Source organism: Frondihabitans peucedani (assembly GCF_039537585.1).
GTDB classification, from domain to species: Bacteria; Actinomycetota; Actinomycetes; order Actinomycetales; family Microbacteriaceae; genus Frondihabitans; species Frondihabitans peucedani.
Map to the genome: position 1 here is coordinate 338,766 of NZ_BAABAU010000004.1, position 56,904 is coordinate 395,669.

At 70.1% G+C, this 56,904-nt stretch carries 48 protein-coding genes and 1 pseudogene (2 of these 49 running past the window's edge); 22 read left to right on the plus strand and 27 right to left on the minus strand.

Annotation, left to right across the window (positions count from 1 at the left end):
- Positions 1–799: the 5' portion of an NAD(P)-dependent oxidoreductase gene (locus ABD733_RS15010; RefSeq protein ID WP_344797658.1), read on the minus strand. The gene continues 113 nt to the left of window position 1, outside the view; the window shows 799 of its 912 coding nt (coding positions 1–799); it begins with the start codon at positions 797–799; its stop codon lies off the left edge, out of view.
- 114 nt (positions 800–913) lie between these two features.
- On the opposite strand from ABD733_RS15010, the gene ABD733_RS15015 reads away from it, so the two are divergent.
- On the plus strand, positions 914–1,627 hold the full coding sequence (locus ABD733_RS15015) for a FadR/GntR family transcriptional regulator (RefSeq protein ID WP_344797660.1): 714 nt from the start codon (positions 914–916) through the stop codon (positions 1,625–1,627).
- A 112-nt stretch (positions 1,628–1,739) separates the two neighbouring features.
- Here ABD733_RS15015 and ABD733_RS15020 read toward each other — a convergent pair whose 3' ends face one another.
- Positions 1,740–2,582 carry a class II fructose-bisphosphate aldolase gene (locus tag ABD733_RS15020; protein ID WP_344797662.1) on the minus strand — a complete coding sequence of 281 codons (843 nt, stop codon included), beginning with the start codon at positions 2,580–2,582 and terminating at the stop codon, positions 1,740–1,742.
- Positions 2,583–2,847: 265 nt separating this feature from the next.
- On the opposite strand from ABD733_RS15020, the pseudogene ABD733_RS15025 reads away from it, so the two are divergent.
- Positions 2,848–4,017: pseudogene (locus ABD733_RS15025) on the plus strand (IS3 family transposase).
- Positions 4,018–4,140: 123 nt separating this feature from the next.
- Here the strand turns inward: ABD733_RS15025 and ABD733_RS15030 are convergent.
- Genes ABD733_RS15030 through ABD733_RS15050 form a run of 5 tightly spaced genes read right to left on the minus strand, consistent with a single transcriptional unit; the run spans position 4,141 to position 9,509 of the window.
- Positions 4,141–5,091, minus strand: a complete 951-nt coding sequence (locus ABD733_RS15030) for a glycoside hydrolase family protein (protein ID WP_344797664.1) — start codon at positions 5,089–5,091, stop codon at positions 4,141–4,143.
- A 33-nt stretch (positions 5,092–5,124) separates the two neighbouring features.
- A complete protein-coding gene (locus ABD733_RS15035; RefSeq protein WP_344797666.1) occupies positions 5,125–6,315 on the minus strand; it encodes a serine hydrolase domain-containing protein in 1,191 nt (396 codons plus the stop codon).
- A 7-nt stretch (positions 6,316–6,322) separates the two neighbouring features.
- Positions 6,323–7,147, minus strand: coding sequence for a carbohydrate ABC transporter permease (locus ABD733_RS15040; protein WP_344797668.1), 825 nt, complete (start codon positions 7,145–7,147; stop codon positions 6,323–6,325).
- Positions 7,147–8,103, minus strand: coding sequence for a carbohydrate ABC transporter permease (locus ABD733_RS15045; protein WP_425552939.1), 957 nt, complete (start codon positions 8,101–8,103; stop codon positions 7,147–7,149). Before ABD733_RS15045 ends, ABD733_RS15040 begins: the two co-directional genes overlap by 1 nt.
- 5 nt (positions 8,104–8,108) lie before the next feature.
- The gene (locus ABD733_RS15050; RefSeq protein WP_344797672.1) at positions 8,109–9,509 is read right to left on the minus strand and encodes an ABC transporter substrate-binding protein; all 1,401 of its coding nucleotides are present in this window, start codon (positions 9,507–9,509) and stop codon (positions 8,109–8,111) included.
- A 115-nt stretch (positions 9,510–9,624) separates the two neighbouring features.
- On the opposite strand from ABD733_RS15050, the gene ABD733_RS15055 reads away from it, so the two are divergent.
- The 3 genes from ABD733_RS15055 (at position 9,625) to ABD733_RS15065 (ending at position 13,631) form a co-directional block, all read left to right on the plus strand.
- Complete coding sequence (locus tag ABD733_RS15055; protein ID WP_344797674.1) at positions 9,625–10,653, plus strand: LacI family DNA-binding transcriptional regulator; 1,029 nt, start codon at positions 9,625–9,627, stop codon at positions 10,651–10,653.
- Between the two features lie 242 nt (positions 10,654–10,895).
- Positions 10,896–11,906 (plus strand): AraC family transcriptional regulator, encoded by a 1,011-nt coding sequence (locus ABD733_RS15060; RefSeq protein WP_344797676.1) that lies wholly within the window; start codon positions 10,896–10,898, stop codon positions 11,904–11,906.
- Positions 11,907–12,011: 105 nt separating this feature from the next.
- Positions 12,012–13,631: a glycosyltransferase family 39 protein gene (locus ABD733_RS15065; protein WP_344797678.1), complete on the plus strand. Its 1,620-nt coding sequence runs from the start codon at positions 12,012–12,014 to the stop codon at positions 13,629–13,631.
- 28 nt (positions 13,632–13,659) lie between these two features.
- Here the strand turns inward: ABD733_RS15065 and ABD733_RS15070 are convergent, their stop codons facing one another.
- Both ABD733_RS15070 and ABD733_RS15075 read right to left on the minus strand, forming a co-directional pair.
- Positions 13,660–13,881, minus strand: coding sequence for a hypervirulence associated TUDOR domain-containing protein (locus ABD733_RS15070; RefSeq protein ID WP_344797680.1), 222 nt, complete (start codon positions 13,879–13,881; stop codon positions 13,660–13,662).
- Between the two features lie 2 nt (positions 13,882–13,883).
- Positions 13,884–14,225, minus strand: a complete 342-nt coding sequence (locus ABD733_RS15075; RefSeq protein ID WP_344797682.1) for a hypothetical protein — start codon at positions 14,223–14,225, stop codon at positions 13,884–13,886.
- Positions 14,226–14,310: 85 nt separating this feature from the next.
- Here ABD733_RS15075 and ABD733_RS15080 point away from each other — a divergent pair, with 85 nt between their 5' ends.
- Positions 14,311–14,811, plus strand: coding sequence for a DUF6328 family protein (locus tag ABD733_RS15080; protein ID WP_344797684.1), 501 nt, complete (start codon positions 14,311–14,313; stop codon positions 14,809–14,811).
- Between the two features lie 94 nt (positions 14,812–14,905).
- Positions 14,906–15,106 carry a hypothetical protein gene (locus ABD733_RS15085; RefSeq protein ID WP_344797686.1) on the plus strand — a complete coding sequence of 67 codons (201 nt, stop codon included), beginning with the start codon at positions 14,906–14,908 and terminating at the stop codon, positions 15,104–15,106.
- Positions 15,107–15,167: 61 nt separating this feature from the next.
- Here the strand turns inward: ABD733_RS15085 and ABD733_RS15090 are convergent, their stop codons facing one another.
- The 8 genes from ABD733_RS15090 to ABD733_RS15125 all read right to left on the minus strand — a co-directional run bounded on the left by ABD733_RS15090 (position 15,168) and on the right by ABD733_RS15125 (position 22,482).
- On the minus strand, positions 15,168–15,329 hold the full coding sequence (locus ABD733_RS15090; protein WP_344797688.1) for a hypothetical protein: 162 nt from the start codon (positions 15,327–15,329) through the stop codon (positions 15,168–15,170).
- 108 nt (positions 15,330–15,437) lie between these two features.
- Positions 15,438–15,710, minus strand: coding sequence for a hypothetical protein (locus ABD733_RS15095; RefSeq protein WP_344797690.1), 273 nt, complete (start codon positions 15,708–15,710; stop codon positions 15,438–15,440).
- Positions 15,711–15,758: 48 nt separating this feature from the next.
- Complete coding sequence (locus tag ABD733_RS15100) at positions 15,759–16,499, minus strand: ThuA domain-containing protein (RefSeq protein ID WP_344797692.1); 741 nt, start codon at positions 16,497–16,499, stop codon at positions 15,759–15,761.
- A complete protein-coding gene (locus tag ABD733_RS15105) occupies positions 16,496–17,623 on the minus strand; it encodes a Gfo/Idh/MocA family protein (RefSeq protein WP_344797694.1) in 1,128 nt (375 codons plus the stop codon). Before ABD733_RS15105 ends, ABD733_RS15100 begins: the two co-directional genes overlap by 4 nt.
- Positions 17,620–19,275: a glycoside hydrolase family 13 protein gene (locus tag ABD733_RS15110; RefSeq protein WP_344797696.1), complete on the minus strand. Its 1,656-nt coding sequence runs from the start codon at positions 19,273–19,275 to the stop codon at positions 17,620–17,622. Before ABD733_RS15110 ends, ABD733_RS15105 begins: the two co-directional genes overlap by 4 nt.
- 50 nt (positions 19,276–19,325) lie before the next feature.
- A complete protein-coding gene (locus ABD733_RS15115; RefSeq protein WP_344797698.1) occupies positions 19,326–20,237 on the minus strand; it encodes a carbohydrate ABC transporter permease in 912 nt (303 codons plus the stop codon).
- On the minus strand, positions 20,237–21,166 hold the full coding sequence (locus ABD733_RS15120; protein WP_344797700.1) for a carbohydrate ABC transporter permease: 930 nt from the start codon (positions 21,164–21,166) through the stop codon (positions 20,237–20,239). The genes ABD733_RS15115 and ABD733_RS15120 overlap by 1 nt, the downstream gene beginning before the upstream one ends.
- A 26-nt stretch (positions 21,167–21,192) precedes the next feature.
- Positions 21,193–22,482 (minus strand): ABC transporter substrate-binding protein, encoded by a 1,290-nt coding sequence (locus ABD733_RS15125; protein ID WP_344797702.1) that lies wholly within the window; start codon positions 22,480–22,482, stop codon positions 21,193–21,195.
- 118 nt (positions 22,483–22,600) lie between these two features.
- On the opposite strand from ABD733_RS15125, the gene ABD733_RS15130 reads away from it, so the two are divergent.
- The gene (locus tag ABD733_RS15130) at positions 22,601–23,803 is read left to right on the plus strand and encodes an ROK family protein (RefSeq protein ID WP_344797704.1); all 1,203 of its coding nucleotides are present in this window, start codon (positions 22,601–22,603) and stop codon (positions 23,801–23,803) included.
- A 124-nt stretch (positions 23,804–23,927) separates the two neighbouring features.
- On the plus strand, positions 23,928–25,469 hold the full coding sequence (locus ABD733_RS15135; RefSeq protein ID WP_344797706.1) for an MFS transporter: 1,542 nt from the start codon (positions 23,928–23,930) through the stop codon (positions 25,467–25,469).
- A gap of 311 nt (positions 25,470–25,780) precedes the next feature.
- Here ABD733_RS15135 and ABD733_RS15140 read toward each other — a convergent pair whose 3' ends face one another.
- Entirely contained in the window at positions 25,781–27,496 is a 1,716-nt protein-coding gene (locus ABD733_RS15140; RefSeq protein ID WP_344797708.1) for an ABC1 kinase family protein, read from the minus strand.
- Positions 27,497–28,083: 587 nt separating this feature from the next.
- On the opposite strand from ABD733_RS15140, the gene ABD733_RS15145 reads away from it, so the two are divergent.
- Entirely contained in the window at positions 28,084–29,463 is a 1,380-nt protein-coding gene (locus ABD733_RS15145; protein ID WP_344797710.1) for a glycoside hydrolase family 16 protein, read from the plus strand.
- 141 nt (positions 29,464–29,604) lie between these two features.
- Here ABD733_RS15145 and ABD733_RS15150 read toward each other — a convergent pair whose 3' ends face one another.
- Entirely contained in the window at positions 29,605–30,972 is a 1,368-nt protein-coding gene (locus ABD733_RS15150) for an MFS transporter (RefSeq protein ID WP_344797712.1), read from the minus strand.
- 234 nt (positions 30,973–31,206) lie between these two features.
- The gene (locus tag ABD733_RS15155; protein WP_344797714.1) at positions 31,207–31,419 is read right to left on the minus strand and encodes an antitoxin; all 213 of its coding nucleotides are present in this window, start codon (positions 31,417–31,419) and stop codon (positions 31,207–31,209) included.
- A 196-nt stretch (positions 31,420–31,615) separates the two neighbouring features.
- Between ABD733_RS15155 and ABD733_RS15160 the strand changes: the two genes are divergently transcribed.
- The 4 genes from ABD733_RS15160 to ABD733_RS15175 all read left to right on the plus strand — a co-directional run bounded on the left by ABD733_RS15160 (position 31,616) and on the right by ABD733_RS15175 (position 35,525).
- Positions 31,616–32,167: a DUF6197 family protein gene (locus ABD733_RS15160; protein WP_344797716.1), complete on the plus strand. Its 552-nt coding sequence runs from the start codon at positions 31,616–31,618 to the stop codon at positions 32,165–32,167.
- 77 nt (positions 32,168–32,244) lie between these two features.
- The gene (locus ABD733_RS15165) at positions 32,245–33,348 is read left to right on the plus strand and encodes a calcium:cation antiporter (RefSeq protein WP_344797718.1); all 1,104 of its coding nucleotides are present in this window, start codon (positions 32,245–32,247) and stop codon (positions 33,346–33,348) included.
- A gap of 330 nt (positions 33,349–33,678) precedes the next feature.
- Positions 33,679–34,680 (plus strand): glycoside hydrolase family 6 protein, encoded by a 1,002-nt coding sequence (locus ABD733_RS15170; protein WP_344797720.1) that lies wholly within the window; start codon positions 33,679–33,681, stop codon positions 34,678–34,680.
- A 35-nt stretch (positions 34,681–34,715) separates the two neighbouring features.
- Positions 34,716–35,525: an oxygenase MpaB family protein gene (locus ABD733_RS15175; protein WP_344797721.1), complete on the plus strand. Its 810-nt coding sequence runs from the start codon at positions 34,716–34,718 to the stop codon at positions 35,523–35,525.
- A gap of 208 nt (positions 35,526–35,733) precedes the next feature.
- On the opposite strand, the gene ABD733_RS15180 is transcribed toward ABD733_RS15175, so the two are convergent.
- Positions 35,734–36,786, minus strand: a complete 1,053-nt coding sequence (locus ABD733_RS15180) for a ketopantoate reductase family protein (protein WP_344797722.1) — start codon at positions 36,784–36,786, stop codon at positions 35,734–35,736.
- Between the two features lie 133 nt (positions 36,787–36,919).
- On the opposite strand from ABD733_RS15180, the gene ABD733_RS15185 reads away from it, so the two are divergent.
- The 4 genes from ABD733_RS15185 (at position 36,920) to ABD733_RS15200 (ending at position 40,468) form a co-directional block, all read left to right on the plus strand.
- The gene (locus ABD733_RS15185; RefSeq protein ID WP_344797724.1) at positions 36,920–37,996 is read left to right on the plus strand and encodes a hypothetical protein; all 1,077 of its coding nucleotides are present in this window, start codon (positions 36,920–36,922) and stop codon (positions 37,994–37,996) included.
- Positions 37,993–39,264: a chloride channel protein gene (locus ABD733_RS15190; protein WP_344797726.1), complete on the plus strand. Its 1,272-nt coding sequence runs from the start codon at positions 37,993–37,995 to the stop codon at positions 39,262–39,264. The genes ABD733_RS15185 and ABD733_RS15190 overlap by 4 nt, the downstream gene beginning before the upstream one ends.
- 68 nt (positions 39,265–39,332) lie before the next feature.
- Positions 39,333–39,746: a DUF4383 domain-containing protein gene (locus ABD733_RS15195; RefSeq protein WP_344797728.1), complete on the plus strand. Its 414-nt coding sequence runs from the start codon at positions 39,333–39,335 to the stop codon at positions 39,744–39,746.
- A gap of 65 nt (positions 39,747–39,811) precedes the next feature.
- Complete coding sequence (locus tag ABD733_RS15200) at positions 39,812–40,468, plus strand: biliverdin-producing heme oxygenase (RefSeq protein ID WP_344797730.1); 657 nt, start codon at positions 39,812–39,814, stop codon at positions 40,466–40,468.
- 57 nt (positions 40,469–40,525) lie between these two features.
- On the opposite strand, the gene ABD733_RS15205 is transcribed toward ABD733_RS15200, so the two are convergent.
- Positions 40,526–41,836 (minus strand): ATP-dependent DNA helicase, encoded by a 1,311-nt coding sequence (locus ABD733_RS15205; RefSeq protein WP_344797732.1) that lies wholly within the window; start codon positions 41,834–41,836, stop codon positions 40,526–40,528.
- 120 nt (positions 41,837–41,956) lie between these two features.
- Between ABD733_RS15205 and ABD733_RS15210 the strand changes: the two genes are divergently transcribed.
- The 4 genes from ABD733_RS15210 to ABD733_RS15225 all read left to right on the plus strand — a co-directional run bounded on the left by ABD733_RS15210 (position 41,957) and on the right by ABD733_RS15225 (position 46,375).
- Positions 41,957–42,937, plus strand: a complete 981-nt coding sequence (locus ABD733_RS15210; protein ID WP_344797734.1) for a hypothetical protein — start codon at positions 41,957–41,959, stop codon at positions 42,935–42,937.
- Between the two features lie 103 nt (positions 42,938–43,040).
- Entirely contained in the window at positions 43,041–44,120 is a 1,080-nt protein-coding gene (locus tag ABD733_RS15215; RefSeq protein WP_344797735.1) for a LacI family DNA-binding transcriptional regulator, read from the plus strand.
- A 75-nt stretch (positions 44,121–44,195) separates the two neighbouring features.
- Positions 44,196–45,131, plus strand: a complete 936-nt coding sequence (locus ABD733_RS15220) for an ABC transporter ATP-binding protein (RefSeq protein ID WP_344797736.1) — start codon at positions 44,196–44,198, stop codon at positions 45,129–45,131.
- Positions 45,131–46,375: an ABC transporter permease gene (locus ABD733_RS15225; protein ID WP_344797737.1), complete on the plus strand. Its 1,245-nt coding sequence runs from the start codon at positions 45,131–45,133 to the stop codon at positions 46,373–46,375. The genes ABD733_RS15220 and ABD733_RS15225 overlap by 1 nt, the downstream gene beginning before the upstream one ends.
- Positions 46,376–46,649: 274 nt before the next feature.
- Here ABD733_RS15225 and ABD733_RS15230 read toward each other — a convergent pair whose 3' ends face one another.
- The 5 genes from ABD733_RS15230 to ABD733_RS15250 form a co-directional block, all read right to left on the minus strand.
- Positions 46,650–48,299 (minus strand): HAD family acid phosphatase, encoded by a 1,650-nt coding sequence (locus ABD733_RS15230; protein WP_344797738.1) that lies wholly within the window; start codon positions 48,297–48,299, stop codon positions 46,650–46,652.
- Positions 48,300–48,409: 110 nt separating this feature from the next.
- A complete protein-coding gene (locus ABD733_RS15235) occupies positions 48,410–48,826 on the minus strand; it encodes a DUF6314 family protein (protein ID WP_344797739.1) in 417 nt (138 codons plus the stop codon).
- Between the two features lie 33 nt (positions 48,827–48,859).
- Complete coding sequence (locus ABD733_RS15240; protein ID WP_344797740.1) at positions 48,860–50,086, minus strand: saccharopine dehydrogenase family protein; 1,227 nt, start codon at positions 50,084–50,086, stop codon at positions 48,860–48,862.
- A 9-nt stretch (positions 50,087–50,095) separates the two neighbouring features.
- Entirely contained in the window at positions 50,096–51,877 is a 1,782-nt protein-coding gene (locus tag ABD733_RS15245; protein ID WP_344797741.1) for an APC family permease, read from the minus strand.
- Positions 51,878–52,067: 190 nt separating this feature from the next.
- Positions 52,068–56,904 carry the 3' portion of a GH92 family glycosyl hydrolase gene (locus ABD733_RS15250; RefSeq protein ID WP_344797742.1) on the minus strand. Its footprint extends 185 nt past the window's final position, so only the last 4,837 of its 5,022 coding nucleotides appear in the window; its start codon lies off the right edge, out of view; it ends in the stop codon at positions 52,068–52,070.

A 56,904-nucleotide genomic window follows, 5' to 3' on the forward strand; every position in this document is an offset into this window, starting at 1 on the left:
GCGCGGCAAGTCCGAGAGACCGGGTCGCTGTACCGACAATCCCCAGATCTTTGACGAAGATATCTAGGCGACTCATGACTTCCGGAGGGTTTGCGTCGTAGGCAGCCAGCATGCGTGGCCCCCGGTTCGATAGCATGAACGACCCGGCGGCCCCCAGTTCCAGGGCTTCAAGCGCTGCCTCACGCTTCAGTCCCAATGCATCTGCCAGCGCAAGAGCTTCCGCGGCAGCTGCAATGTGAACTCCGCAGAGGAGCTGATTGACCGTCTTCAATGCCTGGCCGTCCCCCGGACGGTCTCCCACGATGGTCAACGTTGACGAGAGCGAATCAAGGACGGATCTTGCCAGTCCGATCGACTGAGGCGTGCCGCCCACCAGGATGAGCAAGTCACCTTCTGCGGCTCGGACAGCGCCTCCAGAGAGAGGAGCGTCTACAAACGAAATACCGAGGTGGTCCAGTCGCATTGCTGTCTCCGGAATTGCAGCCATCCCGACGGTGCTTGTGAGAACGACCACCGCTTCGGAGGTCAGCACGTCAACCACCCCGACAGGCCCGAAAAGAACATCGATCAGTTGCTGCTCGTTGCGGACGGCTATCAGCACGACATCAGCCTCCGCCGCAGCGAGTCGAGCGGACTCATGCACACTCACACCCTCCCTTGCCGCGAGTAGGCGTCTGCTCTCGTTCACGTCGAAACCGTGGACGTCAAAGGACTGTCCGAGGCGGGTAGCCATGGGAAGTCCCATGGCCCCCAGTCCCAGAACAGAAACGCGAGTTGTGTCGCGGGAATGGCTAGTCATCGAGCAGTCTCCAGAATTTGTCAGATGTCGGACAAGTGGCATCGTATCTTTCGCTCGCGCTCCCGGGAATGACCCCTAATATTGAACTAGAAGTCTTTCAACCAAGGGATCGTCATGAGCCGTCAATCATTGGTCGCGATGGTCTCGGATGATCTTCTGGCGCGAATCACGTCGGGAGAATTCCCTCCCGAGTCGACGCTGCCTGGCGAGCAAGATCTGGTCGCTCAACACGACGTCAGCCGAGTCACAGTTCGTGAAGCCGTAAAGACTCTCGAGGCACTCGGAGTTGCCCGCGTCGAACGCGGTCGAGGTACCTTTGTGAATCCGCTCAATCGCTGGACTTCCTTGGAAGCAGTGCTAAGGGCAACATCCACGGAGCACGATGATGGGGCGGCTGCCGTCCAACTCATTGAACTGCGAAAAATGCTTGAGGTCGGTTCGGCAGCACTTGCGGCCGCCCGAATCTCCAGTGACGAGACCGAACAGCTCTCATACGACATCGTCCGTATGCGCCAAGCACATCTGGGTAACGACGTCAGCCTGTTCGTCGAGGCGGATCTCCATTTTCACCGGGTCATTTTGCAGGCCTCAGGAAATGTGTTCGTCTCCGTCCTCCTTGAGCCGCTCTCCCGGATCCTCGCTGCCCGCCGCGAACAAACATCCCGGCTCCCCGAAATTCAAGAGCACGCCATTCACCACCACACTCTCATTTTGGCAGCCCTCAGATCAGGCGACCCTGAAGCATCCCGAGTCGCGATGGACAACCACATGGCGCAAACATTGGATGACCTCCGGGCGTTGGTCCTCAGCGAATCGGAAAACTCCTGAATATCTGAGCTGCTAGCGCCCCATTCGCGCTAGCCCTGTGCCGGCGACGCGTGTATCGAAAGGACGCAGTCTGGATGGGCGCCGGCCAGTTGAAGGCGTTTACGAGTGGTTGTCACCTTCCGGCAAGTTTCTCCAGCGTCGAGAGGGTGAACTGTCGGACGGCCTCTCGACACGCGCGTTCGTACGCCAGCATGTCGTCGCCAGTCGCTCTCGACGCACTCAGCTGCGCCTCCACGGCATCAAAGATGGCTGCACGCAACTCGGTATTGAAATTGATTTTTCCCAGCCCGGCAGCTGGGGCACGCCGCAAGTCCTCATCCGGCAACCCAGATGCTCCGTGAAGGGACAACGGCACGGGGCTCGCTGCTCGGACATCGGAGATGAGCGGCCAATCCAACTTCGGCACGCCCGCGTAGCTGCCATGAACGTTTCCCACCGAGGTGGCCAACAGTTGTGCGTGCGACGACGCTACGAACTCGGCGACCAAGAGCGAATCCGTTTTGCCAGAGGCCTCGACTGCCAGCGAACGGTCCTCGTCGCCGGCGATGCTTCCCAACTCCGCCTCCACGACGACGCCGAGCGCATCCGTCGCCGACCGCACGTGGCGCACAAAGGCCACATTGTCTGCAAAGGGCGCCGCCGAGGCATCTGCAAGAACCGAATCTGCGCCCGCAGCCACCGCGGAGAGGATGAGGTCAAGGTTTGGAGCGTGGTCCAACTGCACAGCCACGGGGACCACCGCGGCATCTGCTAAAGCCCGAACCGCTGCGACAAGCCGCAACCCCTCCTTCATCGAAGCTGTCTTTGGCGTGATGAGAATAATCACGCCCTGACCAACCTCTTCGGCGGCCGATACGACCGCGAGAGCGGTCGTGAAGTCGTAGCAGGTGAAGGCTGGTACAGCCGCCCCCTCGGCCAGGCGCGAAGCTACAAGGTCGTCGAGTCTGATCCGCATTGCTCTCTCACTTAATAGTTGGCGATCCGCAAACCAAGTAATTGCGTGGGCGACGCCCACTCCGGAACCTCACACGGCCCAGTCAGTGGAGACAGATCATCCATGCTGGCTGGCATCGGTCCCACACTGTCCCTATGCAAGCAGACACAGGTCAAGAGCATCGCACTTTCTGAGGCTTCGCAATGACAGTGAAGCGAGGGACTGCTGAGGGTTCGGTTGACTCCGATCGGTAGGAGCATGTGCTCCTGCTGGAAGGATGTTCATCATGGTGAAGGCCTATCCACCGGAGTTCCGGCGTGACGTGATCGCGGTCGCCCGCCGAGGCGAGGCGTCGCATCGACAAGTCGCGAAAGACTTCGGGATCTCCGAGACATGTCTGCAACGGTGGCTTCGAGTAGCCGACCGCGACGAGGGACTCGATCTGGCGTCAGCGTCGACCGCAGCTGCAAAGGCGGCTGAGCAAGCGGCCCTGAAAGAGGCGCAGAAAAGGATCCGGCTGCTCGAGCAGGAGAACGAGATTCTCCGCCGGGCGGCCGCGTATTTCGCTCAGTCCCAGCTCCCAAAATGAGTTACCCGCAGGTCCCCTGACCTTGCCGCTGACGGGGTCCCCGTCACGGTGGCCTGCCGGGTGCTCGGCTTCTCGAAGCAGGCGTTCTATCGGTGGAGGAGCAACCCGGTCAGCCAGCGCGACTGGGACGACGCCCACCTCACGAACGCGGCTCTCGACGCTCATGAGGACGACCCGACGTTTGGGTATCGGTTCATCGCCGATGAGTTGAAGGCCGCCAGCCATCGGACATCGGAGCGACGTGTCTGGCGGTTGTGCTCCCAGCAGCGGCTCTGGTCGCTGCACTCGAAGAAGCGGGGCCTGAACCGCAAAGCCGGCCCACCGGTGCACGACGACAGGGTCAAACGGGAGTTCACGGCACCGGACGTGGACCGGCTCTGGCTCACGGACATCACCGAGCACGAGACGGCCGAGGGCAAGCTCTACCTGTGCGCTGTGAAAGACGCCTGCTCCCGTCGGATCGTGGGTTACTCGATTGACCACCGGATGAAAGCGTCCCTCGCTGTCAACGCGCTTCGGATGGCTGTCGACCGCCGGAGCCCGGCCGGCACCGTGGTTCACTCCGACCGGGGCAGCCAGTTCCGGTCCAAGAAATACGTCCGCGCTTTCAGCGAGGCGGGCCTGCTCGGCTCGATGGGAAGGGTCGGTGCGTGCGCCGATAACGCTGCAATGGAATCGTTCTTCGCGCTCCTGCAGAAGAACGTTTTGAACCGGCGGAAATGGGCCACAAGACAGCAGCTGCGGCTGGCGATCATCACCTGGATCGAGGCCAGCTATCACCGGAAACGACGCCAACGCGGCCTCGGGAAGCTGGCACCGGTCGAGTACGAAGCAATAATCAACCCACAGACCGCAAGCGCGGCCTAGGAAACCGAGTCAACTAAACCCTCAGCAGTCCTACCCGACATTCGCATTCTCAAGATGGATCTGGGATCACGCCTGAGAGGCGGTCTCATCTAGCTTGCGAAGTGACACGCCGACCGGGCGCCGCTACCCCAGCATCCTGAGCCCGCCAGCAGCCCAGCCGACCGGCACGGGGTCGGAGATCGAACCGAGGAAGCCCCCGTCGGCGTCCGCCATATCGAAGGCGAGCAGGACCGGGGCGCCGGTGCGGTCGGGCAGGATCCGCCCGCTGTAGAGCCGCTCCGAGGCGAGCAGGCGCGCTCGGGCCACGTCGACCTCCTGCAGGGGCACCGACACCGGGACGCTCCAGATGCCGCCGGTCAGGCCCTGCGCTCGCGCGGCGTCGCTCAGGGCGGGCGTGTTGCAGGAGAAGAGCAGGACCGCGGCGCCGTCGACCTCGACGAGCTGCGGCACTTCGAGGTGGGCGAATCCGGCGCCCGGGCTACTGAGCGGAGGCTGCAGCGTCCACTCCTCGAGGTCGGGCGAGGTCGCGTGGCCGATCACGCCGCGATCGTCGTCGCTGCCGTGGTCGGCGCGCGCCGTGATCAGCATGTGCCAGGTGCCGGACTCCTGGTCGAGGTACACCCACGGGTCTCGGAACGCCTCTTCCGGCCAGGTCGAGGTGCCCCAGGTCTCGTACCAGCGGGAGTCCGCCCGCACGAGCGGGCCGGGCTGCTTCGTCCAGGTGGTCAGGTCGGGCGAGGTGGCGACGCCGATCGTCTCGACGTTCCCGCCCCCGGGCCGGAACGACGCCCCGGTGTAGAACATCCGCCACAGCCCGTCCCGGCCGCGGACCACGCTGCCGGTCCAGGTCGCGGTCTCGTCGAACTCTCCGTCTGCGCCCGGCGGAAAGATCGGCCCGAGGTCGTCCCACTCGCGGAGGTCGCGGGAGGTCGCGTGGCCGAAGCGCGCGTTCCGGTGTCGCAGCTCGGGGTCGCCGAGGGACTTCGGGGCGTGCAGGTAGAAGAGGTGGAACAGGTCGCCGTCGTCGGCGAGCCAGAAGTCCCAGATCCAGGAGTCCGGAAGAGAGAAGGCCATCGGTGTGTCGTCCAGTCTCGGTCGCGCGCGGTGTCAGGCGGCAGCGGGTGCGGTCAGGGCCTGGCGGAGCGCCTCGACGATTCGGGTCGCGCGGTCGTCGTCGGCCTCCATCCGGTTCGTCAGGAAGGCGAAGCCGATCCGGGCGTCGAGGTCGGCGAAGGCGACCTGCCCTCCGGCTCCGTCGTGACCGATGCTCGACGACCCCAGGTAGCGCCGCGCCTCGGAGTCGAGCTGCACGCCGCGACCCCACCTCGGCCAGGGCGGGGGCGAGGAGAAGACCGGGGCGCCTTCCGATCGGACGACCGCGACGGCCCGAGCCGTCTCGTCGTCCACCAGCCGGACTCCGTCGGTCTCGGCGACGACCGCCGACCAGAACGCGGCGAGCGCGTGCGCCGTCGCGATGCCGCCCGCACCGGGGATCTGCGCGGCCTGGACGTCGGGGCGGTTGAACCCCTCCCCCGGGCCGACGAGCTCGACGGGCAGGGCTCCACCGAGGGTCAGGGCGCGCTGGGGCCAGACGGACGCGCCCGCGTCGATGGCCTCCCGCTGCCGGAGCGTGAGCGCCCGGAGGGTGCGTCCGACCTGCAGGGTGGCCGCGTCTCCGGCGCGATCGGACGGGAGGCCGATCCAGGCGTCGATGCCGAGCGGGTCGGTGGCGAGCCGGGAGAGGTAGGCGCCCGGCATCGAGCCGGTGACGCGGCGGACGATCTCGCCGGTGAGCCACCCGTGCGTGATCGCGTGGTACGCCCAGCCCGAGCCCGGACGCCAGAGCGGCTCCTGGTCGGCGAGCAGGGCGACGGAGCGATCCCAGTCGAGGAGGTCGTCCGTCGTCCAGTCGACGACCGGCGCGGAGAGTCCCGCCCGGTGCGCCACGGCGTCGCCGACGGTGACCTCGGCCTTTCCGGCCCGGCCGAACTCGGGCCAGTAGCGGGCGACCGGCGCGTCGTAGTCGAGGAGGCCGTCCTGCACGAGGCGGGCGATCAGGATCGACATCACGCCCTTCGTCGCGGAGAAGATCACGCTGGGCGTGGCGGACGTCCAGGCCCTGCCGGTCTCGGCGTCGGCGGTGCCGCCCCAGAGGTCGACGACGGTGCGTCCGTCCTGCCGGATCGACAGCCCGGCGCCGCTGGCCCCGTCTTCTGCGAGTGCGGCCTCGAAGGCGTCGCGGACCCCGTCGAACCCGGGCTCGACGGTGCCGGAGGAGAGCGTCTCGGTTGCGGTCATGAGGCGATCAGCCCTTCACGGCGCCCTGGAGGAGCGCCTTGATGAATTGCCGCTGGAAGACGACGTAGATGACGACGGTGGGCAGCATCACGAGGAGCGATGCGGCGAACAGCAGCGGGAGCGCGTCGATGTACTGCCCCTGGAAGGCGCCGAGGGCGCCGGCCGCGGTCCGCTTGTTCGGATCGGAGATCATGACCAGCGGCAGGAGGAACTGATTCCAGGTCCAGAGGAACAGCAGGATCCCGAGCGCCGACAGCGCGGGCGTCGCCAGAGGCATCTGGATCTGGCGGAACTCCTGCGAGATCGAAGCGCCGTCGACCCGGGCGGCCTCGGAGAGCTCCGGCGGGACACCGACGAAGTGAGCGCGCATCCAGAACACGCTGAAGGGCATGTAGAGCCCGATGAGGGGCAGGATCACGGCCCACTGCGTATTGATCACTCCGAACGAGGTCATCTGGTAGTAGAGCGGGATGACGATCGCCTCGAACGGGATCGTGAGGCCGAGGACCATCGCGATCAGGACGATGCGGGCACCGGGGATCCGGAGGTTGCCGAGCGCGTAGCCGGCGAGGGTCGACAGCAGGAGCGTCACCGGGACGGTCACGACCACGATGAACAGGCTCGACAGCATCAGCGGGCCGATGTTGCCCTGCGTGAACGCGGTGGCGAAGTTGCTCCACTGCGGGTGCAGCGGGATCGAGAAGCCGCTCGGGATCTTGTCGGGCGACTGCAGCGCCGCGGTGATCATGCTCGCGAACGGCAGGAGGGTCAGGAGGAGGACGACGACCAGCATGATCCGTCCGAGGACGAGTTCTGTCCGGCTCACGATCATCAGTCGCGCTCCCTCGTGAGTCGTTGGATGGGCAGGACGATGATGAGCACGAAGACCAGCAGGACCACGCCGAAGGCGGAGGCGAGGCCGACCTGGCTCTGCACGAAGGCGAGCCGGAAGATGAAGATGCCGGGCACGAGCGTCGTGGTGCCGGGCCCTCCCTTCGTCGTCGTGTAGATGACGTCGAATGCGCTGAGCGCCGAGATGACGGTGATCGTCGTCAGGACGGCGATCTCCTGGCGGACTCCGGGCAGCGTGATCGTGAAGAACTCGCGGAACCAGCCGGCGCCGTCGAGGCGGACCGCCTCGTAGAGGGAGCCGTCGATCTTGCCCATCCCGGTGAGGAGGAGCACGGTGCAGAGTCCGGTGAGGACCCACGATCCGATCAGGCCGACCGCCGGGAGCGCGGTGCTGAAGTTCGCCAGCCACGAGGTGGTCAGGAAGCCGAGCCCGACGGCGTCGAGGATGGCGTTGATGGTGCCGGTCTGCGCGTACATCCACGACCAGGCGATGCCGGCCGCGACGAGGGGAACGATCTGCGGGAGGAACAGGATGGTGCGGGCAGCGGACGCGAACGGCCCCTGCTTCATGTTCCGCAGGAGGCTGGACAGCGCCAGGCCCGCCACGACGGGGATGCCGGTGAAGAAGACGATCAGGATCAGCGCGTTGAAGATCGGCGTCAGTTGCGACGGATCGGTGAAGATCTCGACGTAGTTGCCGAGACCGACCCAGGTCGCGACACCGATCCCGTTCCAGTCGAACAGCGAGTACTGGATGGCCGTCCCGAGCGGGTACAGGACGAAGAGGGCGTACGCGAGGAGGGCGGGGAGCACCATGAGCCAGCCGACGAGCACGAGCCGACGGCGGGGGCTGCGGCGCCTGCGAGGCGCGGGAGAGGGGCCCGGACGGGCCGGGGCAGGCGTGGCGCCCGCCCCGGCCGGACCGGATTCGGTGATCGAGCTCACTTGGCGGCGAGGTCCTTCTCGTAGAACGCCTGCGTGGCCTTGAGGAACGCCGAGGGCGACAGCTTGTCGGTCAGCAGCAGCTGCTCGTTCGGCTGGAGGGAGCCCTGGTAGATGCCGGCGGTGCTGTTGGCCATGAAGTCGACGAACCCGTCGTCCTCACCGACCTTCGCCGACAGGTCGAGCGCCTGCTTGGTCAGGGTGCCGGACGCGACCGTGGGCAGGGCCTCGCTCGGGTCGCCTCCGGGTGCAGCACCGGTGACGTCGACGACGATCTGCCGGGCCTTCTTGTTGGTGGCGATCCAGTTCAGGAAGAAGGCGGTGGCGTCGGCGTGCTTCGACTTCGAGGGGATGGCGAACGTGTTGCCCGTGCCCATCGCGACGTACTTCGAGTCGGCCTTCACCCCGGGCTGGAGGAAGAACTGCGCCTTGCCCTTTCCGAGGGCCTTGTCGACGTTCGCGGCGTCCCAGTTGCCGTCCCACATGAACAGGCCCTTGCCGGAGGTGAAGTTCGACACCATCGTCGTGTAGTTGATGGCGTTCACGTCGGAGGGCAGGTAGCCCTTCTTCGCCCAGTCCTGGAAGGTCGACGCACCCTTGAGGGCCGCAGCCGTCTGGATCGTCGCCCCGGGCTTGTTGAACATCCAGTCGACGAGCTTCTGCTTGTCGCCGTACTGGTTGATCAGCGCCTGCAGGGTGAAGGTGCCGACGCCGTCCTGCATGCCGGTCTGGATGGGCAGGACGCCCTTGTCCTTCGCCTTCTGCAGGTCGGCCTCGAGCTCGTCCATCGTCGTCGGGACCTCGGTGATCCCGACCTTGGAGGCGAGCTCGTTGTTCATGTAGATGCCGGTGACGGAGTACCCGATGCCGAACTGCCACAGGGACCCGTCGCCGCGCACGCCCTTGGAGTTCATCCTGGCTCCGGCCAGCTGGCCGGCCGGGAACTTCTTCCAGTCGTAGGCGTCGAAGTACGGGTCGAGGTTCGTCAGGAGCCCGTCCTTGACGGTGGTGCCGAGGGTCGACAGACGGATCAGGTCGGGCGCATCGGAGCCGGAGAGGATCCGCGGCGTGTTGGCCAGCAGGTTCTGGAAGCTGTCGCGGGTGAGCTTGAACGTCACGTTGGGGTACTGCTTCGTGAACTCGTCCGCGAGGTCCTGCGTCACGGGGAAGCCGGTCTCGTCGTAGATGTTCAGCGTCACCTTGCCCTTGGGGGCGGAGGTCGAGACCGTGCCGGACGTCTTCGCGGTCGTCGGGCCGCTGCCGGGGGCGCAGCCGGCGAGGGCGAGCATCGCCGACGCCGCCACGACTGCCACGGCGGTGAGTCGCCGGGCTCTCTTGTTCACTGCCATGGGGAACGACTCCTTCGTCGGGTGGGGTTTGGTGAAGAGTGCTAAAAGCATTTAGCCTCGGTAGGTATCGAGTGTCGACCTTGTGCGTTCGCGTGTCAAGGGGGGCGCTCGCAGAACCGCTCTCGGCGTGTCGTCGAGGCATTACACTCGGGGCTCAGGAGGCGATGTGACGGCGAAGCGGGCGACGCTGGCAGACGTCGCACGAGCCGCCGGGCTCTCTCCGACGACCGCGTCGCAGATCCTGAACGGCACTCCGAACGGCCGGTTCTCCGACGACAGCCGCCGACGCGTCCAGGCTGCGGCAGCGGCCCTCAACTACCGTCCGAACATGGGCGCGCGGGCTCTCCGCACCGACAAGTCGCTCACGATCGGCTTCGTCTCCGACGTCGTGGCGACGACGCGATTCGCCAGCGGCCTCATCCGAGGGGCCGTCGAGGCGGCTCAGCAGGCCGGGCACGTCATGCTCGTCGTCGAGTCCGGAGGCGACCGGGCACGCGAGGCCGAGGCGGTCGCGGCGGTGCTCGACCGGCAGGTCGACGGCATCATCTTCGCCACCATGCAGGCCCGCAGGATCGAGACGCCGGCAGTCCCCGAGGGAACGCGGGTGGTCATGCTGAACGCGACCACCGAGCCGCACCGCACGTCCGTCCTGCCCGACGAGCGGGCCGGCGGGCGCCGAGCCGTCGACCTCCTGGCCGAGGCCGGCCACCGGGACGGCATCGCGCTCATCGGCCGAAACCTCGACAGCGAGCGGGATCCGTCCCGCTCCGCGACGGTCGGGCAGCGGACCGACGGCATCCTCGGCCGCCTGACGGAGCTGGGCATCCGGCTCGCTGCCGAGAAGCGGAGCTCGGAGTGGGAGCTCGAGGACGGCTACCGGCTGACCCGGGAGCTCCTGGAGGAGCGGACCGACGTCCGGGCGCTGATCTGCATGAACGACCGCCTCAGCTTCGGCGCCTACCGGGCCTGCCAGGAGTGCGGCCTCGAGGTCGGTCGCGACATCTCCGTCGTGTCGTTCGACGACGACGAGATCGCCTCCTACCTCCAACCGCCGCTCACGACCATCGCGCTGCCCTACCAGGCGATGGGCCGGAGGGCCGTCGACCTCATCCTCGGCGACGAGGAGGCGGGCGGGCAGGTGCTGATCTCGATGCCCGCGATCGTCCGCTCCTCGATCGCCCCGCAGACGGGCTGACGAGCCCGCCTGGCGCATGGCCCGCCTGCCGCGTGTCCCGCCTGCCGCGTGTCCCACCTGCCGCGTGTCCCGCCTGGCGCATGTCCCACCTTCTGGGGCGAGATCGGGCGGCGTCTCTCCAGCACTCTGGTAGTGACCGCTCCTCCGGGGCACGCTCGGCACGCGCAGCAGACGACTGCACGGCCGAGGGGTCCGACGCCTGACCAGCGCCCGGCTCGGGGAGGCGAGGATCAGGAGCGACCATGACGAGCACCTACCTTCCCCCCAGCCGTCCGATACTCCGTGTCGGCGCCGACGGCCCTGCCGCGGCGCCCGACTTCGAGCGCCTCGAGTGGTCGACCGACTGCATGGAGGAGGCCCGAGCCCGCCTCGAGGCCGTGTACGACGGCCGGCAGTTCCGCGCCAAGGCGGGGCCGGAGACATTCGCGTTCCGCTTCGCCTCCTCCGGCGACTCGCGGCTGAGCCTGCAGACGGGGTCGTTCCTCGGGCACATCCAGGGCGTCATCCCGTGGTCGCGCGACTACGTCCTGACCTGGTTCCGGTCGGGCTCAGTCACGGTCGACCACCCGCTCGGGCAGTTCACCAGCGTCGGCGCGCGCCCGTTCCTGCTCCCGACGGAGACGTCGTACTCGTTCTCGATGACGCCCCACCGGCACGGCATCGTCCTGATCGACGCGGCGTTCTTGGAGCGCGTCGCCGCGGAACGCCACGGCCGGCACCCGCAGCGCATCGTCTTCGATCTCGCCGCCGTCCCGACCGATGACGAGGTCGCCCGGTGGCGGGCCGCTCTCGGCGAGGCCACGCCCGTCATCGTGCGCCCCTCGGCGCGACCCGAGGAACGCGAGGCCGCCCAGGCCGCGCTGGTGCGGGCGGTCCTCGACCTGTTCCCCTGGCGCGCCGTCGACGTCCCCGACGTCGTCCGCACCGAACGGACGAGGCGGCTGCGCCTCGCGGTCGAGTTCGTCCACGAGCACGCCGACCAGCAGCTCACCGCCGCCGACATCGCCGGGGCTGCGGACATGAGCGTCCGGACCCTCCAGCAGGTCATGAGCGACAACCTCGGCTCCAGCCCGACGACCTACCTCCGTGACGTCCGCCTCGACCGGGTCCGGCAGGACCTCCTGTCCGCGACCCCCGCCACGGCACGGGTCTCCGAGGTCGCCCGCCAGTGGGGCTTCGGCAACCTCGGACGGTTCTCGTCGGCCTACGTCGCCCGCTTCGGCGAGTACCCCCGCACCACACTCGCAGGCTGACCCACCGCGGCCGAAGACTGGCTGAGCATTCTGGGAGGCCTCTGGGACGAGGACTCGCACGGTGAGGTGTCCAGTACCTCCGCCCGCGACCCCGAGAACGGACCGATGTCCTCCGCACCGCCTCTCCCCCGCACCCCTCGCCCCAGCCACGGAGACAGCGACGGAGACGATCGCAGCGACCGCGACCGCACCGACGACCGCGCAGGATCGGCGGGCACCCGCCGGAGCAGGGTCACCGACGCCGTCCTGGTCGGCCTCGCCGCGACCGCGATCGCCGTCCTCTTCTCGTGGGTCCCGTCGCTCTGGTACGACGAGGCGGCGACCGTCGTCTCGGCCACCCGCTCGTGGGCCGCGCTCGGCCGGATGCTCACCACCGTCGACGTCGTCCACGCGACCTACTACGCCGGCATGCACCTCTGGTTCGACGTCGTCGGGTACTCGCCATTCACGCTCCGACTCCCCTCGGCGCTCGCGACGGGCGGTGCGGCCGCGCTGACCGTCGTCCTGGGCAGGATGCTCGCCACGCGCCGGATCGGACTCCTCGCCGGAGTCGTGTTCTGCGTCCTCCCGCGGGTCACCTGGATGGGCCTCGAGGGCCGCTCCTTCGCCCTCGGCACCCTGCTGGCGGTGGCCTCGACGATCCTGTTCGTGACGGCCGCGAGGCGCAGCGCCCGGCGCTGGTGGATCGCGTACGCGGCCGTCGCGATCCTGAGCTCGGCGGTGTTCCTGTACCTCGTGCTGGTCGTCGTCGCGCACGGCGTCTCGGCGGTGCTCGCCCTGCTGCGAGCCCGGAAGCGGCACGCGGGCCTGCGGGCGTCGGGCTGGGCGACCAGCCGCCCGATCCTGCGCTGGACCCTGGCGGCCGCGCTGACGGTCGTCGCGATCCTGCCCCTGGCCGTGCTGGCCTCGCGGCAGTCGGGGCAGATCCACTGGATCCCGAGGCCGAGTCTGCACACGGTCGAGGAGGTCGTCACGACGCAGTGGTTCTACGAGAACGGCGCCTTCGCCGCGGTGGCGTGGGCGCTGATCCTGATCGGTGTCGTCGCAGCGCTTCGGAGGCCCGGACAGGCCGAGGGGCGGACGGCGCGCGACGTCCTCCTGATCGCAGCGCCGTGGATGGCGGTGCCGACGCTCGGCCTGATCGCCGTCTCGCTGGTGCACACCCCGCTCTACTCGCCGCGCTACGTGACGTTCGGGGCTCCGGCCGCGGCGCTGGCGATCGCAGTCGGGCTCGACCGCCTGCCGTGGCGGCGGGCCGTGCCGCTGCTCGTCGCCGTGCTCGTCGCCCTGTCGCTGCCGACGATCGTCGCCCAGCGCCAGGTCACCGCGAAGGACGACTCCGCCTGGAACCGGGTGGCCGCGCTCGTCTCCCGCGAGCGAGCTCGGGAGCCGCGCGACACGAGGGACGCCGTCGTCTACGGCCCGGTCGATCGGCACCCGCTGACGACATCGCGGATCATCGCCGACAGCTACCCGACGGCGTTCCGCGGACTCGACGACATCGCGCTGCGCACGCCCGCGTCGGAGACCGACCGGATGTGGGCGAGCGACCGCCCCCTCGGCTCGGTCCTCGGGAAGGCGCAGGATGCGCGGTCCGTCTGGCTCCTGACCGGCACGGCGCACGACATCGCGACGACCCTGACGCCCGAGCTGCGGCGCGACGGCTTCCACGTCGGGCAGAGCTGGCGGGTGAGCCGGACGATCGTCGTCCGCTACGACCGCTGAGCCCGAGGCCCCAGCACGAGGCCGGCGGCTAGTCCTTCTTCTTCAGCTTCCGCAGGGCAGAGCCCTTGTGGGCGGCCTTCGCACCGGTCTTCTCCGACTCGACGATGAAGGCCGGCTCGTCTTTCGACGCCGTGAACTTCTGCCCGTCGAACTCGAAGTCGCTGGTCTTCCGCTCTTTGACGACGCCCTGGGTGCGGCCCTGCGAGGTGCCCCACGAGACGCGGTCTCCGACGCTCGGTGTCTCGGCCATGCTCACTCCTCCCACTCGAGATCGGTCGGGGCGACGCCCGCCGGTCCCTGTTCTCCGGCGCTGACCTCGGCGCCGCGCTGCCTGTCGGTCTCCGCCTCGAGCCGCTTCACGAGGTCGTCGTCGACGATCTCGTCGAACTCGCTCTCCACGGTGACAGCCACGATCTGGCTGGCCGGACCGAGGAGGAACGTCGCGTGCCCGACCGACCCGTCATCCTGACGGATCGGGATCTCCAGCGACGCGGCGCTCTCGTTCGCAGCCAGCACCTGCGCGTAGTCGAGCAGGGCCTTGGCGATCGACGAGCCGGTGAGGATCGAGCCGTCCGCGTAGTGGATGAGTTCCATCGCCCCTGCCTATGCCGTCGAGGCTGAACGCTGTACCCCGATCACTGCGGACGAGCGCAGTGGAGACAGGGCATGATGGCTGTCCATGGACGAGAGCCCGACGCGGGATCCGGGGAGCACGCCCGATCGCATCTCCGACCGCGACGAGACCGAGACCGAGCGTCTCGACCGCAACTGGAACGAGCTGCTGCAGGAGCTCCGGGTCACGCAGACCGGGACGCAGCTGCTGACCGGCTTCCTGCTGGCGGTCGCGTTCCAGCAGCGGTTCACGTCGCTCGACGGCTTCGAGGTGGGCGTCTACCTCGTGCTCGTCGCGCTGACCGCGGGCGCCACGATCCTGGGGCTCGCGCCGGTGAGCCTGCATCGGGCGCTGTTCCGTCGCGGCCTCCGGAAGCGGATGGTGCACACGGCGAGCGTGCTGCTCGACGTCATCCTGGTGCTCGTCGCGGCCGCCATCACGGGCACCGTGCTCCTCATCTTCGACGTGGTCGCGGGGCTGACGGCCGGGCTCGTCGCCGCCGGGATCACGGCCGCTGTGGTCGTGGTGCTCTGGCTCCTGGTGCCGCGTCGCGAGCGCAGGGCGTGAGGGCTGCGCAGCCCTGAAGCGGCTGCCCCCTTGCGCGGATCGGCGCCGAGCGCAATGGGTAGAAGCATATTTCTGCCGGCCGTAGGGTCAGACCATGACCAGCCTCTACGAACGGAACGAGACCGTCCCGAGGGCCAGGGTCTCCCACTACCCGCCGCGGAGCCCCCAGCCGCACCTCTCGGCGCCGGCCGAGATCGCGCCCGCATCCGCTCCGTCGGCGGCGCTCGACGTCAGCTACGACGAGTTCATCATCACCGCGTCGATCGCCGTCCTCGCGACGGCCGAAGAGGCCTGACCCGCGCCGGTCAGCCTGACCCGGTCAGCTGACCCGCGCCGATCGGGTGGGCCCGCGCCGATCAGGGCAGCGGGCCGTCGCCCTCCGTCGGACGCGGCTCGGGGATCCACTCGGAGCCGTCCTCGTCCGGGGTCTCGTCGGGGGTGCCGCCCGGCGTCTTCTTCTCGTCGGGTTCGTCGTCGATCGGTCCGCTCAGCGGGTCGGTGTCTCTCTCTGAGGTCATGATGAGCCTTTCGTTCGGTGCCTCGACCGTACGCCGCGACGAGACTCGATGTCCTGGCCGCGGGGTACGCGCCCGTGCTCGCGTCGGCACGCGCCGACGGCGGGAGCGTCAGGCCTCGGCGACGATCCGGAAGGCCCTGACCTCGTCGGTGAAGACGATCCCGGCGACGCTCATGCCGTCCGGCACGCCCTCCTCGAGCTGACGGACGATCCGGGCCTGGGACGTGCTCGTCCGGTCTTCGTGGAGGAGCGTCCCGGCACCGTCGGAGTAGATCGCGTACGCGTGCACGGGGGTCCGTCCGTCGTCGTGAGGCGCACCGGCCGGCACTCCTCGACCACGGCGAGACCTCGGCCGGAGTCCGGGGGTGGTGGCCCCCGTCATCCGAAGCCTAGGCCGCCGGGTCGTCGGCCGCTCAGGGTCGGCCGCGCCTCAGCCCTCGAACCACCCCAGCGGGTGCTGGTCGGCGGTCAGCGTGCGCCGCTCACCGCGAGGCCGCGCCCAGCGGGCCGCGTTGGCCAGCACCCGGCGGATGTCGGGGTGGTGGTACACCGGGTACTCCTGGTCTCCGGGCGAGAAGTAGAAGACCCGGCCGAGGCCGCGCGTGTAGGCCACCCCCGAGCGGAACACCTCGCCGCCGGCGAACGTCGACAGGAACACCTCCTCGTCGGGCACCGGGATGTCGAAGAACTCCCCGTACATCTCCTGCCGCTCGATCCGGATGGGGTGCGGCACGCCCTCGGCGATCGGGTGGCCCGGCATGACCGTCCAGACGAGCTCCCGCTCGCCGTCGTTCCGCCACTTCAGCGAGCACGTCGTGCCCATCAGGCGCTTGAAGACCTTCGAGTAGTGGCCGGAGTGCAGGACGACGAGGCCCATGCCGGCGTGCACGTGGTCGACGACGCGCTGCGCGACCTCGTCGGACACCTCGTCGTGCGCGATGTGACCCCACCAGAAGAGCACGTCGGTCTGGGCCAGCACCTCCTCGGTGAGGCCGTGCTCAGGATCGCGCAGGGTCGCCGTCGCCACGGAAGCCCCGTCGCCGAGGTGCTCGCGGAGCCCCGCGGCCACGACCTCGTGGATGCCGTCGGGGTAGTTCGCCACGACCACGGCGTCGCCGCGCGTCTCGTGGACGAACTCGTTCCAGACGGTGATGCGGATGCTGTCGCTCACAGCGCCTCTCCTTCGACCTCGACCTCGTGGCCCGCGGCGGCCGACGCGTAGATCGCGTCGACGACGCGGCTGCGGTGCAGCGCGTACTCGCCGTAGTGGTTCGTGTACCGCGGGGCGCTCGCGCCCTCGCCCTGGCGGATCGCCTCGAGGAACCCGGCGATGACCGTCCGGTGGTGCCCGGCGGGCACGTGCACGGCGGGCCGCGCGACCGTCGGGACGCCCTCGACGTCCGAGTAGAGCGTCAGCGTGCCCTCGGTCGAGTAGTCGTCGACGTGCAGGCGCGCACCCCCGGTCGAGCCGAGGAGCTCGACCTCGATGTCCTCGTGGTTCTTCGAGTACGACGCCCAGGAGGCCTGAAGCAGGAGGCTCGCGCCGGTGTCGAAGCGGAGCAGCGCGCTGGCGAAGTCCTCCACGTCGAACGCGTGCGTGCCGTCGCTCGACGCGGGCACCTTCGTGCCGCCCCCGCGGCCGCGCCTGCCGAGCTCGTTGTAGGTGACGGCGCTGGCCGTGACGACGCGGGGCTCGCCCATCAGGTGGAGCGCGATGTCGAGCACGTGCGAGCCGAGGTCGATCAGCGGACCGCCGCCCGCGGTCGCCCGGCTGGTGAACCAGGAGCCGAGGCCCGGGATTGCCGAGCGCCGGAGCCAGCTGGCCCTGGCGTGGTAGATCTCGCCGATCGGATCGTCGGCGAGGAAGTCGCCGAGGAACGCGACGTCGGCGCGACGGCGGTGGTTGTATGCCACCTCGAGGACCCGGTCGGCGGCCTTCGCCTCCGCGACCATCTCGGCCGCGAGGTCGCCGGTCGTCGCGAGCGGCTTCTCGCAGAAGACGTGCTTGCCGCTCTGGAGGGCCGCCATCGCGATCGGGTGGTGGAGGTCGTTCGGGACGCCGATCGAGACGATGTCGAGGTCGTCCCTCGCGACGAGATCCTGCCAGTCGGCGTAGAGGTGCGGCACGCCGCGGCTCCGGCCGAGCTCCTCGAGGCGCGCCGGCTCCTGGCCCGCGAGCGCGACCACGGTCGCCCCGGGGAGGTCCGTGAAGGCGTCGAGGTGCGTCGATCCTGCGAATCCGAGACCGATCACTCCGACGCGGAGGTCGTCCGTGCTGGTGTCTGTGACGTTCATGCCTTGATCCAAGCAGTCGAGGCGCCCTGCAGGCGACCGTCCTGCACCGGAGTCGTCGCCAGCAGGAGCTCGCCCGCGGGAAGCTCGAACGGCTCGTCGCCGAACGTCGTGACGGAGGTCCAGCCGTTGGGCCGACGGAACGCGAGGACGTCGTCGCGCCCGGTCTCGATCCACTCCAGGCCGCCGGAGCGGAGCCGGCTGCGGAGCGCGAGCGCGTTCCGGTAGAGGTTCAGGGTGGAGTCGGGATCGGAGTCCTCCGCCTCGACGCTCGAGTCGCCGAACCAGCTCGGCTGCGGGAGGTGGGGCGCGGCGTCGCCGAACCCGAACGACGGACCCGACGTGGTCCACGGGATCGGCACGCGACAGCCGTCTCGGCCCATGTCGACGCCGGGGTTGCGGAAGAACGACGGATCCTGCCGCTCGGCCGCGGGGATGTCGGCGACCTCGTGCAGCCCCAGTTCCTCCCCCTGGTAGAGGTAGGCCGATCCTGGGAGGGCCAGCTCGAGGAGCGTCGCAGCCCTGGCCCGCCGGAGGCCCAGCTCGCGGTCGACGGCGGGCGTCGTGCCGCCGGACAGCAGCCACTCGGCGCCCTGCTTGACCGGGTTGCCGTCGCGCGCGGGGAGGCCGTAGCGGGTCGCGTGGCGGACGACGTCGTGGTTCGAGAACACCCACGTCGACGACGAGCCCGACCGCTCGCTCAGACCGAGGTTGAACTCGATGACGGAGCGGAACTGCGCCGCGTCGAAGTCGGCCTCGAGGAGGTCGAAGTTGAAGGCCTGACCGAGGCCCTCGGCGCTGGCGTAGCGGGCCCGCCGGTCGGCGGCGACCCAGGCCTCGGCGACGGCCGTGCGGGCGGGAGTGTAGGAGTCGAACACCTCGCGCCACTCGGCGTAGATGTCGTGGACGTCGTCGCGGTCCCACATCGGATGGGTGCCGTCGACGGGCATGGCGTCGAGCTCGGCCTGGCTCGGCAGCACCTCGGGGAGGTCTTTGGCGAGGCCGTGGGCGACGTCGATGCGGAAGCCCTGCACCCCGCGGTCCGACCAGAAGCGGAGGGTCTCGAGGAAGTCCGCCCGGACCTCGGGGTTCTTCCAGTCGAGGTCGGGCTGCTCCTTCGCGAAGTAGTGGTGGTACCACTGGCCGTCGCCGACGGGCTCCCAGGCCGGGCCGCCGAAGGTCGAGGTCCAGTCGGCCGGCGGCAGCTCGCCGTTCTCGCCGAGGCCGTCGCGGAAGAGGTACCGCGCGCGGGCGGCGGACCCCTTCGGCGACCGGAGCGCCTCCTGGAACCAGGCGTGCCGGTCGGAGGTGTGGTTCGGGACGATGTCGACGATGCAGCGGATGCCCGCGGCGTCGAGGGCGGTGATGAGCTCGTCGAAGTCGTCGAGCGTGCCGAGCCGGGGATCGACGGCGCGGTAGTCGTCGACGTCGTAGCCGCCGTCGGCGAGCGCGGACGGGTAGAACGGGCTCAGCCAGACAGCGTCGACGCCGAGACTCGCGAGGTACGGCACTCGCCGGGTGATGCCCGGGAGGTCGCCGATGCCGTCGCCGTTCGAGTCTGCGAACGAGCGGGGGTAGATCTGGTAGACGGCCGCGTCGCGCCACCAGGTCTCGTCGGTCGTCGTCGAGGGGCGGGTGGGGAGGGTGTCGGTCATCGAGACGATGCTCCGTTTCGTGCGTCGGGGGTCGGGTCGGGATGTCGTCGCTACTTGATGGCGCCCTGCGTGACCCCGGCCATCACCCAGCGCTGGGTGAAGAGGTAGACCAGGATCGCGGGGGCCATCGCCATCAGGTACGAGGCGAACGACACGTTGTAGTTGTTGCTGAACTGGGTCTGGAAGATCTGCTGCAGCACCGGCAGGGTCTGCATCGCCGGGTCGGACGTGATCAGGCTCGGCATGACGAAGTCGTTCCACGATGCCAGGAACGCGAAGATCCCGACCGTCGCGCTCATCGGCGCCAGCAGCGGGAAGATCAGCTGCCAGAAGACCTGCCCGGTGGTCGCTCCCTCGAGACGCGCGCTCTCCTCGAGCTCGTCTGGGATCGAGCGGAGGAACGCCGTGAAGAGCAGCACGCTGAAGCCGAGCTGGAACATGACGTGCAGGATCGCGACGCCGAGCGGGTTGTCGAGGTGCGCGAGACCGGTCAGCTTCACCTGCGAGAGCGCCACCACCGGGAACGGCAGGAACAGCGCCGCCAGCAGGTAGTAGAACGACCAGCGGAAGAAGCGGCGGTCCCAGTTGCGCGAGATCGCGTAGGCAGCGAAGGCGCTGAGCAGGATCGTCCCGACCACCGTGAACGCGGAGACCCCGACCGAGATCGCGAAGCTGCGCGGGAACGTGGTGAGGTTCCACGCCTGCACGAAGCCGTCGAGCGTGAACGGCGCGGGCAGGCTGAAGGCGTTGCCGTCGACCGCCTGCGAGGTGGTCTTGAAGGCCATCGTGAGCGTGACGTAGAGCGGGATCAGGACGGCCAGCGAGCAGACCGCGAGGGCGATCGTGACCGGCCAGTTGAAGCGCTCGGGCCGACCGGCCCGGGGCGCCTTCACGGAGTCGGCGTCGCGGCCGCGGAGCTCACCGCTCGTAGTGGACGTGGCGAGAGGGATCTGGGTGGACATCAGAGACCGGACCTTCCGCGCGTGGCGCGCAGCTGGAGGAGAGCGATCACGATCGCGATCAGGAAGAAGATGGTCGCGTTCGCCATCTGGTAGGCGTAGTCGCCGTTCGTGAAGCCGTTGAAGATCGACATCGCGATGCTCGTCGTCGACGTGCCGGGCCCGCCGTTCGTGAGGCCGACGATGATGTCGTACGAGTTCAGGAAGTTCTTGAAGCCGATGATCACGTTGATGAGGATGTAGCCCGCCGTCAGCGGGATCGTGATCGAGCGCAGCTGGCGGGCGGCTGAGGCACCGTCGAGGGCCGCCGCCTCGTAGACGTCGGCGGGGATCGCCAGGATGCCGGCGATGTAGATCAGGATCGTCGACGGGATCGCCTGCCACGCGGTCACCACCACGATCGCCAGCCACGCCCAGTCGGGGTTCGCGAGCAGGCTGCTCTCGAGCGGCCCGAACCCGAGGGCCGTCGCCGCCGCCGGGATCGAGTTGGAGAACAGGAAGTTGAAGACGTAGGCGATGACGATGCCCGAGACGACCATCGGCAGCACGAAGACCGCACGCAGAGCGACCTTGGCGCGGATCCTGGCCGTGAGCCCGATCGCCAGGAGGAACGCGATCGCGTTGACGACCGCGACCGTGACGAGCGCGAACCCGATCGTGAACCCGTAGGCGCTCCGGATCGAGGGGTCGGAGAACAGGGCGATGTAGTTGATGAAGCCGGTGAACCCGAACTGCCCGAACCCGACCGAGTCGGTGAAGCTGTAGAAGATCCCCGTCACCGCCGGGAGGGCGATCGCCAGGGTGAACAGCACCAGACCCGGGAGCAGGAAGGCGTAGAAGGTCTTGTCGATCCTGCGCCGGCCTCGTCGACCGCTCGCCGGGGTGTCGGCGCGCGTCTTCGGGCGGGGGCTGGCCTGGGGCACGACGGCCATGTCGTTCTCGTTTCTGTCGAGGAGGGTCAGGAGCGGATTGCGAGGCGAGCCCAGTCGCCGTCGAGCTGCCGGAGGACGGACTCGGGCTTCGCGCCGAGGGCGATCGACTGCGCGTAGTTCGCCAGCGGGATCTCGGACGGCACGAGCTGCGAGCCGCCGAGGTAGAACGCGGCGTCGTCGTAGTACTTCTGCATCCCGACGAGCGCCGGGTTCGACGTGGGAGGTGCGTCCTTCGTCGTGCCGAAGGCGTTGTTGTCGGCGTTGTACCTGTTCTGGATTTCAGGGCGCATCAGGAACGAGAGGAAGCTGCGCGCCGCCTCCTTCTTCTTCGACACCTCGGGGATCCAGAGCGCCAGGTCGACGTTCACGCGGACCTTCAGGTCGGCGGGATCGTTCGTCACCGGCAGCGGGAAGGTGCCGACGGCCAGCTTCGCGTCGGTCTTGGCGATCTCGTTGAGCGCCCACGGGCCCTGCAGGTACATCGCCGCCTCGCCCTTCGCGAAGGCGAGGTTGCCGTCGCCGTAGCCGCGGCTGGAGGCGTTCCTGTTCGCGTAGCGGCCGAGCTGCACCATGCGCTCGCTCGCCTCGCGGAAGTCCTTCTCGAACGAGACCCGCGAGGCGGCGTCGACGGCGGTGCCCTCGGCGCGGAGGCGACGGAAGAAGTCGGGCACGTCGACCATGCCGCCGACGGTGTAGTCGAACAGGCCCTGGGCGATGGTCCAGGTGTCTTTGTAGGTGTTGTAGAACGGGGCGACGCCCGCCTTCTGGAACGTCTCGCAGGCGGCGACGAGCTCGTCGAAGGTGGTCGGGACCTCGACCCGGTGCTTCGCGAAGAGGTCTCGGTTGTAGAGCACGCTGGCGGCCGTCAGCGAGTAGGGGATCGCGCTCGTCCGCCCGGGATAGTCGGCCGTCTCTCTGAGGAGCGGCTTGATGTCGGGATTGATCGTCGCCGCCTCGGGCATGTCGCTCAGGTCGCTGAGGGCACCGCGCTCGACGAACTGGACGACGGAGAAGTTGTAGTTCCAGCAGCCGAGGTCGGGCGGCGAGTTGCGGACGAAGTCGGCGGACATGTTCGATGTCGAGTCGCGGACCACGCGGACCTTCGACTGCTCCCGGTGGAACTTCTCGATCAGGGTGTCGAAGTAGCCGATGACCTCGGGCTTCGAGACGTAGAAGCTGATCTCGGTGACGCCGGACGAGCTGCCGCCCGGACCCGCGCATCCTGCCAGGGCGACGCCGGCGCCGAGAGCACCCGCACCCAGGAGGAACGAGCGGCGGCTGAGGCCGGACGGCCCGAGGGGTGGTCGTGGATTCACGTCGTCGTCTCCTTCAGAGCCAGGAACCCCGTCGGCCCTCGCTCGCCGATTAATCTAGCAAGTAAATTTAGATCCTGCATCAATAGGGCTCGAGATTATTTCACGCTACGTTCGAGCCATGACGACCGAACGCGCAGCCAGCTCGCCCCAGGTGCTGCGCCGCATCAACTCCGAGGCCCTGCTGGCCCGCGCGCTGACGACGGGGGCCTTCGACGCCTCCGCCGCGATGCTCGCCACCGGCCTCACCCGCTCGACCGTGCTGGCGCTCTGCGAGGAGCTCGTGCGGCTCGGCTGGCTCGTGCGACTCGACGACTCGCGAGCCGCCGGCGAGTACAGCAAGGGGCGCCCCGCCAGCCGCTGGGAGCTCCAGCCGCGGGCAGGTCACGTCGTCGGCGTGGACGCCGGCCAGCACACCGTCTCGGCGGTCGTCGCCGACCTGCGCGGCGACTTCACCGGCGGCGTCCACCTGGCCGTCGCCGAGGACGCCGCCCCCGACGTGCGGCGGGAGATCACCCGCACGGCGGTCCTCCGCGCGCTCGACGAGGCCTCCGTCGAGGCCGGCTCGGTCTTCGCCACCGTCATCGGGGTCCCGGCGCCCGTCGACGGATCGGGGCGCTCGCCCTCCGGCGACGACCACTACTGGACGACCATGAACCCCGGCCTCGTCGACGCCTTCGACGGCCTCGGGGAGGTCGTCGTCGACAACGACGCCAACCTCGCCGCCATCGCGGAGCAGGCCCTCGGCGCCGGGCGCGACGTCGACTCGTTCGCCGCGCTCCTGTCCGGCGAGCGCTTCGGCGCCGGACTCGTCGTCGACCGGGCGCTCCTCCGCGGGCGGCACGGCGGCGCGGGCGAGATGCGCGTGCTCAACCTCGTCGAGGGGGTCGGCAGCGCCGACGGCCTCGGCGCCCTCGCGCGGGATCTCGCCCGCACCGCCCGGGCGGAGGAGCGCATCGCCGCGGACTCGCCGCTCGCCGCGGTCCCGACCGCCGAGCTCGGATCGGACGTCGTGTTCGCCGCCGCGAGTGCGGGCGACCCGACTGCGCTGGCGATCGTCCGCACCCTCGGGCAGCGCCTCGCCCGGGTCTGCCTGGTGCTCTCCAGCCTCATCGACGTGGAGCGGGTGGTGCTGTCGGGCGCACTCGCGGCCGCCGCGGGGCCGGTGATCGAGGAGGCTCGCGGGATCCTGCGCACGGAGTTCTACCCGCCGGTGCCCGAGCTCGTGGCGTCGTCGCTCGGAGCCGAGACCGTCGTGCTGGGTGCGGTGCAGCGGGGCGTCGCGCTCGTGCGGGCGGCGCCGCTCGACTTCCGCGTCTCCTGAGGGGACTATTTGCAGAGGGTGCAGGGTTGGGGGTCGAGGGCTCTGCCGTGAGCTCTGACTTCGCACTGCCTCGGGCAGTGCCGAGGGCTCTGCTGTGAGCTCCGCGACGACGAGACGAGAAAGCATGACCACCGCCACCGCCCAGGGAGTCGGATTCCGATCCGAGCGCGGGCCGATCCTGATCGCCCTCATGCTGACGACCGGCCTGGTCGCCATCGACTCGACCATCGTCGCCACCGCCGTGCCGTCGATCGTCCGCGACATCGGCGGGTTCTCGTCGTTCCCGTGGGTGTTCTCGATCTACCTCCTGGCGCAGGCCGTGTCGGTTCCGATCTACGCGAAGCTGTCGGACGTCGTCGGCCGGAAGCCCATCGTGCTGATCGGGATCGGGCTCTTCCTGGTGGGGAGCGTGCTCTGCGGGTTCGCGTGGAGCATGCCCGCGCTCATCCTGTTCCGCGTCGTGCAGGGCCTCGGAGCCGGAGCCGTGCAGCCCATGGCCATCACGATCGCCGGCGACATCTACACGCTGAAGGAGCGCGCGAAGGCCCAGGGCTACCTCGCGAGCGTCTGGGCGATCTCGTCGGTCGTCGGACCCACCCTCGGCGGCGTCTTCTCGTCGCTCGGCATCTGGCGCGGCATCTTCTTCGTCAACGTGCCCCTGTGCCTCCTCGCCGCGTGGATGCTGCTGCGCGCCTTCCACGAGAACGTCGAGCGGTCGAAGCACCGGATCGACTACCTCGGCGCGGGGCTCCTCACCGTGTCGCTCAGCCTGCTGATCCTGGCGGTCCTCGAGGGCGGCCAGGCGTGGGCGTGGGACTCCCCCCAGAGCATCGCCGCGTTCGCCGTCGGCGGGCTCGTGCTCGCCGCGTTCCTCCTCGTCGAGCGGCGCGCGGCCGAACCGGTGCTGCCGCAGTGGGTGTTCTCGAGGCGGCTGCTGCTCACGACGTCGCTGATCTCGTTCGGGGTGGGGGCCGTGATCCTGGGGCTGACCTCGTACGTGCCGACCTACCTCGAGGGCGCGATCGACGTGTCGCCGATCCTCGCCGGGCTGGCGCTCGCGGCGCTGACGCTCGGGTGGCCGGTGAGCGCGTCGCAGTCCGGCAAGCTCTACCTGCGGATCGGATTCCGGTCGACCGTGCTCATCGGGATCGCGCTCGCCCTCGTCGGCACCGCGCTCCTCGCGCTCACGGCCGCGCACCCCGCCGTGCTCGTCGTCGCCGCGTGCTGCTTCGTGATCGGCCTCGGCCTCGGGCTCGTCGCGACACCGAGCCTCATCGCCGCGCAGTCGAGCGTCGAGTGGAACGAGCGCGGCGTCGTCACCGGCACGAACCTCTTCGCGCGCTCCATCGGCAGCGCGCTCGGCGTCGCCGTGTTCGGAGCGGTCGCCAACGCCGTCTACGCACGGACGCCCGGCGGTGACCGGATCCCGCACGTGATCGTGTCGGCGTCGAGCTCGGTGTTCACGGCGGTGGTCGTCGTCGCCGTGCTGCTGGTCGTCGCGGTGCTGGCGATGCCGCGGGTGCGGGCTGGTGCTGGTGCTGGTGCTGGTGCTGGTGCTGGTGCTGGTGCTGGTACCTCGGGCGCCGGCGCCGCTCCCGGCGCCGGCGCCTCGGGCGCCTCCGGCGCCCCGGCCACCGGCTCGACGCCCGTCGTCGCCGCCGACTGACCTCGCCCCGGCGTCGCGCCCGTCGGCAACTCAGGATGGAAGCCGCGCGCCCGGCCGCGACCCCTGGCGGGACCGCGTCGCGCGCGGCCTGCATCCTGAATTGCCGACGCGCAACGCTCCCGCGTCGGGCCGGCGACGCATCCCCGCGTGGGAGACGAGCCTCGGCTAGCTGCCCCTCGGTCGGCAACTTAGGATGGAAGCCGCGCGCCCGGCTGCAACTCCCGGCTGGCCCGCGTCGTACGCGGCCTGCATCCTGAATTGCCGACGCGCGACGCTCCCGCATCGGGCCGGCGCTCGCGCAGCGAGCGCTGCTACGGCCGGCGCCGCAGCAGCGTCGTCACCCCGGCCACCACGAGCAGCGCCACGGCCACGACGGCGAGGACGACCCCGGCGACCCCCGGGGTGACGAGCCCGGGGTTCGCGGGCGTCGGCCGCGTGAGCTCGAGCACCGCCAGGACGCCCGCGACCAGCGCGACGACGAGCAGCGCCGCCTGGCGCGCGAGCCCGCGCAGCATCCGCCGGTCTCGGGCGTCGGCGAGCAGCCGGATGTTGACGTTCAGCGTGCCGCTCTCGAGCGCCAGCCCGATCCGGTCGAGCCGCCTCGGCAGCCGCCGGAACCCCGGCAGCACCGCCAGCACCTCGCTCGACAGCACCTTCTGCAGGTTGCCCATCGACGCCTGCTCGCGGATCTGCTCGTCGGCGATGACCCGGCTCTCCTCGAGCAGGTCGAACGACGGCACGGTCGACCGCAGGGTCCCCTCGAGCACGGCGAGCGCGCGGGCAGCGGCGACGAACTCGGCCGGGATCGTGAGCCCGTACTTCTGCATGACGACCACCAGCACGTCGACCGTGTCGACGCCGATCCTGGCTCCCGGCCCCAGCTCGTAGGTGATGAAGACGCTGAGGTCGCGCCGGAACGCCCGCTCGTCCGCGCCCTCGGCGAGCGGCGCGAGCGTCAGCAGCCCGTCGGCGATGCGCTGCGTGTCGGACTGCAGGTAGGCGACGAGCAGCTCCTGCACCGTCGACCGGAGCTCGTTGTCGAGGCGGCCGACCGAGCCGAAGTCGATCATGGCGGGCGATCCGTCGGGCAGGATCATGATGTTCCCGGGGTGCAGATCGGCGTGATAGAAGCCGTCGAGCACCATCTGCCGCAGGAACGAGCGCAGGATCCTGCGCATCGCCGCCTTCAGGTCGGGGCCGCCGCGCGCGTTCCGGTCCTTCCAGGTGCTGAGCGTCTCCCCGGGCAGGAACTCCATGACGAGCACCGAGTCGGTCGACAGCCGCTCGTGGAACTCGGGCAGCACGAGGTCGTCGTCGCTCCCGTCACGGGCCTGGATGGCGCGGAGGGCGGACAGGTTCCGCCCCTCCCGCCGGAAGTCGAGCTGCCGCAGCAGGTCGGACGTGTACTGCTCGGCGATGTCGCGGAGGCCCACCTGCCTCGCCTGCGCGATCGTGCGCGTCAGCGTCGAGGCGACCCGCAGCGCGATGTCGACGTCGCGGCGCACCTCGGGCACGATCCCGGGCCGAAGGATCTTGACGGCCACGACCTCGCCCGACCGGAGCACCGCCCGGTGCACCTGTCCGAGCGACGCGGCGGCGACCGGCTCGCGGTCGAACTCGGCGAACACGTCGTCGATCGCTGCTCCGTACTCGGCCTCGAGCATCGCCTCGACGGCGTCCCAGGGCGCAGGATCGACGTTCTGCTGCAGCTGCGACAGCGCCTCCACCCACTCGACGGGCAGGAGGTCGTCGCGGGTCGACAGCAGCTGCCCGAGCTTGACGAAGGCGCCGCCGGCCTCCTCGAGGGCGCGGCGCAGGTGCTCGGCCTGCTGCGAGCGCAGCGCGGAGGTGCCGGGGTCGTTCGAGAAGTCGAGCTTGTTCCACGGCACGAGGGCGTGGCGCCGGGCGATCCGCACGAGCTCGGCGAAGCGGCGGCCCCGCGTGGCGAGGGACGGCTTCACCGGCTTGCGGCTCCGCCCGGCCGCGGGCGGCACGGGCGGGACGGCGATCTCCTGGGTCGTGCTCACCTTGTGGCTCCCTCCGGGCGCGGTCGCGCGCCTCGTGCCCATCGTCGCACCGGTTGTTCCGGGGTGGCCGTGGATCCGGGGCGCGCAGGATCGGGGTCGCTCGGCTCCGAGCGACCGCACCGCCCGGTGCACCCCGCCGGGCCCGTCCCGGAGGCACTCTGCTCGCTGGCCTAACGATTCGCCGCCGGCGTCCGAGAGTGTCTTGTGCGGGAGCGATCCTGCGGCCACCCTCTTCTCTCGGCGACGCCCTCTCGGGCCTTTCCGCCGCAGGGCCGCCGCCGATCGGGGTACAGCCGGGGCACGAGATGCCTGGAGAACGTGTGTCCCCCGGGTGTCCTCCCTGTGGCCGACACTCGCGTTGGGGGATGTGCCCCCTGCACGCGACTGCTTGTATTGGGGCAAGAAGAAAAGGGCGGTGGGACGCCCGGTCTTCGCTGAAGCCGCGGGGCGCGGCCGATCTCGTGATGCCGGAATTCGGGCTGGCATCAAGCGATCGGCCGCGCCGTTCTCCAAGGCTCCTTTCGCGACCCCTCTTCTGCTGCTCGCGCCTCTTCCCGGGGCTCAGTCACCCGGAGGAGGCACCAGTCGTGAACCTTTCTCTCAGATCAGCCGCTGTCGCGGTCGTCACTGTCGCCGGACTCGTCGGATTCGGACAGGTGGGACCTGTCGCGGCGACCGCGGTCACTCGGGTCGCGGCGTCGGCCGTCGTCTCGATCGCCGGAGCGCCTGGCCAGACGGTGTCGGGTGCGAGTACGTCGGATTCGCAGTCGGCCGGTGCGCGATCCGCTGGCACGGGTGTCACCGTGAAGCTCGTGGCCGCGTCGCCAAGTGCGAAGGCGCGGGCCGCGGCGAAGGCGAAGGCTGTGGCCAAGGCGAAAGCAGCCGCCAAGGCGAAGGCCGTCGCGAAGGCGAAGGCTGTGGCCAAGGCGAAAGCAGCCGCCAAGGCGAAGGCCGCAGCAAAGGCCAAGGCTGCCGCCAAAGCGAAAGCAGCCGCCAAGGCGAAGGCCGCAGCAAAGGCCAAGGCTGCCGCCAAAGCGAAAGCCGCCGCCGCAGCAAAGGCGAAGGCCGCTGCCGCCGCAAAGGCTGCTGCCGCCGCGAAAGCCGCCGCCGCAGCGAAGGCTGCTGCCGCTGCCAAGGCAGCAGCCGCCGCTGCCGCAGCTGCCGCCGCGAAGCCCAGCGTCCCGGTCCCCGCAGGCTCCGTCATCAACCCGCCTGCGACCACCGCCCCCGTAAACGACGCAACGTCCGAGACCGCGCCCGACACGGCCGCCCCCTCCGGAGACGTCGTCTCCAACGGCCGCACCTGGATCCAGTCCTACCGCGAGTCGTTCGACACCCCCGCCCCGCTCGGCCAGGTCCTGAAGACCTACCCGCAGATGCGGGCCTACGACGGCTTCGTCGACACCAGCAACCAGGGCCTCTACGCGCCCGACAAGGTCCTGAGCGTCTCGAACAGCAATCTCGACTTCTACCTGCACTCCGAGAACAACCAGCCCCTGGTCGCAGCGGTCATGCCCGACGGCTACGCCCCGCACGTCACCGGCCGCGTGTCGATCCGCTACAAGACGACGAAGGCCACCGGATACAAGTTCGTCGGCATGTTCTGGCCGAACAGCGACAACTGGAACGACGGCGAGATCGACTGGCCCGAGGCCGACCTCGGCATGACCCCGCGTCCTGCGTCCGCCATCCCCGGCAGCTACTCCAACGGCAACATGCGGTTCATGCCCGCGACCGAGCAGTTCGCCGACTCGACCTCGAGCGCGTACCACGTCGCCACGACCGAGTGGGACAAGACCGCGGTCCGCTACTACTGGGACGGCAAGCTCGTCGCCGACGTGACCAACGCGGTCCCGACCAAGCCGATGCGCGTCACCCTGCAGGCCGAGACCTTCATCGGTCAGGGCATCGTCCCCAAGGACACGTCGGGCCACCTCGACATCGACTGGATCAGCATCTGGAACTAGCCCGACCCGGGGTCGCCCTCGACGCGCGTCGGCAATTCAGGTTCCGGGCACCCTGCCCGCACGGCCTTCTGCGACGGGGCACGCCTACCGCGGCCTGCATCCTGAATTGCCGACGCACGCCGGCACCGCATTGCGCGGCCGCTACCCCGAACGGCGCGGGATAGCCCGGCCACTGACCGCCAGGGCGAGCAGGGCCACGGCGAGGGCGACCGTGAAGCAGGCGACGAAGGCCGCGGGATCCTGCGCCCCTCCCAGCAGGCCGAAGGCCGCGCCCGTCAGCGCGAGCACCACGGCGGCGCTGGCCGAGTCGGCGATGGTGAGCGCCGACGAGTTGAAGCCGCGCTCGTCGTCGCCCGACCAGCGGAGGACGAGCACCGAGAAGCGCGGGTACATGAAGCCCATGCCGAATCCGGTCAGCGTCCAGCCCACGATGAGGACCCCAGGATGCACGTGGAGCAGCGCCGTCATGACGGCCGAGACGACGCCGATCACCACGAGCCCGATGCCGATGCGGATGCCCGCGAGCTGGGAGACCCGGTCTCCGAGGCGCCCGACGAGCCAGCTGGCCAGTGCCCAGCTGATCGATCCGACGGTGAGCGTGATGCCCGACGCGGCGGGCGAGAAGTCGTACTGGGCGCTGAGGAGATAGGGGATGTAGACGTCGCCTCCGACGAACGCGGCGCCGACGAGGCCGCGGAGCAGCACGAGCGTCGGGATGCCGACTCCGGCGCGGAGGGTGCGGGCAGGGAGCAGCGGCCGCAGGGCGATCGCGAGCACCACCACCGACGCGACGACCACCGCCACCGACACGGCGACGGGCAGCTCGGACAGCAGGTTGAGGGCGACGACGGCCGCGGCGGCGGCGCCGGACCAGAGGATCCTGCCGCGGCTCCAGGGCACGTCGCCGGTGTGGGCGGGCAGGCGGCGGAGGCTCGGGACGATCATCACGAAGGCCGGGACGGAGAGGGCGACGGCGCCGATGAAGACCCAGTGCCAGCCGAAGCGCTCCGTGACGGTGCCCGCGACGACCGGGCCGACGAGGCCCGGCAGCACCCAGGCGGCGGCGAACCCGGCGAAGACGGAGGGGTGCAGGCGGGCCGGGTAGAGCTCGGAGACCATGACGTAGAGGCCGACGATCACGGCTCCGGAGCCGAAGCCCTGCACGAGGCGGCCGAGGAGGAGGACGGTCATCGTGGGCGCGGTGCCGACGATGAGGAGGCCGACGGCGAAGAGGAGCGTCGAGGCGATGACGACGGGGCGGGGCCCGCTGCGGTCGGCCCCGTTGCCCGCGAACACCATGCCGACGAGGCTCGTCGCGAGCGGGGCCGCGAAGGCGAGCGAGTAGAGGGACTCGCCGTGGAGCTCGCGGCTGACCGTCGGCATGACGGTGGTGACGGCGAGCGACTCGAAGGCGGCGATGCCGATCAGCGCGACCATGCCGAGGGTGGCGAGGAGGTAGCTCCTGCTGAGGACGCCGTCGGGGGCCTCGTCGACGGCGGCTTCGCTCATCGGTCCAGCCTACGGCCGGGCGGGGTCTGCGGCGGTCGGGGTGCTGTCAGTCGGGGCTCGTCGGGCGCTGCCAGTCTGGGCGCTGCCAGTCGGGCCTCGACGGGCGGGCCTCGACGGCCGGGGCGCTGTCGGCAACTCAGGATGCAGGCAGCCGCACCCGCCGACGCCCCGCGCCAGCGCGCGGGTCGGGCGAGGGCGGCGCAGCCTGCATCCTGAATTGCCGACGAGCGACGACTACTGGTCGCCGATCTTCTTGTCGGCCTGCTCGCGCGCCGACCCGATCTGGTCGCTGTACTTGCCGCCGGTGGCCTTGTTGACGGCGTCCGCGACCCCGTCGAGCACCTTGTCGCTCACATCCTCGGCCTTCTCGCTCTTCAGGGCGCCCTTCACCTTGTCGCTGCCGAGGAACTCCTGCGCCTTCTTCGCGATGTCATCGAGACCCGCCATGATCGAACCCTTTCGTCGCCTGACCCCCACGGGCGTGAGTTGCCGACACCCTAGCGCCGGGTCCTTTGGGAATGCACGCCTTTTCGGGGTGAAGCCCTTGCCAACGGGCGGTGTCCAGGAGATGCTTTCTACGGCTGAGTCGTCCCGCGGCAGCCTCGATCACGTGCGGGACCGTTCACCGGTGCAAAGGAGCATCATGAGCATCCACGATCCGCGAGTGCTGACGTCCCCTTCCAGCCTCGAACTGCCCCCCTTCAGCTGGCGCGCCCGTCGTCGGCGCAAGAAGGAGGAGTCGGCGCTCGTCCGCGAGGTCGAGTGGGCCTCCGAGCAGGCGCAGCTGCAGGCGATCCTGAGCGACGCCCGCCGCCACGTCGAGGAGAACTGGGTGCGCGGCGCCTGGTTCGCCGTCCGCGACGACTCCGGGCCCGTGAAGCTCGTGCGCGGCGGCGGAGCCCTCGTGCTGTCGGACGACCACATCGTCGGCTCGTGCCTCGTCGGCGCGATCATCCGTGCCGGCGGCGGGACCACGACCGCGAGCGAGCAGCCCGTGCAGCGCGCCCTTGAAGCCGTCTGGCACGCCCTGCGCCAGCCCGAGGACGCCGAGGTGCACTGGTCCCCCTCGCCGATGACCCGGCTGCAGCACCTCCGGGATCTGACCCGGTGGAACGACTACCAGGCGTCCTCGTCCGAGGAGGTCGCGTCGCTGCTCCTCACCGCCGAGCGGGTCGTGCTGTTCGCGGAGGCGTGATCCTGCTCCCGGCATGCCCGGCAGACCTTCCCTCAGGGAGCCCTCAGTAGGCTGAGAGCGACCTGGAGGGGAGTTCCATGGCCACCCGAATCCGTTCTCTCGCGCCCGTCGCGATGCCCGTGATCGCTCTGATCGCAGTCGTGGCGACGTATCACCGCAGCCTGCCGACCGCGGTCGCGATCCTGGTCGGGGCGGTCCTGATCGGGGCCGTGCTCGCCGCGGTCCACCACGCGGAGGTCGTCGCCCACCGCGTCGGCGAGCCTCTCGGCTCGATCGTGCTCGCGGTCGCGGTGACCGTGATCGAGGTGGGGCTGATCATCACGCTGATGGCGGCCGGCGGGCACAACTCCGAGACGCTCGCGCGCGACACGGCGTTCGCAGCAGTGATGATCACGTGCAACGGGATCGTTGGCCTGTCGCTGCTGCTCGGGTCGCTCCGGCACGGGCTGCCGAGGTTCAACCGCGAGGGGACGGGCGCCGCGCTCAGCGTCGTCGCGACGCTCGCCGTGCTGACGCTCGTGCTCCCCCGGTTCACGACCAGCGCCTCCGGCGGGCGCTTCACCGGGGTGCAGCTGGCCTTCATCGCGGTGGCGGCGCTCGCCCTCTGGCTCGTCTTCGTGTCGACTCAGACCGGGCGGCACCGCGACTTCTTCCTGCCCGTGAGCGTCTCGACCGACAAGCCGGGCGACCCCGACGGAGCAGACGATCACGCCACCCCGCCGAGCAACCGCGCGACGGTGATCTCGCTGGTGCTGCTGGTCGTGTCGCTGCTGTCGGTCGTGCAGCTCGGACACGCAGTGCAGCCGAACATCGAGTCGGGGCTCGAGGCGGCGGGGATCCCCAGCACCTTCGTCGGTGTCGTGATCGCGTTCATCGTGCTGCTGCCCGAGGGCATCGCGGCGTCGAGGGCGGCGCTCGGCAACCGGCTCCAGACCAGCCTCAACCTCGGCTACGGCTCGGCCATCGCCAGCATCGGACTCACGATCCCCGCGATCGCCGTCGCCAGCATCTGGCTCGAGGGGCCGCTCGAGCTGGGGCTCGGCCCGGTGCAGATCGTGCTGCTCGGGGTGACGCTGCTCGTCAGCACTCTGACGGTGGCGCCGGGCAGATCGACGCGGCTGCAGGGAATGATCCACCTGATCATCCTCGCGGCGTTCGTGTTCTTGGCGATCAGTCCGTAGGGTTCGCGGGCGGCTGGCGGTTCGGCCGGCGCGGCCGCTAGCGCGGCGGGTGGGGAAGGCGTCCGCCTGTCCGTCGGCAATTCAGGATGCAGGCCGCGGGCGGGGCCCGACGCCGGCTCCTCTGCGAGGCTCGCGCTGCCTGCATCCTGAATTGCCGACCGACACCGACCACGCCCGACCCGACACACCACCGGCAGCGCGTACCCCGGACTATCCCGTTCGCGCAGTTGTCCCCCAAAATGCCCCCTTTCTCTCAGCTTCTGATCGTGCTGGACTTCTCCCGCGTCACTCGACGACCCACTCCCCTCCCTCGATCAGGACTGTCCTCGCATGCCCAGAAAGCTCTTCGCTGCTTCCGGCGCGGCCACGCTCGCGCTCCTCGGCGCGCTCCTCCCGGCGACCTCCGGCGTCGCCGCCACTCCGAGCCACGCCGCCCAGGTCTCCGCGATCCGCACCTCCGCGACCTCCGACCTCTACTCCGGCGGCCTCTACGTCCAGCCCGACAGCGTCGCCGCGAAGCAGGCCGCGGCACTCGCTGCTGCGGGGCGCACCACCGATGCCGCCGCCGCGGCGTACATCGCCAAGCGCCCCGTCGCGATCTGGCTCGGCGACTGGTTCACCGGCGCCTCCCTCGTGAAGGTCATCCAGAAGAACGTCGCCCTCGCCGAGCAGGCCGGCACCACGCCCGTCTTCGTCACCTACGCCATCCCCGACCGCGACTGCGGCGGCTACTCGGCCGGCGGGCTCAGCGCCGGCGACTACACCACCTGGAACCAGACCATCGCGACGACCATCCACGGCCACCGCGCCACCGTCCTGATCGAGCCCGACTCCCTCGGCCAGACCACGACCTGCGCCGGGGTCGGCGACACCCGCTTCTCGCTCCTCAGCACGGCGGTCCAGCAGTTCTCGGCCGCCGGAGTGCCCGCCTACCTCGACGGGGGAAACTCCCGCTGGCTCAAGCCGGCCGCGATGGCCGCCCTCCTGAACAGGGCAGACGTGGCGCAGGCGCGCGGCTTCTACACGAACGTCTCGAACTACATCGGCGTCACCGACGAGCGCGCGTACGCCGAGCAGATCTCCGCCCTGACCGGCGGCTCGCACTACGTCATCGACGTCTCCCGCAACGGCCGCGGCTGGAAGGGCACCTGGTGCAACGCTCCCGGCGCCGGCCTCGGCCAGGACCCGCACGCCACCTACGGCACCACCCGCCTCGACGCGCTCCTCTGGGTCAAGACCCCCGGGTCGAGCGACGGCAGCTGCAACGGGGGCCCCGCCGCCGGGGCGTGGTTCGCCTCGTACGCGAACAGCCTGGTGGCGTTGAGGAAGTAGCGGCAGGGCGCAGGATCGGGAGGTAGCCTTCGCTGATGCGCCGCCCCGTCGATCCTGCGTCCGAGGCCGCGATCCTGCTCGGGGCGGGTCGCGCAATCCTGCTGCAGCTGGCTCGCCCCGAGGTGGGCTACGGGGTCGCGCGGCACAGCGCCTTCGCGGAGAACCCGATGGCGCGGCTGCACGGGACGCTCATGTACGTCTATGCGGTCCTGGCCGGGACGCCGGACGACCGCAGGATCGCGCAGGGCTTCGTCCGCAGGATGCACGCGCCGGTCCGCGGGGGCGACGACGGCGGGGTGCCGGCGTACGACGCGCGGGACCCCGAGCTGCAGCTCTGGGTGGCCGCGACTCTCTACGACACTGCGATCCTGGTGCACGGCCGGGTGCTCGGCCACCTGCCCGAGGACCGCGCCGACGCGCTCTACCAGCGGTACGCGGCGCTCGGGACGGCCCTCGAGGTGCCGCCGGAGGCCTGGCCTGCGGATCGGGCGGCGTTCCGTCGCTACTTCGAGGAGGCGTCGGGTCGGCTGCGTGTCGATGCGACGATCCGCGCGCAGGCCGACGCGCTCTGGGCGGCCACGAAGGCGCCGAGGTGGGTGCGGGTGCTGATGCCGCTCAACCGGTTCGTCACCGCCGCGCTCTTGCCGCCGGAGGTGCGCGAGCAGTACGGGATGCGCTGGACCATCCGCGAGGAGCGCCGGGCCGACCTCCTGTGGCGCGGCCTCGGCGTGGTGTATCCGCTGCTGCCGGCGCGGCTGCGGACGTGGCCGGAGCGGTACTACCTGGCGCGGCTTCGGCGGGGCGGGAAGGCCGGGCGCCCCGGGGCGCGGCGCACGCCGCACTGAGCCTCGGCGACCTCCACCTCGACCCGTCTCGCCTCGTCTCGGCCCGTCCCCGTCCCCGTCCCCGTCCCCGACCGTCGGCGGGTAATTCAGGATGCAAGCCCGCCGCGGGAGGCTGCGACCCCTCGTGAGCGGCTTGCATCCTGAATTGCCGACGGAGGAGAGCCCGACGGCGGAAAGCCCGAGGGGCTGCGTCCGGCGCGGACGACCGTCAGTCGGCGGGCACGACCGCCGGGTCGACCGCGTCGAGGGCGGCCGTCAGCTGCTCGGCGGTCATCGACGCCGGCGCGGCGCCGTTCGCCGCGGCCTGCCGCGCGACTCGCTGGACCTCCGCGTTCAGCGGCGCCTCGCGCCCGTGCAGCCGCGCCATCAGGGCGATCTCGCCGTTGAGGAAGTCCGTCTCGATCGATCCAGTCCCGCGCTGGATCGACTGCCACGACGAACCACCGAGGTCACCATCCACGCCCGGTACCGGCCGGACGTCGAACGCGTCGCCCCGCCAGGCCTCCTCCTCCTCGTCGCTCGGCCAGGAGACCCCCGCGGCCTCGTACACCTCGACGGCCTCGGCCTCGAGCCGGGCGTGCAGTCGGTCGGCGCCCTCGGCGTCGGGCCCGAGCAGCGCCTGCAGCGCGTTGCCGAGATTGGAGAGGAGCTTCCGGTGCTTCCAGCGCAGGACGTCGTCCGCCAGGAACACCCGGAACGTCGCCGCCGTCCAGTCGGCCTGCAGCGTCGCGAGGAGCTCCCGGTCGGCCTGCGTGGGCGGGGCTCCGTAGCGGCCGACGATGAACGTGCCGCTCGAGGGCGCGATCCGCACGATGACCTCGCCCGGCGTCAGGTGCACCCCGGGCAGCCACACGCACACGGCGAAGACGCGCGAGAAGTAGCGGAGGGCGAGCCGCTCGCTCTCGATCCCGTTGAGCGCGGTGAACACCGGCAGGATCGCGCCGGCCGTCCCCACCTGCCGCCGACCGGCGTGGACAGGCTGATCGGCCCACTCGAGCAGTGCCTGCTCGACCTGCTGCGTCTTGGTCGCGAAGACCAGGACGTCGTCGATCTGGAGGTGCACGGCCGCGGCGGACGAGGCCAGCGGCAGTCGGATGACGGTGTCGGTGTCCGGGGAGCGGACACGCAGTCCGGCGGCTTCGATGGCGTGGCCGTGGTCGCCCCGCGCGATCAGGAGGCACGGGTGGTCCGTCGAGTGCTCAGCGAGGCGTCCTCCCAGGACTCCCCCGATGGCCCCGGCTCCGATGATGACGTAGCGCATCGATCCACTCTGGCACGGGGCCCTGTCAGCGCCTTCAGGGGATGACTCCTCCTCAGGATGCGCGTGGCCGGGTCTGTCCACAGGCCCCGGCCCGAGCCCCTCGCCGGGTCGCGATCGCCACCACTCTGACCCGATGATCGCAATCGACTCACTCGTCACCGCCGGCGGCGGAGCCGCGCACAAGCGCGAGCTCGCCGCCCGCGGAGCGACAGACCGCGACCTCACCTGGGCCGTCCGGGACGGCCTCCTCCGACGAGCCCGCCGCGGCTGGTACACCACGTTCGAGCGATCCGACCCGCGCTACAAGGCGCTGCGCGTCGGCGGGCGCCTCACAGGAGCGTCGGCTCTCGCGTTCCTCGGGGCGTGGCAGTGGAGCGACCGGCCGCCGGTCACCGTGTCCGTCCCGCTCAACGCGAGCCGGCTCCGGCGGGTCCGCGGAACCCGGGTCGTGTGGGACTCGCTCGACGTCGGCGAGCGCGGCAGCGCGTGGTCCGTCGGCCCTCGGGACGCCCTGCGCGAGGCGCTGCTGGAGGTCTCCTTCGAGGAGGCGGTGGCGCTGCTCGACTGGGCCGTGCACCAGAGGGTGATCGACCTGGACGAGATCGGTCGGCTGGTGGCCGGGCTCCCCGGCGACCTCGCGCGGATCGAGGGGTGGGTCGATCCTGCGTGCGAGAGCTTCCTGGAGAGCATCGTGCGGACGAGGCTGCGGCTGGCCGGGTACTCGGTGTCGAGTCAGGAGACGCTCGCGAACGGGCAGCGGATCGATCTCGTCGTCGAGGGGGTCGTCGGGCTGGAGACCGACGGGCGCGAGTTCCATGCGGGTTCGTTCGAGGCCGATCGACGGAAGGACCTCGAGATCGTCGTCGGCGGGAAGGCGGTGCTGCGGCTGAGCTACAGCATGGTGCGCGACGAGTGGGAGCGCGTGCTGGCGGCAGTCGAGGCCGCGGTGCGCAACCACCGCCGCGGGACGACGCGTCGCGTCGGCAACTCAGGATCGTGGCCGCGGGCTCCCCGGCGCGGCCTGCGGCTGTGGCGCCTCCGGCCGGAGGCCCGCGGCCTGCATCCTGAATTGCCGACGGGGAGTCCGGGTGGGAGCGGGGATGAAAGGAGTGGGAGCAGCAGCGGGAGTAGCGGCAGCAGCAGCAGCAGAAGCAGCAGCAGCAGCCGCCGCCGCGGCCGACACCGCCGCCTCGGTACGATCTGGGGGTGACCCGCCCCCACCCCGCCTCCGCCCACTGGCTGATCCGCCTCGTGATGGTCACCATCCTCGTGGGGCTCGGGGCGGGCCTCAGCGGCCTCACCGTGAGCTGGCTGCTCCACGGCCTCGAGCACGTCGCGTACGGGTTCGGCGAGGGCGACTTCCTCGACGAGCTGCCCACGCCGTCGAACGGGCGGCGCGTCCTCGCGCTGTTCATCGCCGGCGTCGTCGGCGGCGTCGGCTGGTGGGCGCTCCGCCGCTGGGGCCGCAAGGTCGTCTCGGTCGAGGCGGCGGTCGAGGGCACCAGGATGCCGGTGCTCGCGAGCCTCGGGAACGTCGCGCTCCAGATCGTCATCGTCGGCCTCGGCGCGTCGATCGGCCGCGAGGTGGCTCCGCGCGAGCTCGCAGCGCTGGCCGCGCAGTGGATCACCCGCGTCACCGGCGTGAACCAGCGCGAGCGCCGGATCCTCGTGGCGTGCGGCGCGGGTGCCGGCCTCGCCGCCGTGTACGACGTCCCGCTCGCGGGCGCGGTCTTCGCGGTCGAGGTGCTCCTCGCCGAGCTCAGCATCGCCACCGTGCTGCCGGCCCTCGCCACGTCGGCCATCGCGGCGCTGGTGGCCCGCCTCGTGACGAGCGCCTCGCCGCTCTACGACGTCCCGCACCTGTCGCTGAGCCCGTCGCTCGTGGTGTGGTCGGTCGTCGCGGGCCCGGTCGTCGGGTTCGGCGCGCTCGGCTTCCTGCTGCTGGCGAAGTGGGCGGGAGATCACCGGCCGAAGAGCTGGGCGATCCTGATCGTGATGCCGGCGGTGTTCACGGCGGTGGGCGTGCTGTCGATCTGGTTCCCGCAGATCCTGGGCAACGGGCGCGCTCTCGGGCAGCTGGGGCTCACCGGCTCGGCGCCGCTGCTGTTCATCGCCGCGGTCGTCGTCGTGAAGTTCGCCTCGACCGTCGGCACCATCGGCGCGGGCGCGGCCGGTGGCACGCTCACGCCGTCGCTCGCCCTCGGGGCGGGCATGGGTGCGGTGCTCGGCGGCCTGTGGCTGCTGATCTGGCCCGGGTCGAGCATCTCGGCGTTCGCCTTCGTGGCTGCGGCGGCGTTCCTCGCCTCCTCGATGAAGGCCCCTCTGACCGCGCTCGTGCTGGTCCTGGAGTTCACCGGCCAGGGCACGACGCTCCTCATCCCGACCCTGCTCGCGATCGGCGGATCCGTCGCGATCACCTACATGGTGGGCCGCCGCAGGATCGCGGGGATCGTCAAGGGCGGCCGAGCAACCGCCTGACGCCGGTCGCCGTGCTCCGACTCGGTAGTCTGGACGCAGTCGATTCACGCATTCGGAGGCAACAACACATGAGCCAGTCCCCCAACAGACTGCTGGGCGTCGTCCTCGGCGTGATCCTCCTGATCATCGGTCTGCTCGGATTCGTCATCGCGACGCCGTACCCGTTCGCGACTCCCGAGGGCGGTGTGCTCATCGGCCTGTTCGCTGCGAACGCGGCGCTGAGCGGAGTGCACGTGGTGCTGGGCGCGATCCTGGTGCTCTGCGCACTCTCCGGCCGCCTCTCGGCGAAGATCGCGAACAACCTCATCGGGGTGGCGCTCGTGGCGTTCGGCATCTTCGGCTTCATCGCGGCGCACACGGCGGCGAACATCTTCGCGCTGAACACCCCCGACAGCCTGCTGCACCTGCTCGGCGGCCTCCTCCTCGTCGTGACCGGCTTCGGAACCGACAAGGTCGTGCTCCGGAAGCCCGCCGCCGCCTGACTCTGGTGCCGCTCAGCGCTCCCCGCTAAGGTAAGGGTCACCTAACCCCCGCCGAGAGGGAGCGCATGGCCACCGCAATCCTGTTCTCCGAGGCGCTGCGCGAGCGCACCGCGATCCGCTCGACGGCGCCGTCCGCATCGGAGCGGTTCATGACCGACCTGCTGTCGGGCCGGTCGTCGCGCGACGACTACATCGCCCTCGTGGCCCAGAACTACTTCGTCTACGGCGCTCTCGAGCGCGCCGCCGAGCAGCGTGCCGCCGATCCTGTCGCTGCGGCCTTCATCTCGCCGGCGCTCACCCGGCTGCCCGCGATCCGTGAAGACCTGAGGTTCCTGATCGGCGACGACTGGCAGGATGCCATCAGCCCGCTGGCCACGACGGCCCGCTACGTCGACCGCATCGACTCGCACGCGGCGACGAGCACCGGGGCCTTCGTGGCACACCACTACACGCGGTACCTCGGCGACCTGTCGGGCTGCGCGATCATCCGCACGATCATGCAGCGGCAGTTCGGGTTCGAGACGAACGGGGTGGGCTTCTACCTCTTCGCGGGGATCGCGAAGCCGAAGGAGTTCAAGTCGACCTACCGGGCGCAGCTCGACGCCGCCGGCTGGAACGACGAGGAGCGCGAGAGCGTGATCGCGGAGGTCGGCGTCGCCCACCGCCTCACCGAGGAGCTGTTCGAGGACCTCGGCGCCGGCCGCCACCGCCGCGCCGCCTGAGCAGGGCAGCAGCGGCAGCAGCCGCAGCAGCCGCAGCAGCCGCAGCAGCCGCAGCCGCTACTCCCCCGCGACCCGCGCCGCCTGGATCGCGGGCACCCGCGTCGCCTGCGACATGAACCGCCGCACGTCGAGGTCGACGATGATGTCGGCGGGCCGGAGCGGCCTGGTCAGGTAGAGGCCGTCGAGCGAGGTGATCCGCGACAGGGCGACGTAGGTCTGCCCGGCGCTGAACACCCGGGAGCCGAGGTCGACGACTGCCCGGTCGTAGGTCTTGCCCTGCGACTTGTGGATCGTCACGGCCCAGGCCAGCCGGAGCGGGAACTGCTGGAACTCGGCCACGATGTCCTTCTTCAGCTCTTTCGTGGTGGCCGAGTAGCTGTAGCGGTACTTCTCCCAGACGGCGGGCTGCACCTCGACCTCCTCGCCCTCGATCTCGACGAAGACGGTGTCGCGGATCTTGGTGACGACGCCGACGGACCCGTTGACCCAGCGCTGGTCGGAGTCGTTGCGGAGGAACATCACCTGCGCCCCGGTCTTCAGCTCGAGCGCCTCGTCGGCGGGGAAGGTGCGGCCGCCGAAGTCGCCGGTGACGTCGGCCTTCGCGGTCTTGGTGCGCCCGGGCAGCCGGTCGAGCTCGACCTTGTTGATGCGCGAGACGGTGTCGTTGCGGGTGGCGAGCGTGATCGCGCCGCCGTCGGTCGGGAGCGGCCTCGCGCCGGCGGCGTTCAGCGCTCCGGCGATCTCGGCGGTGACCCGCCCGTGCCGCACGGCGTTCAGCATCTCTTTGAACGCGGAGTCGCTCTGCCGGTGGATGAAGGCGAGCTCGAGGATGCGGAGCTGAGCTTCGTCCCACACGTGAGCGTCGAAGAACCACATCGACCGGTAGTGGTCGCTGAAGTACGCGCGCTCCTCGGGGTCGCCCGGCACCGGGGCCAGCTGGTACGGGTCGCCGAAGAGCACGACCTGCACCCCGCCGAACGCCTCGTTGCGGCGCTGCCTGGCCTGCCGCAGCGAGCGGTCGATGGCGTCGAGGAGGTCGGCGTTGACCATCGACACCTCGTCGATCACGAGAGTGTCGATGGTGTTGAGCAGCTTGCGGAGCTCGCCGTTCTGCTCGATGTCGTGGTCGGCGATGAGCCCGATCGGCAGCCGGAAGAGCGAGTGGATCGTCTGGCCGCCGACGTTGAGCGCCGCGACGCCGGTGGGGGCGCAGATGACGATCTGCTTGGATGTGTTCCACGACAGGTGGTTGAGGAGCGTCGACTTGCCGGTGCCGGCGCGACCGGTGACGAAGATGTGCTCGCGGGTGTTCTCGATGGCGTCGTAGACGGCGGCCTGCTCGTCGGACAGGGAGGGCTGAGGACTCACGCACACCCCTTCCGCAGACGACGAACACGAGCCGATGCACACGACGACTCGATGCCTCCAATCTACCGGGCGTCCGGGCCGTGGCCCTCGAGCGGCGGCGCCGATCCCTAGGATGGGAGGGTGGCAGCGCCTGTGGAGAACACGACGCGGGCCGCCCTGATCTGGGCCGGCCTCGCCGCCGTCGTGATCGCCGGATTCTTCGTGACCGTCGCGATCCTGAATGCCACCGTCTACAGCGCCCCCGGCTTCGTCCGCGGCTATCTCGACGCCCTCGACCGGGGCGACACCACGAGCGCGCTCGCGTTCGCCGGCGTCACCCCCGGCCCCGACGACGTCCTGCTGACCGTGTCGGAGGAGGGCAGGATCGACGACGTGCGCATCGCGTCCGACCTGCCCACGGCCCGAGGCGGCCGCGTCGTCGCCGCCACCTTCACCGCCGACGGCATTCAGCGCCGGGCCTCGTTCGCAGTCACCCGCGACGGCGTGTTCGGGGGCCTGTTCAGCAGCTGGTCGTTCCAGACGCCGCCGACGGCCTCCATCGAGATCACCCCGTCGCACGACCCCCGGTTCACGGCCAACGGCGTCGACATCCGCGCGAAGGGCGCCGATCTCGCGGCCCGCTACACCGTCCTCGCGCCCGCGGTCTTCGAGCTCGCCCACGACACGACCTACCTCACGGCGCGGGCCGTGACGTCCGTCGCGGCCTCGCCGGGTTCCGTCTCGAAGGCCACCGTCGACGTCGAGCCGAAGGCGAGCTTCGTCAGCAAGGTCCGCACCGACGTGACGCGCTACCTCCGCACGACCTGTCTTCCACAGCGGGTCCTGCTGCCGTCCGGCTGCCCCTTCGGCCAGCAGGTCGACGATCGACTCACAGGCGAGCCGACCTGGACGATGACCACCTACCCGGCCGTCGCGCTCCGCCCCACGGCCACCTCCGGCGTCTGGCTGGTCGCCGACGCCGGCGGCAGGGCGCACCTGAGGGTCGGCGCGCAGTCGCTGTACGACGGGCACACCTACACGATCGACCAGGCCGTGCCGTTCGACGTCGAGTACCTCGTCACGATCGGCTCCGACAACCGCCTGACGATCACGCCGCGCTGAGCGTCGCGGCGCGCAGCAGCGGCACGCAGCAGCGCCGAGCACCAGCATCGAGCACCGGCCGCCCTGCCATACTGACGGTCCCGACAGCCGAGGAGCGACCGACGTGACGAGCCCGAAGAGCCCTGCCACGCTCCTCGACGTGGCCGAGCGTGCCGGGGTGAGCCTGAAGACCGCCTCGCGCGCCGTCAACGGGGAGCCGCACGTCGCCGAGGCCACGCGCCAGCGCGTCGCTCAGGCCGCCCTCGACCTCGGATTCCAACTCAACAGCATGGCGTCGCTCCTGAAGCGCGGCATCCGCTCCAGCTTCATCGGCCTCGTGACCGGCGACCTGGCCAACCCGTTCTACTCGTCACTCGCGAAGGGGGTCGAGCGGGAGCTCCGTTCCGAGGGCCTGCAGCTCGTCGTGTCGTCCACCGACGAGAACGGCGAGCGCGAGCGCCTGCTGGTCGACGAGATGGTGGCCCGGCAGGTCCGCGCGCTGATCGTCGTGACGACGCAGGAGTCGAACGAGTCCCTCGCGAGGGCGCAGGATCGCGGGATCCCCGTGGTCTTCGTCGACCGCCCGGCCGCGGGCCTCACGGCCGACAGCGTCGTCCTCGACAACCGCGCGGGCGCCCGTCTGGCGACCGAGCACCTCCTCGCGGCCGGCCACCGCCGCATCGGCTTCATCGGCGACTTCTCGCGCCTGCCCACGCACCTGCAGCGCCTCGACGGCTACCTCGACGCGCTGGCGGGAGCCGCCGAGCAAGCAGACACGGCCCGGGGAGCGGGAGCGCAGGATCCGCGGGAACTCGTCCGCGAAGACCTCCACGACGCCGCCGGAGCCCGCGGAGCCGCCCTCGAGCTCCTCGCCCTCCCCGATCCGCCGACCGCCCTGTTCACCAGCAACAACCGCGTCACCATCGGAGCGTTGACCGCCTTCCGCGAGCTCCCGTCGGCTCCCGCCCTCGTCGGGTTCGACGACTTCGACCTGGCGGACGTCCTCGGCGTGACCGTCGTCTCGCACGACCCCGTCGAGATGGGCGCGCGTGCGGCACGGCTGGCACTCGAGACACTCGAGAACCGGCAGCCGAGCGGCGAGGGCGTGATCCTGCCGGTGCGTCTCGTCGAGCGCGGGTCGGGCGAGGCCGCACCCGGGGTCGACTGGCGGCAGGGTCCGCGGGCGACAGCGACCGCATCATGAGCAGTGTCAGGCGCATAGGGCACTTGTGCCCACGGGCCTTCTGGGCGGCATCGGGCCGCTAGTAGGGTCGGGGCCATGGATCACCGGCAGACCGAACCAATCGTCCGCATCCAGGACTTCCGCATGGACTTCGGGCGGACGACCGTCATCCACGACCTCTCGTTCGAGATCCGCGCGGGCGAGACCTTCGGGTTCCTCGGCTCGAACGGATCGGGCAAGACCACCACGATCCGGGCGCTCCTCGGCATCTACGAGCCGACCGCGGGCATCCTGCACATCGACGGTCGGCCGTTCAGCCCGGAGCGCGGCAGCCGCCTCGGCTACCTGCCCGAGGAGCGCGGCCTCTACAAGAAGGAGTCCGTCATCGACGTGATGACCTACTTCGGCCGCCTCAAGGGGCTCGGAAAGCAGGATGCTCGGGCCTGGTCGCTCGCCTACCTCGAGCGCGTCTCCCTCGCCGAGAAGGCCGCCGTGCGACTCGACAAGCTCTCCGGCGGGCAGCAGCAGAAGGTGCAGCTCGGCGTCACGATCATGAACCAGCCCGAGCTCCTCATCCTCGACGAGCCCACCAAGGGCTTCGACCCCGTCAACCGCCGCCTGCTGATGGACATCATCGAGGAGCAGAAGCGGGCCGGCGCGACCGTGCTGATGGTCACGCACCAGATGGAGGAGGTCGAGCGGCTCTGCGACCGCGTGATCCTGCTCAAGAACGGGCGGTCGGAGGCGTACGGGACGATTCCCGAGGTCCAGGACCAGTTCGGCGGGACCACGATCCGCCTGCGGTACTCGGGTGAGGTACCCGACTCGCCGCACTACCGGGTGACAACGCGCGAGCGGAACTACGCCGAGCTGGACGTCGTCGAGGCGGTCGACGAGGCCGTGATCCTGCGCGATCTCGTCGAGAGCGGGGTGCAGGTGCGCGGGTTCGAGACGAGCAAGCTGAGCCTCGACGAGATCTTCCTGCGGGTGTACGGCGACGAGAACGCGGCGATCGAAGGGGAGGCCGCCTGATGGCCCGGTACAACCTCGGCACCGTCATCTCGTTCGAGGTGACCCGCACCCTGACCAAGCGGCGGTTCTGGATCGCGACCCTGATCGTGCCGGTCATCATCGGGATCGTCGTCGCGTTGATCGTGGTCGCGAACTCGTCGACCGACTCGACCGTGCAGTCGCAGAAGGACCAGAAGTTCACCTTCTCGTACACCGACGCGTCGGGAGTCATCGACCCCGCCATCGTGAAGGCCGCCGGAGGGACGAAGGCGAGCTCGGGGTCTGCCGCGATCGCCGCAGTGAAGCGCGGGAGCCTCGACGCCTACTTCGCCTACCCCGCGAACCCGGCCAAGGAGCAGACCAGGGTCTACGGCGTCGACACCGGGATCTTCGACAACGGCAAGTACTCGTCGGTCGCGACACAGCTCCTGACCTCGAGCGCCGAGGCCAAGGTGGGCGACGCGCGGCTGTCGACGCTCGTGCGCGGCGACGTGCCCGTCACGGCCGTGGCCTACGACGGCTCGGGGAACGTCGCGGGCGGGATCGGGAGCGTGATCCCGCCGCTGCTGTTCCTGGCGATCTTCTACGTCGTGATCCTGCTGCTCGGCAATCAGATGCTGACCTCGACACTGGAGGAGAAGGAGAACCGGGTCACCGAGATGATCCTGACGACGCTGAACCCGACGACGCTGATCGTCGGGAAGGTGGTGTCGCTGTTCATCGTGGGGATCGTGCAGATGCTCGTGTTCGCGCTGCCGGTGGTGGTCGGCTACCTCTTCTTCAGGACGTCGCTGAACCTGCCGGAGCTCGACCTCGCGAACCTGCACGTCGACCCGTGGCAGATGATCGTCGGAGCGCTGCTGCTGATCGGCGGCTTCACCCTGTTCACCGGCACGCTCGTCGCCGTCGGAGCGATCATGCCGACCGCGAAAGAGGCCGGGCAGATCTTCGGCGTCATGATGGCGCTGATCTTCGTGCCGTTCTACGCGGTGACGCTGATCGTGTCCGACCCGCACTCGCTCATCGTGCAGGTGTTCACGTGGTTCCCGTACTCGGCGCCCGTGACCGCGCTGCTGCGGAACGGGTTCTCGTCGCTGTCGCCGGGCGAGGCGATCGGCGTGATCGTGGAGCAGTTCGTGCTCGGATTCGTGGTGCTGCGGGTGGCGGTGCGGCTGTTCCGGTTCGGGTCGATCGAGTACTCGAAGAAGGTGTCGCTGAGCGCCGCGCTGCCGTCGCGGCGGCGCGAGGCGTCGCGGGCGGCGTAGGTCTGCGGGGCTGCGCTCCGTCGCGCGTCGGCAATTCAGGATGGAGGCCGTGGCGCGGGGCGCGCAGCGCCTCGCGCCGCCGCCCGCGGTGCTTGCATCCTGAATTACCGACGCAGCAGCGCGCGGCCGAGGTAGCGGCGGGCAGCGCGCCGGGCACAGCCCAAGCGTCGGCAACTCAGGATGCAGGCCGCGGCGCGGGGCGCGAAGCGCCTCCGCGCCGCGGCCCGGCGTGCTTGCATCCTGAATTGCCGACGCAGCAGCGCGCCAGCGCCGCCTACGGCAGGTAGTACGTCGGGTTCGGCAGCTTCACGGCCCGGCCGGCGTGGCCGCCGATCAGGTCGCTGAACTGGTCGCCGTAGTTCGCCACGATGTCGTAGTGACCGCCGGCGGCGGACTCGACGTGCGCCCGGGTCTGCGACTTGTACTCGATCGTGGTGCACTTCGCCGTGGCGCAGGTCACGTACGACGGCTTCTGCGAGGCGCCGACGCCGGTCCACTTCGTGTAGTAGTTCGCCGGTGTGAACCCGGTGTAGCCGACCTTGGCGAGGTTGCCGAGCGTCGCGGCCTTCTGGTCGTCGTTCCGCCCGGTGAGCCCGATGAGCGTGCAGCCGGCCTTCTGCGCGACGGCGGCCAGGGTGGTCATCGAGGGCGTGGCGGGGAACCGCTCGTCCTGGACCCAGACGTCCTGCTCGGCGGGGTCGAACGTGAAGTGCATGTCGGCCACCTCCATGTCGTAGGTCCAGAGGGTGGTGTCGTCGGCGTCGATCACGATGGCGGGGTTCTGGTGCCGCTTCGAGGCGACGTAGCACTCGCCGGCCACGCGGTAGGCCTCCTTCGAGACGATCGACTTCATCTCGGAGATGTACGGCGAGGAGGTCTTCGACGCGATGCCGGTGCCGGGGTCGCCGTAGTAGGTGGCGATCGTCTTCTTGACGCTGTCGATGTTGGGGATGCCCTCACCCGACTGGGTCGCGCCCGAGGATCCGTCCGCCTTCATGATGAAGTGCGTGCGCGGCGCGAGGCGCGGCTCGGAGACGCCGGGGAGGTCGGCCGACGGCAGGTAGTACGTCGGGTTAGGCAGCTTCAGGATGCGGTCGGCGTAGCCGCCCTGCAGGTCGGACCACTGGTCGCCCACGTTCAGCGTGATGTCGTACCCGAGGCTCTCGATGTGCTTGCGGGTGAGCGCCTTGTACTCGACGGTCGTGCAGGATGCGGCGGCGCACGTCACGTAGGACGGCTGCTGCGAGGCTCCCTTGCCGGTCCACTTCGTGTAGAAGCGGTCGGCCGTGAAGGCGTCGCCGTAGCCGACCTTCCGGAGGTTGCCGAGGGTGGCGGCCTTCTGGTCGTCGTTGCGCCCGGTGAGTCCGAAGATCGTGAATCCCATGGCCTTAGCCTGGGCGACCAGCGACACGATGGCGGGTGTGGCCGGGAAGCGCTGGTCTTGCACCCAGACGTCCTGCTCGGCCGGATCGAAGGTGAAGTGCATGTCGGCCACCTCCATGTCGTACGTCATGAGGGTGGTGTCGTCGGCGTCGAACACGATGGCCGGCTTCTTGTGCTGGTTGATCGCGGTGCGGTAGATCGAGGTCAGCGACCGCGACTGCTGCGCGACGATGCGCGTCATCTCGCTGATGTACGGCGACGACGTCTTCGACGCGATGCCGGTCCCGGGGTCGCCGTAGTAGGTGGCGATCGTCTTCTTGACGCTGTCGATGTTGGGGATGCCCTCGCCGCCCTGGGTGGCACCGCTCGAGCCGTCGGGGGCCATCGTGAACTGCGTCCGGGGCTGGAGCAGCTGCCCGTTGCTGCCGCGCCCGGGGTTGACCGGGCTGGCCGCCTGCGCGGAGGACGCACCGAACAGGGTCGCCCCCAGGGTCAGTGCCAGGGCTGCGGCGATCGTCGTCGTCGACTTTCGGATTCTCATGGTTCACCCGTCTGTGGAGAGGTCGTCTACCCCCTTCTGAGGGGTCTCCCAGCAGAGTACCCAGTGAGTTCCGTGCCGGGCGCGAGCCTCTCCAAAGGTTTACGTGGTCGTCACACGCGCCGGTAGGTCGTCTCGATCACGTAGTCCTTCGCCGGGCCCGCCGCCTCCCAGCGCATCGTCCACCCCGAGGGCGCAGGATCGAGCCGCCCCCGGTACACGTCCGGCGCGCAGTCGTGCACGAGCGGCGCCCCGACGGCCCAGGGGTGGAAGCCGCGGCCGTCCGCGAAGTCGACCGTCCACGACCGGGCGTCATCGAGCCTCAGGACGCGGTGGGCCTCGACCGGCACCTCGCCGTCGGGCAGCCGGAGCACGCCCTGCTCCGACCAGGCGATGGCCGCCTCGCCCGTGCGGCTGAACACGGCCGACCCCGTCGCGGTGAGGCGTGATCCTGCGCGGCGGTCGTCGACGATCCGCTCGAACGCCCAGCGCCCGACGAGGTCGGGAGGCAGGAACAGGGCGTCGGGCACGCCCCCATCCTGCCCTCCCGAACCGAGCGGCCCCTACAGCGGCTTCTCCTCCATGCCCCACGGCGACCCGTATCCGGCGGGCGCGTCGGCGGCGAGGAGCTCGAGGAACGGCTTCGCGTCGAACGCCTCCGGGCCGAGCACGCCGGTGCCCGTCCAGGTGCCGTTCGCCAGGAGCTCCAGCGCGATGACCGGGTTGATGGCGGTCTGCCAGACGACGGCCTGGGAGGAGTACTCGGCCATCGTCTGCTCGTTGTCGGCGACGTGGTAGAGGTACGTCGAGCGAGGCTGGCCGTCTTTGCCGGTGCCGCGCACCCAGACGCCGGCGCAGGTCTTGCCGCTCATCCGGTCGCCGAGCGTCGCAGGATCGGGGAGCGCCGCGGCCACGACGTCGCGCGGCGACACCTTCACGCCCTTGACGTCCAGAGGCTTCGTGGAGTCGAGCCCGAGCATGTGCAGCGTCTTCAGCACCTCGATGAACTCGTTGCCGAGGCCGTACTTGAAGGTGACGCGCTTGGCCTTGGTCCAGCGCGGCATGAGGAGCACCTCCTCGTGCTCGACGTTGACGCACTCGACCGGGCCGATGCCCTCGGGGAAGTCGAACACCTCGGGCTCGGAGAACGGCGGCGTCGTGTACCAGCCCTTGCCCTCCTCGAAGATCACCGGCGGATTGAGGCACTCCTCGATGGTGGTCCAGATGGAGAACGACGGGGCGAAGTCGTAGCCCTCGACGACGAGGTTCGCGCCGTCGCGGACGCCGAGCTCGTCGATCTCGCTGAACAGCTCGTCCTCGGCGTAGCGGGCGAAGACGTCGGACAGGCCCGGCTCGACGCCGATGCCGACGACCGCGAGCCGGCCTCTCGCCTCCCACTCGGAGGCGGCGGCGAACTGCTCGTCGCCGAGTTTGACTCCGGGCAGCTCGTGCGGCGACGTCGGGTGCGGGTGGCTGAGACTCATCGCCATGTCGAGGTAGGTGGCGCCCGCCTCGAAGCACCCTTCGAAGATCGGCATGACGAAGCGCGGGTCGACGGCGTTGAGCACGTGGGTGACCCCGTGCTCCGAGATGAGCGCCGCGACGGACGAGGAGTCGGAGGCGTCGACCCGGGCGGCGACGAGCCGCGGGTCGCCCACCTCGGCGACGAGGGCCGTGGGGCGCGCGGGGTCGTAGTCGGCGACGACGAGGGTGTCGAAGAAGTCGCGGCGGACGGCGATGCGCACGGCTGCGGAGCCGACGCCGCCGGCGCCGATGATGAGGATCTTCATGAGGAGCGGCTACTTGCTTTCGTCGAGGTCGGACGGGGAGGCGGGTGTGGACGTCTCGCGGGTGTCGGCGGCGGGGCCGGTGTGGCGGTCGCCGCGCACTCGCCGACCCGTCTCCGCGTTGATCGCGACGGCGCCGGTGGGGAGGTTCGAGAGGTCGGGCGAGACCATGGTCGGGAAGTTGCCCGAGTCGGGCAGACCGAAGTTCGCCATGACTCCGTCGCCGGGGGCGAGGACGTAGTCGTCCTGGCGCTTCGTGAGGGTCTTGCCGAGGAAGAAGTCGGGCTTGATGACGCGCCAGACGACCATCAGCACGGCCCCGAGCAGGAGGCCTCCGACGCCGACGACGGCTTCGGCGCCGATCCCGAAGATCGTCACGTTCTTGTCGTTCGCGTCGGTCAGCCAGTCGGGCGCGGCAAAGGCGTAGACGCCGTAGACGAAGACCGACAGCAGCATGATGCCGCCCACCAGCGGGAAGACGCCGCGCATGATGATGCTGCGCGCCGACTGGAACAGCGTCTTGCGGTAGTACCAGACGCAGGCGAAGCCGGTCATGCCGTAGTAGAACGCGATCATGAGGCCGATGGAGCCGATGAGGGCGTTCAGCAGGTCGACGCTGATGAGCGTGAAGACGAGGTAGAACGCGCACGAGATGATGCCCATGCCCACGGTCGACCAGGTCGGGGTGAGGTACTTCGGGTGGATGCGGGCGAACTGCTCGGGCAGCGCCTTGTACACGGCCATCGACAGCGAGGTGCGGGCGGTCGGCAGGATCGTGGTCTGCGTCGACGCCGAGGCCGACGTCAGGATCGAGAAGCCGAGCAGGGCCATCAGGATCGAGCCGACGACTCCCCCGCCGAACAGCGTCGGGCCGACCGCCGAGAAGACGTCGTCGGCGTTGTTCAGGTTCGAGAGGCCGATGCCCTTCTCTCCGACGCCCGCGAAGGCGATCGTGGCGACGGCGACCAGCACGTAGGTGACCAGCAGCAGCACGGTCGACAGGATCGCGGCGCGGCCCGGCGTCTTCTCCGGGTCCTTCGTCTCCTCGTTGATGGAGACGGCGGTGTCCCAGCCCCAGTAGATGAAGATGGCGGTCAGCATGGCCGGGGCGATGGTCTGGAAGCCGAGCGGGAACGGGTTCAGCCACGACAGCGACGGCAGGATCGAGTACGACTCGGCGTTGCCCGAGTACACGCGCACGAGCGCGAAGACGGCGAAGAAGATCAGGATGACGACCTCGAACGCCAGCAGGAAGTACTGCATCCGCGCCGAGATCTCGATGCCGCGGTAGCAGATGTACGTCATGATGACGATCCACGCGAGGCCCGCAGCGGTGGTCCACACGGGGTTCGACGACAGGGCCGCGACCTGCGGGAGCCCGAACGACCCGATGAAGGTGAACGAGTACGATCCTGCGATCGAGGCCAGGTTCGCCATGACGATCACGTCGGCGGCGATGATGCCCCAGCCGCCCATCCAGCCGGTCTTCGGGCCGAAGGCGCGGGCCGCCCAGGTGAAGGTGGTGCCGCAGTCGGCCTCCGCCTTGTTGAGCTCCTGGTACGCGACGGCGATCAGGTACATGGGGATGAACGCCAGCAGGATGATGCCCGGAGCCCTGACCCCCGCGATCGTCGCGCCGCCCACCACGATGAACCCGAGGCTCGCCGCCAGGCTGTAGGCGGGAGCCGTGGAGGCGACACCGACCACGACGCTCGAGATCAGTCCGAGCGACCCTCCCTTCAGACCCTTGGTGTCGACGGGCTGCGTGCTGGTCGACGGTTGGGTTGCAGTCATTCGGGCCTCCATCAGGGGGTGCAGGATCGCGGGTTGCCCAAGAGAACCGGAACCCGCCGCCACCCGTCAATGCCGTCTCGTCCTGTGCGGCGCGGAGGCGTGCCGTTCTGTCAGGGCCGGCTCCCGACCACAGAGGTCGCTCCCGACCACCTCCGGAGGCGGTCGGGAGCGACTCCCGCGGTCGTGTCCGCTACCGGACGGTGGCGGCCAGCGTCGCGGCCGAGCTGCCGGAGCCGTCGTCCGCCGTGACCGTGACCCGGTACGTGCCGCGCGCGGAATACGCGTGGCCCGCCGAGAACGCGCCGGAGGAGGAGACGGTCGCGGTGGTGGTCGCCGAGCCGTCGCCCCAGTTCACGGTGGCGGTGTAGCCGTCGGTGCCCGGGCGACCCCCGGCGACGGTGCCGACCGACCCGAGGAACGCGGCCCGGGGGCGGAGCGTCAGGTCGGCGGCGGGAGTCACGGCGAGCGCCGGGACGGACACGCGGGTGCCGTCCGTGGCCACGGCGAACACGTGGATCCTGCCGGTCGAGGTGATCGACCCGGTCTGCACCGGCAGCGTGAGCGACACCGGCTTCTTGCCCGTCGGCAGCGTGACCGGTGCCGTCGAGTAGATCGCCGCCACCGTGCTGTCGCCGAGCGAGCCGCCGTCGTAGCGGCCGCTCGACCTCGCGACCACGATGTTGCCGAAGGACGGGTTCGCCGCGGCTCCGGTCCAGTCGCCGAACTGGATCGGCAGCGCGCTCGTCGAGCCGTCGGAGTAGGTGAGCGTGCCCACCGTGTCCTGCGGCTTCTCGTTCGCCGTGCCGACGACCGACAGCTGCGTGACGTCGTCGCCGAGGTCGAGCGGGATGACCTGCCCCGCTCCGGTGGCGTTGTCGGGCTTCCCCGCGGCGACGGTCGGCAGGTCGAACGACAGCGCCGTGCCCGGCACCTTCATCGTCGTCCCGGCGACGAACCCGTCGGCGGCCAGCGACGACGCGGAGAAGGCGTTGCCCTCGCCGTCGCAGCTCCCGCCGTGGCCGTCCGTGGCCAGGCAGACGCTGTCGTAGGCGCTGGTGAGCGAGGGCGCCGTCCGCGAGACGGCGTAGGTCGCCGTGGTGGACGCCATCCTGCGCCCGTCCGAGACGGTGACGACGACCGTGAAGCTGCCGGCCGCCGCGAACGTGTGCTTCGCGGAGATGTCGTAGCTGCCGAGCGCGTTCCGGGTCAGCGTCGCCGCCTGGGGGCCCCGGCCGTCCTGGAAGTCGACCGTCGCCGTCGAGGTGGACGCCGTCTTGCCGGACACCGTCGCGACCGGGGCGGTGACCTCGGTGCCGACGGAGCCCTTCAGCGACGAGCGGGGCGTGAGCGTGAAGCCGGTCTGCTTCGCCGTCGGGTCGCTCAGGAGCTCGACCTCCGACAGCGTCGGGAGCCCGCCGTCGGTCGTCCTGGTGAGCGAGAGCCGGTAGTGCGTGTACGCCGAGGGGTGCGCGATCTCGAACGGACGCGTCTGCGTCCGCCAGGGCCAGGTCTGCCCGGTGCGGCTGTCGACCGTGACCCAGCGGGTGCCGTCCGACGACCCCTGGAGCTTCCAGGCGGAGGGCGAGGAGCCCTTCGCACCGTTCGTCAGGGTGTACGACGTGACGGTGGCCGGTCCGGCCTCCGACTGCACGGTGATCGCAGGATCAGCACTGGCGAACGTGACCGCGGTGGTCGAGTCGTCGTCGGTGAGGGCCGCGATGTCGGTGTCGTCGCTCGACGAGGCCGTCGCGTTCCCCGCCTTCGTCACGTCGACGAGCGGCACCGGAGTCGTGACCGGCTTCGGCGCGACGGCGCCCCAGCTGGTCGGCTTCGACGTCATGTCGAAGGTCAGCGTGCCGCCCGCCCGGACCGCCTGCGCGTCGAGCGTGGTCGTCGTGAGCTTCTTGCCGTTCAGCCGAGCACCCGCCACGTAGATGTTCTTCGCGCTGTTCTCGGGCGCGTCGATCGTCAGACGGTGACCGCCGATCGGCGAGACGACGGCGTGGGTGAACAGCGGTGAGCCGATCGTGTAGGTGTCGGACGCCATGGCGAGCGGGTAGAAGCCGAGCGAGGAGAAGAGGAACCAGGACGACATCTCGCCGTTGTCCTCGTCGCCCGGGTAGCCCTGGCCGATGTCGCTGCCGACGAACAGGCGGCGCGTGATCTCGCGGACGGCCGCCTGCGTCTTCGACGGGGCGCCGGCCGCTGCGTAGAGGTACGGGATGTGGTGCGAGGGCTGGTTGCTCATGCCGAGCTGGCCCATCCGCACGTCGCGCGCCTCGAGCATCTCGTGGATCGTCCCGCCGTAGCCGCCGGGCTTGTCGGCGTCTTCCGGCGTCGCGAAGAACTGGTCGAGCTTCTTCACGAGGCCGTCCGAGCCGCCGTAGAGCGAGGCCAGCCCGGCCACGTCGAACGGGGCGTGGAAGGCGAAGTTCCAGCCGTCGGTCTCGGTGTACGCGCCGCCCCACGACTCGGGGTCGTAGTCGGCCTTCGACTGCTGGAACGCGCCGTCCTGGTCCTTCGCCTGGAAGAAGCCGATGGACGGGTCGAACAGCTCGACGTACTGCTTCGCCTGGGCGAGGAAGTAGGTCGACTCCTCGCGCAGCTGGGGCTTGCGCGCAGACGGGACCGCGGGATCCTGCGCCAGCTTCGCTGCCATCCGGCCGATGCCGTAGTCGTTGACGTAGCCCTCGAGAGCCCAGGAGACGCTCTCGCCGGTGGTGTCGGCGGTGTAGCCGAGGAAGATGCTGGTGTTCAGCCCCTTCCGGCCGACGCCCGAGCTGGACGGCAGCACGGTCGCGTTCTTCAGGGCGGCGTCGTAGGCCGAGAGGGCGTCCTTCGTGTCGACCCCCTTGATGTAGGCGTCGGCGAAGGCGACGTCGGAGGAGGTGCCGGTCATCAGGTCGGCGTAGCCGGGGCTCGACCACCTGGCGATCCAGCCGGCGTCCTTGTACTGCTGGACGAAGCCGTCCATCAGCTGGCCCGCGAGCTTCGGGTAGAGCATCGAGTAGGCGGGCCACGCGGTGCGGTAGGTGTCCCAGAACCCGTTGTTGACGTAGACCTTCCCGGGCTTCACCTGCGCGTTCGTGGTCGTCGCCGTGGCGGCGCCGACCTGCGGTGCGACGGGGCTGGCGTACTGGTAGACGGGCTTCGAGGTGGTGCCGGTGTTCTCGAACTGCGAGTTCGGGTACATGTTCAGGCGGTAGAGGCTGCCGTAGGTCGTGGCGAGCTGGTCGGCGGTCGCGCCCTTCAGCCGGATCACGGCGAGGCGCGCGTTCCAGGCTGCCGCGGCGGCCTTCCGGACCGCGGAGAACGACCTGCCGGTGACCTCCTGGCCGAGGTTCCTCGTCGCCTGGTCGGCGGAGATGAAGCTGGTCGCGAGGCGGAGCTCGACCGTCCTGTCGGACGACGTGTCGAAGGTCGCGTAGCGGGCCGCGGTGCGGTCGCCGGCGGCAGCACCGGTGCTGACGGGCTTCGCGTCGAATCGTCCGGACACGAACATCCGGCTGGCGCCGGTCGAGAGACCCGAGCCGCCGTCGACCCAGCCCGAGACCGTGCCGTCGGCGGCGACGGTGAGGCCGGACGTGCCGGCCACCTGGTCGACGAGGACGCTGCCCTCGTCTCCCCTGAAGGTGAACCGCATCACGGCGGCGTGGTCGGTCGGCGCGACCTCCGCCTTCATGCCGTCGGTGAAGCGCACCGAGTAGAGGTCGGGCCGGGCCGTCTCGTCGTCGTGGCTGAACTCGAGGGCGCGCTTCGACAGGGTCGCGTCGGGTGCGGCGCCGTCAGCGCCGGGCGAGGCGGGCAGGATCGCGAGCTGGTTGCGGTCGCCCATCCACGGGCTCGGCTCGTGCGAGACTCCGATGCCCTGCAGAGTCGGCAGGTTGGAAGCGTCGTTGGTCGTGGAGTAGTTGTAGAGCCACGACTGGGACGACGCGTCGGTCATCGGCGTCCAGAAGTTGAAGCCGTTCGGCATCGCGGCGGCGGGGATGTTGTTGCCGCGCGAGAAGCTGCCGGACGAGTTGGTGCCGCGGCGGGTGTCGACATGGTCGACCAGGCCTTCCTTGGTCGCCGCGACCGGAGCGTCCGCCACCGCGATGTCGTCGAGGTAGCCCTGGAAGCTCGTCGCCGCCTTGCCGCCCGGGTTGTCGTAGGTGAACAGCACCTTGGTGACGATCTTGCCACGGAGGGCGCCGAGGTCGATCCGCACCGAGTTCCACTGGTCGGCGTAGAGGATCTTCGAGGCCCCCTGCGCCTTCGCGGCGATGGCGTCGCCGTGCCCGTCGACGAGGGCGTAGCCGCTCGCGCTGGCGAGGCTGCCGTCGCTGAGCTGCAGGTCGACGGCCGCGTAGGTGGCCGGGTACTGCAGGTCTCCGCCGAGCTCGGGGAAGATCTTGTAGCTCAGCTGCGTCCGCTTGCCCACCTTCAGGCTCAGGTCGTCGTAGAGCACGTTGGTCGCGCTGGCTGCGCCGTCGGCTGTGTGCTGACCCGCGTAGCGGAGCGACTTCAGACCGGTGAAGCCCTGGCCCTTCTTCATGTTCGGGCCGGCTGCCGGGCCGCCGGCGACGACGGTCGCCATCGGGCTCGCCGGGGGTGCAGCGGTCGTGCCGTCCGAGAGGTTCCAGTCGGCGAGCTGCGTGATGCCGTCTCCGGCGTTCTTCGTGATGTCGAGCCGGTACTCCGAGTACGCGGCCGGCTTCTGCACCGTGTACGCGTCGGTCGCGCCTCGGCCGGCGAACGTCTGGGCCGTCTGCGTGTCGAGGGTCGTCCAGGTGGCGCCGCCGTCGCTCGATCCTGCGACGGTGAAGTTCGCAGGATCGCGTCCGGGCGAGTCGTTGCCCGACACGAGCGAGTACTTCGCGAGGGTCTGCGCGCTGTCGAGCGTGTAGGTGATGGTGGCCGTCGACGAGAAGGCCAGCCACTTCGAAGCCGGGTTGTTGTCGGCCAGGTTCGCGGCGACCTCGCCGGGGGCGTTCTCGGCGGACGCGTCGACCGCGGTGACGTGCCCGAGGAGGCTGCCCACGGGG

Bases quoted from the DNA above. Each gene is read 5' to 3' on its own strand.
- ABD733_RS15015 (WP_344797660.1), top strand. From the start codon at position 914: ATGAGCCGTCAATCATTGGTCGCGATGGTCTCGGATGATCTTCTGGCG.
- ABD733_RS15020 (WP_344797662.1), bottom strand. From the start codon at position 2,582: ATGCGGATCAGACTCGACGACCTTGTAGCTTCGCGCCTGGCCGAGGGG.
- ABD733_RS15030 (WP_344797664.1), bottom strand. From the start codon at position 5,091: ATGGCCTTCTCTCTTCCGGACTCCTGGATCTGGGACTTCTGGCTCGCC.
- ABD733_RS15035 (WP_344797666.1), bottom strand. From the start codon at position 6,315: ATGACCGCAACCGAGACGCTCTCCTCCGGCACCGTCGAGCCCGGGTTC.
- ABD733_RS15040 (WP_344797668.1), bottom strand. From the start codon at position 7,147: ATGATCGTGAGCCGGACAGAACTCGTCCTCGGACGGATCATGCTGGTC.
- ABD733_RS15050 (WP_344797672.1), bottom strand. From the start codon at position 9,509: ATGCTTTTAGCACTCTTCACCAAACCCCACCCGACGAAGGAGTCGTTC.
- ABD733_RS15060 (WP_344797676.1), top strand. From the start codon at position 10,896: ATGACGAGCACCTACCTTCCCCCCAGCCGTCCGATACTCCGTGTCGGC.
- ABD733_RS15065 (WP_344797678.1), top strand. From the start codon at position 12,012: ATGTCCTCCGCACCGCCTCTCCCCCGCACCCCTCGCCCCAGCCACGGA.
- ABD733_RS15070 (WP_344797680.1), bottom strand. From the start codon at position 13,881: ATGGCCGAGACACCGAGCGTCGGAGACCGCGTCTCGTGGGGCACCTCG.
- ABD733_RS15075 (WP_344797682.1), bottom strand. From the start codon at position 14,225: ATGGAACTCATCCACTACGCGGACGGCTCGATCCTCACCGGCTCGTCG.
- ABD733_RS15080 (WP_344797684.1), top strand. From the start codon at position 14,311: ATGGACGAGAGCCCGACGCGGGATCCGGGGAGCACGCCCGATCGCATC.
- ABD733_RS15085 (WP_344797686.1), top strand. From the start codon at position 14,906: ATGACCAGCCTCTACGAACGGAACGAGACCGTCCCGAGGGCCAGGGTC.
- ABD733_RS15090 (WP_344797688.1), bottom strand. From the start codon at position 15,329: ATGACCTCAGAGAGAGACACCGACCCGCTGAGCGGACCGATCGACGAC.
- ABD733_RS15095 (WP_344797690.1), bottom strand. From the start codon at position 15,710: ATGACGGGGGCCACCACCCCCGGACTCCGGCCGAGGTCTCGCCGTGGT.
- ABD733_RS15105 (WP_344797694.1), bottom strand. From the start codon at position 17,623: ATGAACGTCACAGACACCAGCACGGACGACCTCCGCGTCGGAGTGATC.
- ABD733_RS15110 (WP_344797696.1), bottom strand. From the start codon at position 19,275: ATGACCGACACCCTCCCCACCCGCCCCTCGACGACGACCGACGAGACC.
- ABD733_RS15115 (WP_344797698.1), bottom strand. From the start codon at position 20,237: ATGTCCACCCAGATCCCTCTCGCCACGTCCACTACGAGCGGTGAGCTC.
- ABD733_RS15120 (WP_344797700.1), bottom strand. From the start codon at position 21,166: ATGGCCGTCGTGCCCCAGGCCAGCCCCCGCCCGAAGACGCGCGCCGAC.
- ABD733_RS15130 (WP_344797704.1), top strand. From the start codon at position 22,601: ATGACGACCGAACGCGCAGCCAGCTCGCCCCAGGTGCTGCGCCGCATC.
- ABD733_RS15135 (WP_344797706.1), top strand. From the start codon at position 23,928: ATGACCACCGCCACCGCCCAGGGAGTCGGATTCCGATCCGAGCGCGGG.
- ABD733_RS15150 (WP_344797712.1), bottom strand. From the start codon at position 30,972: ATGAGCGAAGCCGCCGTCGACGAGGCCCCCGACGGCGTCCTCAGCAGG.
- ABD733_RS15155 (WP_344797714.1), bottom strand. From the start codon at position 31,419: ATGGCGGGTCTCGATGACATCGCGAAGAAGGCGCAGGAGTTCCTCGGC.
- ABD733_RS15160 (WP_344797716.1), top strand. From the start codon at position 31,616: ATGAGCATCCACGATCCGCGAGTGCTGACGTCCCCTTCCAGCCTCGAA.
- ABD733_RS15165 (WP_344797718.1), top strand. From the start codon at position 32,245: ATGGCCACCCGAATCCGTTCTCTCGCGCCCGTCGCGATGCCCGTGATC.
- ABD733_RS15170 (WP_344797720.1), top strand. From the start codon at position 33,679: ATGCCCAGAAAGCTCTTCGCTGCTTCCGGCGCGGCCACGCTCGCGCTC.
- ABD733_RS15175 (WP_344797721.1), top strand. From the start codon at position 34,716: ATGCGCCGCCCCGTCGATCCTGCGTCCGAGGCCGCGATCCTGCTCGGG.
- ABD733_RS15180 (WP_344797722.1), bottom strand. From the start codon at position 36,786: ATGCGCTACGTCATCATCGGAGCCGGGGCCATCGGGGGAGTCCTGGGA.
- ABD733_RS15185 (WP_344797724.1), top strand. From the start codon at position 36,920: ATGATCGCAATCGACTCACTCGTCACCGCCGGCGGCGGAGCCGCGCAC.
- ABD733_RS15195 (WP_344797728.1), top strand. From the start codon at position 39,333: ATGAGCCAGTCCCCCAACAGACTGCTGGGCGTCGTCCTCGGCGTGATC.
- ABD733_RS15200 (WP_344797730.1), top strand. From the start codon at position 39,812: ATGGCCACCGCAATCCTGTTCTCCGAGGCGCTGCGCGAGCGCACCGCG.
- ABD733_RS15220 (WP_344797736.1), top strand. From the start codon at position 44,196: ATGGATCACCGGCAGACCGAACCAATCGTCCGCATCCAGGACTTCCGC.
- ABD733_RS15225 (WP_344797737.1), top strand. From the start codon at position 45,131: ATGGCCCGGTACAACCTCGGCACCGTCATCTCGTTCGAGGTGACCCGC.
- ABD733_RS15230 (WP_344797738.1), bottom strand. From the start codon at position 48,299: ATGAGAATCCGAAAGTCGACGACGACGATCGCCGCAGCCCTGGCACTG.
- ABD733_RS15240 (WP_344797740.1), bottom strand. From the start codon at position 50,086: ATGAAGATCCTCATCATCGGCGCCGGCGGCGTCGGCTCCGCAGCCGTG.
- ABD733_RS15245 (WP_344797741.1), bottom strand. From the start codon at position 51,877: ATGACTGCAACCCAACCGTCGACCAGCACGCAGCCCGTCGACACCAAG.